Consider the following 40,440-nt stretch of genomic DNA (forward strand, 5'->3'; position numbering starts at 1 on the left):
CTCTGCACTGTTTAGTTTTCAAGGTTCGAGACCCGCTGCCGTCAGGCGACAGCTTGTACAGTTTAGCACATACCGGAGACGGCGTCAACCGTTCAGATCTTGCCATCAGGTACGGCCGCCGCCGTTGCGGCCCCGCCGTGAACCGGCGGATGACCAGTCTATCGGAGACAGGTGGGTTGCGTCAACACCCAATCTCTGGTGCGGCGCCCACCGGCCTTCCTGACTGTCTCCGCTCGGTGGCGGCGTTAGCTATCTTACGACGCGCGCCTCCCTTCGGTCAACACCCTCGCGGCCGCTTTGCGACAGAAAAAATGTTCTGGCGCAGGGTTCCACGCACCTCACCCGGCCGCGCTCCGGCGCCGGAGCGCGGCAAGGGCGAGCGCACATATGTATGTAACCGCCTCGTCGGCAGCCCGATGGCGCCCGCCCTTTTGACCCCCGGCGGCCGCTTGCAAAGGCGGGAGAAACACCCGGGCGCGGCCAGGGCCGTTCCAGCCCGGGCCGCGACCTGTTCCAATCAGTGCAACCACCGGGTCAGCCGGGGCGCGGACTGACGCTGACCCAGACGGTACAGACTTGTGGCACCGCAACCCCTGCCGCCACGGTGCGTTTCCGCGATGCGCCGGCGCTGTTCACAACGCCCCCACCCAGCGCTGCCCCGGGTTCAGGCTCCGGCTGCGCCCCATCAGCGCCAGCACGTCTTCCCGGCCGTAGCGCCTGCGGAAGAAGCTCCAGTAGAGGTACTCCTCTTTGGAAGCGAAGGGCAAGCCCCGCGGGGTCCGCTCCCTCGCGAGCACTGCTCCCGGCACCGCCCGCTGGGCGTACCGCTCCAGCGTGGGGCCGATCCCCGTACCGATGGCAAACTTCTCTTTGGTGCGCCACACGGTCCCGGGCCTGAGGTAGCGCTCCGCAACGAGCCGCACGATCCACTTGCCCTCCCCTTTCCGGCGCTTCAGGCCGGGCCCCATGCGGAACGCCAGCTCGACCAGCGACCTGTCCAGGAAGGGCATGCGCACCTCCAGGCCCTGGATGGCGGCCATGCGATCGACGCGCTGCAGGCCGGTGTTGTGCAAGGCCGCGGTGAGGGCGCGCAGTTCAGCCGACAGCGCACGGTCGGCCCCATCGAACTCGGCGAGATAGTGGTAGCCGCCGAACAGCTCGTCGGCGCCCTCGCCGGAAAGCACGATCGGCACGTGCTCTGCGGCCAGGGCGGAGGCGAAGTAGGTGGCCACGGCGCCGCGGACCAGTGCAGGGTCGCACGACTCCAGGGCGTCGACGATCCGCGGGATGGCTTCCACCACTTCCGCCTCCGTGAGCACCCGCTCGTGGTGGATCGTCCCCAGGTCGGCTGCCACCTGTCGGGCGTGTTCCAGGTCCGCCGACCCTTCCATCCCCACTGCGAAGGTGTGCAGGTCGCCTCCAATGTGCCGCCGTGCGACGGCCGCCACCAGGCTGGAGTCGAGCCCTCCGCTCAGGAAGCAGCCCACGGGCCCGGCGCCGGCCAGCCGCTTCTGAACCGCCTCGTTCAGCGCGCGGTCCAGGGCTTTGACCGCTTCCCCTGCCTCGGTCACGCTGACCGGAGGCGCCGGCAACCGGTCGAAGGCCTCGACCGCTCCCCCGACCCGCCAGCGGTGGCCGGGCGGGAGCGCCTGCACCCGGGGCACCTCGGCCACCAGGGCCTTGATCTCGGAGGCAAAGAGCAGGTTCCCCTCCTCGTCCTCGCCCCAGTAAAGCGGCTTCACGCCCAGGACGTCCCGGGCGAGGAAGAGCCCCGTCTCTTCCCCCCAGATCGCCAGAGCGAACGGACCGTCGAGGCGCTCCACACAGGCGGGGCCGTAGTCCTCGAACAGGTGGAGCACCACCTCCGCGTCCGACTCGGTCCTGAACGTGTGGCGCCCGGCCAACTCTTCCCGGAGCGCCCGATGGTTGTGAATCTCCCCGTCCATCGCCAGCCAGAGCGTCCCGTCTTCGTTGGCCAGCGGCTGCAAGCCGCCGTCGCCGCCGCGCTGGAGGCAGCCGAGGCCCCAACCGGCGGGGGCGGTCCAGATGTGCTGGCCGTACCGCCCCCTGTGCGCCATCGCCTCCAGCATCCGCGCGATGCGGACCCGGTCAGCCTGGCCGGCGATGCCTGCGATCCGACTCAACTACCGGTTTCCCCCCTTCACCAGTTCTCTGGCCGCCGTCATGGCGATGCGCTCCGCCTCGCCGATCACCCTGCCCGTCTGCCGGTCGCACGCCCGGCAGGCGCCGTCGTCGAAGCGGACGGCCACCTCCCCTCTCGCTGCCGGGTTGCCCATCAGGTGCGGAGCGTCCAGCAGCCCCGTGCGCACCGCCGCCGCCAGGGTCGGCGCGTGGGTGAGCGGGTCGTCCACGCCGGGCGGCGCCAGCGCGGCGATGGCGTCCAGCAGCAGCCGGGCCTCCCGCACCAGTTCGGCCTTGCGCTCCTGCACCGCCTCGTCCCGCGCCATGTCCGGCAGCCCCTGCAGGGCCAGCTGGATCGCACCCATGGCCACGTGGCAGGCCTCTATCACGTCCTCGGCCGTGGCGGCGTGGTGGTACTCGGAGTGGCTGACGACGTGCACGATGTGCGGCTTCACCGTCATCTGCAGGAACGTGGAGGCTGCCAGGTGCCCCTTGGCCCGGTCGAAGCCGGCCGGCATCGACGTGAGCCCCGTGCGGCACTCCCGCCACACCCGGAAGTCCGGGCCGGCCAGGGACTCCACCAGTTCCAGCTTGGCCAGCATCTTCGCCAGGTCCATCGCCGGCGAGGTCAGGGGCGGGTTGTTCCACATGAGCTGCTGCACGTAGTCCCGCACACCGGCCTGGCGGGCGTTGTAGGCGGCGATGTAGGCCGCGGCCACAGCCACCACGTCCGGGGCGTCCCTGAGGGACCAGTGGTGGCTCTCGTTGGACTCAACCGGAATTCCCCGCTCCGCGTGCCAGCGGAAGACCGCCTGCACCTCCGGGATGGACTCCGTGAGCGACCGCCGGGAGCGCCCGTCCAACTCGCTGTACCAGAAGAGCGGAACCGCCGCCCAGGCGTTGTGGATGGTCTCGTGCAGCATCTCTGCCCAGGCCAGTTGATCGCGCGTGCCGCTGTAGCAGCGCATGAGCGGGAAGTTCCCGGTGCGGGACGCCGCGTAGAGCGCCCGGAGGTCGTCGGCCGTCCGCACCGGCACCCCTCCGGCGCCGTGCTCCCGGGGGTCCATCTCCTCCGGGCGGAAGAAGTGCTCCTGGGCGTTCTGGTCGGTGCCCAGGCTGATCACGTCCAGCACGCCCGCCGCGCTGATGCGGCGGATGCCCTCCGCCGTCGCCGCGACAGTGGGCTGCCCGAAGTGGTGGCGCAGGAGCGGGAAGGGATGCTTCCACTCGATGCGCTCCACCAGCCGCTGGGGCGGAATCCCGCCAGCGGCGCGGGCGGGCTCGCCCCGCAGGAAGTCCACCACGTCCTGCCAGCTGGCCGACCCGCCAAAGATGGCGGTGAAGAAGCCCAGGTCCCGCGCCTCTGCCGCCACCGGATCGGTGGCGCCCAGGACCCAGCGCCGACCAGCCTGCCCCTGCTCCCGGGCCAGCCGGACAAGATGGGATAGAACCGCCCGGCCGGACTCGGGGGTCAGTCGGTAGCCCACGGCCACCATTTCGGGATCCCACGCCGCCACCTCGGCCAGCAGGCGCTCCACGGAGACGGCGGGGCCGAGGGCGCGCACCTCGTAGCCCACCTGCTCCGCCAGCTGCAGGAAGCGCACCACACCCCCCACGTGGACGTCGTCGCCGATGGCGGCGCCAATTACCCTTCGCTTAGACAAGGCCCATCACATCCCCTTCCAGCGCGTACTGGCTGATTCGCTCCGGCCCCCAGCCCGCCATGCCCAGCCGGGCCAGGGTCCGGCCGGTCTCCCGGAAGTCGACGCCGCACAGGCCGTTGGCAAGCTGGATCAGCCCGTCCGTGACCGGCGTGGCGACGCCGCACGCCTCGCCCAGCGAGGCGATGGGCACGAGACCGGTGGGCACGTCCTCCCAGATGTAGCGGTGGTTAAGGTGAGAGGGAGCGGCCACGTCAGCGTAGGCGGTGGTGGCCTGGATCGCCTCGTACAGCGTGGGGCGCTCCACGCCGTAGGCCTCGGCCAGCCACTCCCGGGCGGTGAGGGCGCCCACGCCCAGGGCCCGGGCTACGGCCACCCGCTCCTCGTCGAGCCGCTCCAGCAGTGCCGCCACCGACGGGGTGATGCCTTCCACGTAATGACGGAAGGCGCCGCCCGTGGACTCGACCCGTCCCGCGTTCAGAAGGGTGACTCCGGGATGGAAGATCGCACCCACGTTGTCCAGCGAGGTCTTCCAGACCCAGCGGGCCGGCATGAACTGGGGCAGGGCGGGCTTGATCGCCGCCAGCAGTTCGCCCGTGCGCGAGGCCGGCAACGCCGCCGCCAGCACCCTCCGCTTGACGCCGTGAATGCGGGCATGGCAGGGCCCCACCTTGCGGCTGGCGTAGGGGAAGGTTTGCGCCTCGCCCAGGGTCACGTCCGCGGTGCAGCCCTCCTCCCGCAGCACATGGGCAAACTCGACAGCCCCGGCGGTGCGGCCGGGGAGCAACAGCACCCGCTGGCCGTCCCGCAGGTGGGGTGCGCAGAGGCGGGCCATCTCCCGGTGCGCCGAGGCGGGCAGCGCCACCAGCAGGACGTCGGCCCACTCCAGCGCCTCGGCCAGGGTTTCCGCCACCCGCACAGGTCCGAACCCCTCCACTTCGCCCTCCAGGAACACGCCGCCCGCGGCGCGTACCGGCTCCAGCGCCGCCGGGCTGCGCGCCCACAGTGCGACGGGGAAGCCCATCACGCCCAGATGTCCCGCCAGTGCGAGCCCGCCGTGCCCTGCACCTATCACGCAGTACCGCAGCATGTTCTCCACCCTCCTCATCGGCGCTATAGCTGGCACCCGGCCAGGCTTGGGGAACGGAAAAGGCGCCGGCCGAAATCGGCCGACGCCCGCCTGAAGGCACAGCAGGGCTCAAGGTCTGGCGACCCCCATTGGGAAATGGAGAACAAATGGAAGGGCCCACCACCTTGACCACGCTTACGAGGTTAGCTGACGGACTCGGAGCGCCAAAGCGTGCCCCTACGCATCCTCCGCTCCAGCCGGAGCCTCGGGTGCGATTCGCCCCAGAGATGTGGGTCCCCCGCTCCCCGCTCGCCACGGGGATTCAGCGATCAGGCGGGTCCTGCACTATTCCGCTTCCGCAAGCGAGACTATTCTAGCAACTGTCCCGGAGCTCGTCAACCTCTTTCTGGCAGTTGCTCAGAAGGCCGGGATGACGGCACCGCCATACTTCTCGTTGATGAACTTGGCCACGGCGTCAGACCGCAGCAGGGTCATCAGCTTCTGGATCTCCGGCCGGTCCTCGTCGCCCTTGCGGACGGCGACGACATTGGCGTACGGGTTGTCCTCAGCCGACTCCCGGGCAAGCACGGTGGCCTTCACGCCCAGGTTCTTCTCCGCGTCCAGGTAGTAGTTGGTGTTGATCACCGCCGCGTCCACGTCCTGCAGGCTGCGGGGCAGGTACTCGGCCTGAAGCATCTGCAGGTTCAGGTTCCGGGGGTTCTCCACCACGTCCTTGGGCGTGGCCTCAACGCCGACCCCCTCCTTCAGGGTGATCAGCCCCTGGTCAGCCAGCAGCTTGAGCGCCCGGCCGGCGTTGGTCGGGTCGTCGGGGATGGAGACCGTCGCACCATCGGGCAGCTCGCTCAGGCTGTTCACCTTGATCGAGTAGAGCCCCAGCGGCTCCAGGTGGACGGCTCCCACCGACACCAGGTCGAGCCCGCGCTCCTTGTTGGAGTTGTTCAGATAGGGCAGGTGCTGGAAGTAGTTGGCATCCAGATCCCCTTCCGCCAGAGCGATGTTGGGCTGCACATAGTCGGTGAACACCACGATCTCCAGGTTAATCCCCTCGGCCGCCGCCTCGTCCTTGATCGACTCCAGGATCTCGGAATGCGGAGTGACCGTGGCCCCCACCTTCAGGGTCACCTGCTCCTGCTGCTGAGAGGGCTGCCCTCCCTGCTCTCCCTGCACGGGAGCCTTGCTGGCACCGCCGCAGCCCGCCAGGAGCCCCAGCGACAGGACCAGAGCCAGCACGAGACGCACATTCCGGTTCATCTCACACTCACCTTCCTCAATTTCTGTTGCGTCTATTTATGCGTAAACCTGTTTGCCAGGTTATCGCCAATCCACTGCATCACCTGGACCAGGACCACCAGGACAACCAGGCTGACGTACATCACGTCCATCTGAAAGCGGTTGTATCCCCACTTGACGGCCACGTCGCCCAGGCCGCCGCCGCCGATGGCGCCGGCCATGGCCGAGTAGCCCACCAGGTTGACCAGCATCAGTGCGGTGCCCCGCACCAGGGAGGGCCTGGCCTCGGCCAGCAGGACCTTGGTGACCACCTGCCAGTTGGTGGAGCCCATGGCGAGGGCGGCCTCGACCAGGCCGGGGCTCACCTCGTGGAGCGCCTGCTCCACGACCCGGGCCATAAACGGAACGGCCGCCACCACCAGCGGCACGATGGCCGCCGTGGTGCCGATGGAGGTATGCACGATCGCCCGGGTGAGCGGGGCCACGGCCACCATCAGGATCACGAAGGGCGTGGAGCGCCCGATGTTGACCAGCACCCCGAGCGTGCGGTTCAGGGCCGGTGCCTGCCAGATCCCGCCCCGGGCGGTGATCACCAGCAGCACGCCCAGCGGCACGCCGAAGAGCAGCGTGAACAGGGCCGCAACCCCCGTCATGTAAAGCGTCTCCAGGGTTGCCTTGAAGATCATCGGCCCCAGGTCAGCCACGCTGGATCACCTCCGGTGAGACGCCGCGCGCCTCCAGGTACTGCAGGGCGGCCTGCACGTCCTCCGGCCGGCCCGTGAGCTCCACCAGCAGCCGGCCCACGGTGGTCCCGGCGATGCGCTCGACGGCACCCTGCACGATGTTGGCATCCACCTGGAAATTCCGAACCACCGAGCTGATGAGCGGCTCCTCGGCCGACTGGCCCACGAAGAACAGCGCCACCAGGACGCCCTGCGGGCTCACGTGAAAACCCGTGTCGCGGAACGGCTCGTAGAGGAGCTGCCGCAGCCGTGAGCCCGGCCGCCCGACCAGTTCCAGCACCCGGCCCTGCTCCACCAGCTGTCCTTCCTCCAGAATGGCCACCGAGTCGCAGACCTGTTTCACGACCTCCATCTGGTGTGTGATCAGCAGGATGGTCAGCCCGAGCCGCCGGTTGATCTCGCGCAGCAGGTCGAGCACGGACCGGGTGGTGTCGGGGTCGAGGGCGGAGGTCGCCTCGTCGGAGAGCAGGAGCTTGGGGCCGAGCGCCAGGGCCCGGGCGATGCCCACCCGCTGCTTCTGCCCGCCGGAGAGCTGCGCCGGGTAGGCGCCGGCCTTGTCGGACAGGCCCACCAGGGCCAGCAGCTCCGCCACGCGCTCGTTGATGCGCTGCCGGGGCCAGCCCGCCACTTCCAGGGGGTAGGCCACGTTGCCGGCGACCGTGCGGGAGTCGAACAGGTTGAACTGTTGGAAGATCATGCCCATCTCCCGGCGCACCGCCCGCAGTTCGGCAGGGGAGAGGCGGGTGATCTCACGCCCGTCCACCCATACCTCACCCGACGTCGGCCGCTCCAGCAGGTTGACGCACCGGATCAGGGTCGACTTGCCGGCGCCGCTCTGCCCCAGGATGCCGAAGATCTCGCCCTTCGGCACCCGCAGGCTCACGTTCCGCAGCGCCACCGTCTCTTGCCCGTTCTGCCTGAACACTTTGGTGAGGTCCTTGAGTTCAATCACCCCGGAATCACCGCCATACTGCACAGCAATAGAAAAGTGCGCCCGAAAAGAGGCGCACAGAAAAAGGTCAAGTTCTTCCGGCTGCCTCTTATCTTCGGGAAGGCAAGTGCCTTCCACCAGGAATTGGCACCGTTGCACGCGGGATACGTGCCGGTTGCCGTGGCGTCATCGGGCCAGTCCCTCAGCCTACTCTGGATAAGAGTCAACGCTATGTAGTTGTGTTGAGCCTTACATTACCACGGTGCGTGGCACCCGTCAACAGGGAAATGTGTAATTGCTGGTCTCATCCGACCGTCATCAGGGTCATCAGTCGCTCGCGGGGGGCCGTGCCCTCCAGGTGGGTCGTGGCCAGGATGTTCGCCCCGCAGGTGAGGGCCCTGGCCTGCAGAACGGGATCGTCGGTGGCCACCCACAGGTCGGCCCGGGGCAGGCAGAGCCGCGCGATCGCCAGCACCCGCAGCACATCGGCCCCCGGCGTGGCGGCGCGCAGGACCACCCCCGTGAAAGCCGCGTTCCGCAGCACTTCCAGGTCGTCCGCCACGTCCTCACTGGTCTGGCCGGGAACGCCCACGCACAGTCCGCCCGTCACGCGGTAGTTGAGGCCCCGGAGCCAGAGGCAGCGGGTGAGGCGTTCGGCCGGCGAATGGCCGGGATGCAACCGGGCGTACAGCTGCGGGTTACTGCACTCGTGGGGCAGGAGATACTCCTCGGCCCCCGCCTGCCGCCACAGCGCGTACACCTCGTAGGGACGCTCGCCCATCCCGAGCGCAACCCACATGCCCATGTGGGTGCGAATCTCCCGGATGAGGACCGCCACCTCCTCCACGGCCTCATATGCCGACGACGCGCACAGCAGGACGGACTCGCATCCCTGCTGCCAGGCGTTCCCGATGATGTCGAGGGCGCGGGCCCGACTCCCGACGGTCTCCACGTCCACCAGGGTTCGCAGCGACGGCTGGTCGCCTTTCGTCTGCCGGCAGATGCGTCCGGCCACCTCCAGCAGGCTCTGGTACTCGCTCTCGTCGGCCCGGAGCATCAGCAGTATCTCTCGCCGGCTCGGCGGCCGCCCAGCCTTGGCACGACGCAGGACTGGTCCGATCACCAGAGATCACCCGCCTATTGTGACAGACTTCACAAATATCGTACCCGAATGGGTGCTAATGGTCTATTCGGGGAAAGGGCCATTTGGAGATGGCCCTTTTGGTTTATAGACCCAGCATTTAAGGTCTCCACCCGATTTCGGATGACGCGATCCAGTCTGCCACCTGCGCCGCGACCTCCTTCCGGCCGCGTTCCAGGGCCAGGAAGTGCCCCCGCCCCGCGAGGACGCGACACACCGCGTGGCGGCTGGACACGTGGCTGACCAGGTACGCCGCGCTTTCCGGTGCGATCCACCTGTCGCGGTCGCCCTGCAGTGCGAGCACGGGAGCGGTGACCCGTCCCAGGTCTCGGCGCACGAGGCGGGCCAGGCGCACCAGGGAGCGTATGGCGCCGGGAGGCGGGTTCAGGTAGCGGGCGAGGTGATCCATGAGCGGGGCGGGGTCTTCCAGAAGGACGGGAACCGCCAGGGTGCAGACCGAGCCGACCTCCCGGCGGGCCGCGACATGAAGGGCGATCAGCCCGCCCATGGAAAAGCCGACCAGGTGGACATGCGCACATTCGGCCTCCAGATGCTCCAGGGCCTGCTCGGCGCCCCGGATCCAGTGCCGGAACCGGGTGCGCGCCAGTTCCGGCGGTGCGCCGCCGTGCCCGGGCAGCACGGGCGCCGCCACCGTGTAGCCCCGCTCCGCCAGGGCGGCGACCACCGGGCCGATCTCGGCCGGCGAACCGCCGAAGCCGTGCAGGGCCAGGCAACCGACCGGACCGCCCCGGACGAACACCGGCTCACCGCTGCGGGCGACGATCGGCATGGCACACCCCCCACAAACGAACAAGGGGCCAGACTTGCGCCCGACCCCCTTTCGCACCTATATCGCTGCGTAACACTAACCCCGCGTCTCCAGGAAGAGCATGACCACTGACGTGAGGATAAAGAGCACAGCGAAGGCCATGCTGAACCGGTTCAGGATCTCGTCCAAGCCCTTCTTCTTCCCGAAGATCTGCTCGCCGGCGCCTGCGATGGAACCGGAGAGGCCCGCGCTCTTGCCGGACTGCATGAGAACCGTCGAGATCAGGCCAAGCGCAAACAGGGTATGAAGCACCAGCACGAATGTCGTCATTGCTTCACCCCCTCCTGCTGCCCATGTTAGCTTGTCAATTGTACCACATCGCGGTGAATCGTACAATCAATCAGGAACCGGGGCCGCCAAACTTCGACAAGTTTCGCAACCCCGGTCTGATATCCTGATGGCGGAGGCTGGCGGCCAGTCCCGGAAAGGAGGGGCCAGCCATGGTGAAGATCACGATCGAGATTGGACCCAAAGCGGTTCAGTCGATCATCGTCATCGCAACCTTGCTGGTCCTCTCCGCTATCAGGTAGCGGCGAGGCCACGCTTCGCCGGCATCTGTACGGTGGGACGGCGACAGCGGCCTCCAGTTGGGCGCCCGGCCAGTCTGGCGCCCAACCTCATTCTACCCACGTGACGCCGGGCTCAATCCTACTTCTTCCGGCCCTTGATGACGGAGAGGCCAGCGAAGATGGCGGCGTCGCCCAGCTCCTCCTCGATGCGCAGCAGCTGGTTGTACTTGGCCACCCGGTCGGTGCGGGACGGGGCGCCGGTCTTGATCTGCCCGCAGTTGAGCGCCACGGCCAGGTCGGCGATGGTGGTGTCCTCCGTCTCGCCGGACCGGTGGGACATCACGGCAGTGTAGCCCGCCCGGTGGGCCATGGCCACGGCCTCCATCGTCTCGGTCAGGGTGCCGATCTGGTTGACCTTCACCAGGATGGAGTTGGCCGCGCCGGCCTCGATGCCCCGGGACAGCCGCTTGGTGTTGGTGACGAAGAAATCGTCGCCCACCAGCTGCACCCGGTCGCCCAGCCGCCGGGTGAGTTCGACCCAGGCGTCCCACTCGTCCTCGGCCACGCCGTCCTCGATGGAGACGATCGGGTACTGCCGGGTCCAGCTGTCCCACAGGTCGATCAGCTGCTCGGTGGTGAGGACCTTGTTGCCCTCGCCGGCCAGCACGTACTTGCCGTCGTGGAAGAGCTCCGAGGAGGCGACGTCCATGCAGAGGAAGACGTCCTGCCCCGGCTTGTACCCGGCCTTCTCGATGGCCTCGAGGATGACGGTGATCGCCTCCTCGTTGGACTTCAGGTCGGGCGCGAAACCGCCCTCATCGCCGACGGCGGTGTTGTAGCCCTTCGCTTTCAGCACGGAGCGCAGGGCGTGGAAGACCTCGGCGCCCATGCGCAGCGACTCGGCGAACGACGGGGCCCCGGCGGGGAAGATCATGAACTCCTGCATGTCGACGTTGTTGTCCGCGTGCTTGCCGCCGTTCAGGATGTTCATCATCGGCACGGGCAGGACGCGGGCGTTCAGGCCGCCCACGTGGCGGTAGAGCGGGATGCCCAGGGCCGCGGCGGTGGCGCGGGCGGCGGCCAGCGAGACGCCCAGAATGGCGTTGGCGCCCAGCTTCGCCTTGTTGGGGGTGCCGTCGAGCCGGATCAGCGTCTGGTCCAGTTCCACCTGATCCGCGGCGTCCAGACCCGTAACCGCCTCGGCGATCACCTCGTTAACGTTCCGGACCGCGTTCAGCACGCCCTTGCCGCCGTAGCGGGACTTGTCGCCATCGCGCAGCTCCACCGCCTCGAACTGACCGGTGGAAGCGCCCGAGGGCACGATCGCCCGGCCGGACGCGCCGGAGGAGAGCATCACCTCGACCTCAACGGTGGGGTTGCCGCGGGAATCCAGGACCTCGCGCGCGTGCACATTCACGATCGTCGTCATGGGAAATCAGGCTCCTTCCGCGTTTTTCACCAGCAGCGAATCGGCATCCATCTGCGGCGGCTTGGGCAGGCCGATGATCTCCAGCAGCGTCGGCGCCACGTTGGCCAGCACGCCGGGCTTCAGCTTGGCCGTCAGCCGCTGGTCGTCGACGAGGATGCAGGGGACGGGGTTCAGCGTGTGGTTGGTGTGCGGCGTGCCGGTCTCGTAGTCGATCATCTGGTCGCAGTTGCCGTGATCGGCGAGGATGATGGCCGCACCGCCCTTGGCCAGCAGGGCGTCCACCACCTGGCCGAGGCACTCGTCCACCGCCTCCACGGCCTTCACGGCCGCCTCCAGCACGCCGGTGTGGCCCACCATGTCGGGATTGGCGAAGTTGAGCACGATGAAGTCGGTCTTATCCTGCTCAACCCACTTCACCGCCTCGCGGGCCACCTCGTAGGCCGACATCTCCGGCTTGAGGTCGTACGTAGCCACCTTCGGCGAGGGGATCAGCACCCGTTCCTCGCCGGGGAAAACCCGCTCCTCGCCGCCGTTGAAGAAGTAGGTGACGTGCGCGTACTTCTCGGTCTCGGCGATGCGCAGCTGGCGCAGGCCGGCCTCGGAGACCACCTGGCCCATCGGCACGTCCACGAACTGGGGACCGAACGCAACGGGGATGTCGGTGAAGGTCTGGTCGTACTGGGTCATGGTGACCAGCGGGACGGGCCGGAAGTCCTCGGGGCGCTTGAAACCGTCGAAAGCGGTCTCGTGCAGGGCGCGCACAAGCTGCCGCGCCCGGTCGGGCCGGAAGTTGAAGAAGATCACCCCGTCATCGGGCCCCAGGCGGCCGTCCACGCCCTCGATCACCGTGGGCAGCACGAACTCGTCGGTCTCGCCCCGGGCGTACGCTTTCTCGATGGCGTCTTGGATGGAAGACGCCCGCTCGCCCTCACCCCGGGTGATGGCCAGGAACGCCTTCTGCGTGCGGTCCCAGCGCCGGTCGCGGTCCATGGCGTAGTACCGGCCGGCGATGGTGGCAATTCGGCCGACGCCGACCTCCTTCAGCTTGGCCTCCACCTGCTCCAGATAGGGAAGGGCGGACTTGGGCGGCACGTCGCGGCCGTCCAGGAAGGCGTGGACATACAGCCGCTCCACCTTCTCCCGTGCGGCCAGCTCGATCAGGGCCATCAAGTGGTCCATGTGGCTGTGCACGCCGCCGTCGGAGACGAGTCCCATCAGATGCAGGGCAGCGCCGGGCTTCCGGGCCCGCTCCAGGGGCAGTTGCCACGCGGGCAGCGTGAAGAACGAGCCGTCGCGAATGGCGCGATGGATGCGAACCAGAGTCTGGTAGACGATGCGCCCCGCCCCGAGGTTCAGGTGGCCCACATTCGAGTCACCCATCTGCCCGGGTAGCAGGCCCACCGCCTCTCCCGATGCCGTGAGGGTCGTGTGGGGGTACCGGGCCATCAGCCGGTCAAAGTTGGGATGCCGGGCGATCGCCACCGCATTGCCCCGGGGATTGGGGTTGATCCCCCACCCGTCCAACACGATCAACGCTACGGGTCTGCGATAGGCGGACAACGTACCGGGTCACCTCCTGCACTCCTCATTAAAGTCTGCGGGCGACTCCCACCGCATACCGCAGCACTTTTGCAAAGCCATTTTACCAAAGTTGGGTCGGCCTGTGGAAGAGCTTTCCCCCAATTCTTTTGCGCTTTTCGATGGTAGTGTGCGCGCCCGAGCCGTATCCCCGTGCAGACTAAAGGCGTCCTAAGCACGAAGAGATACCATACGGGGTATCATTGAGCAGGAGGGAGCGCTCATGGCGCAGTACACGGTTCCGATCACCGATGCCACCTTCGAGGCGGAGGTGCTGCAGTCGGACTTGCCGGTGCTGGTCGATTTCTGGGCCCCCTGGTGCGGTCCCTGCCGCATGATCGGCCCGATCCTGGAAGATTACGCAAGGGACAACGGCCACCGCATCAAGATTGCCAAGCTCAACGTGGACGAGGAGCAGCACTGGGCGGGCCAGTTCGGCGTGATGTCGATCCCGACCATGATCCTCTTCCATAAGGGCAAGCCCATCGGTCAACTGGTGGGCTTCCGGCCGAAGCACGAGATGTATCAGATCCTGGACAACGCCCTGGCGCAGCTGGAGACGGCTTCATAGGAGACCTGTCCGGCGACCCGACTGCGGGGACGCCGGGAGCGCCACGACGAGGAAGACGCGGCAGGCAGCGGGAGGACCCGGACGACGAGGGGTGACGTGCGGCAAACAGGACCGGGCGGCAGCGCCCGGTCCTTCGTCGCGTCAGCCTGGTTTTCAGCCCAACTTGATGAACTGCTCGACCACTTCATCCACCGCGGCGGTGGGGTCCTCTCCCCGCTTCAGGGCCTCAATCACCTGGAGGCCCATGTTGCACGCGGCAGCTTTCATGCCCACGCGGTTGATGGCTGCCTTCATCGCACCCAACTGGATGAGGATCTGCTCGCAGTCCTGACCCTCTTCCAACATCCGCTGCACGCCCCGGGCCTGGCCCTCGATCCGCTTCAGACGGCGCATCAGGTCCTGGTACAACGCCGGGTTGGTCTCCTTGATGTTCACGTGCAACCACCCCCTGACCCCAGATTACTGTACCCCGTACCCTGTGTCAAAGGGACAGCCCGCGATCGGCGCCCTGCCGGTCCGCATCATGGTCAAGGGCCCGCCGCACCTGGTGCGACGGGCCCTGCGCGTCTTCTGCTCTACCGCGCCGCCTCGCAAATGGCGGCGAACGAAGCGGGATCGAGGCTGGCGCCGCCGACCAGGGCGCCGTCGATGTCCGGCTGGGTCATGTAGCTGCCGATATTGGCAGGCTTCACCGAGCCGCCGTACTGGATGCGCACCTTGGCCGCGGCCTCGGCCCCGTAGACCTCCGCCACCACTGCGCGCACGGCGGCGATGGTCCGCTGCGCCTCGGCCGGGTCACAGTTCCTGCCCGTGCCGATGGCCCACACGGGCTCGTAGGCGATGATCATCTCGGCCACCTGCTCGGCCATCAGCCCCTCCAGGCCGGCCAGCAGCTGCCGGCGGTTGACCGCGTCGGTCTGCCCGGCCTCCCGCTCCGCGAGCGTCTCGCCGACGCAGAGGATCGGCGTGAGGCCGTAGCGCACCGCCGCCCGCACCTTGGCGCCCACCCGCTCGTCGGTCTCGCCGAAGATATGGCGCCGCTCCGAGTGGCCGAGAATCACGTACCGGCAGCCGATCTCGGTCAGCATCTCGCCCGCGATCTCGCCGGTGTAGGCGCCCGGATCGTGCTCACACATGTTCTGCGCACCGAGGCCGACGTTCGACCCTTTCAGCCCCTCGGCCACCGCCGCGAGGGCGGTGAACGGCGGGCAGATGATCAGTTCCACGCCGCTGAGGCCGGCGACCCGGGGCAGGAAGTCGGCGACGAACTGCCGGGCGGCCGCCTGCGTCTTGTTCATCTTCCAGTTCGCAGCAATTACCGGTACCCGCATGGCATGGCTCCTCCTTTGCACACATCCGCCCCGGCTACCGGCCCCAGTCGGCGATCAGCCAGGGCTTGCCCGGCCGCTCCCGCACCAGCAGGAAGTAGGACCACTGCGGCCCTTCCGCCAGAGTCGGGTCGCGGCGCTCCTCGGTCGGGACCAGCTCCAGTTCGTACTCGACCCGCAGCATCTGCTGCTCACCGTACCCCGGTATCCGCGGCGCCGGCGCGTCCGGTGCGGGCGACACGCGGGTCACGCGCGCCGCCCGCACCGACAGCCGCCGCTTGTCCAGGGTGGCGGGCCCGTTGTACAGGCGGGCCCGCTCCGGGGTCAGCGTGGCCAGAATCCACTCGAGGTCGTGCGCCACCAGGGCGCGGAAGTGCTCCTGCACCACCTCTTCAGGTTCGGCCCGGTCCCGCCGGAGCATCCACCTGGCCGCTGGCGAATCCGCCCTCCGGCGACCGAGAAGCCGGTCGAGAAGGCCCATTTACTCCTTGGTCTCCAGGCAGGCGACGCCGGGAAGCTCACGGCCCTCCAGGAACTCGAGGGAGGCGCCGCCGCCCGTCGAAACGTGCGTCATCCGATCTGCGAGGCCGGCGGCCTCCACAGCGGCCACGGAATCGCCGCCGCCCACGATCGTCACGCCTTCGGTGTCGGCCATCGCCTGCGCCACGGCGAAGGTGCCGCGGGCGAAGGGCTCCATCTCGAACACGCCCATCGGCCCGTTCCATACGATGGTCCTGGCAGTACGGATCGTCTCGCCGAAAATCCGGGCGCTCTCCGGGCCGATGTCCAGCGCCATCCAGCCCTCCGGCACCGCGTCGGCCGGAACGACCTTGTGCTCGGCATCCGCCTTGAACTCGGCGGCCACGACCAGGTCAACCGGCAGCAGGATCTTGTCGCCGCCCTTGCCCAGCAGCTCCCGGGCGGTCTCCACCCGGTCCTCCTCCACCAACGACTTGCCGGTGGCCAGGCCCTTGGCCCGCAGGAAGGTGTTGGCCATGCCGCCGCCGATGATGAGCCGGTCCACCTTCGTGAGGAGGTTCTCGATGACCATGATCTTGTCCGAAACCTTGGCGCCGCCGATGATGGCCACGAACGGCCGGTCAGGGGCAGACAGGGCCTTGCCCATGGTGTCGACTTCCTTCTGCATCAGGAAGCCGGCCACCCGGACCTGCATGTGGTCGGCCACCCCGCGGGTGGAGGCGTGGGCCCGGTGAGCGGTGCCGAAGGCGTCGTTGACGTAGATCTCGCCCAGGCGCGCCAGCTTGGCCGCGAAGTCCGGATCGTTCTTCTCCTCCTCGGCGTAGAAGCGGAGGTTCTCCAGCAGTACCACGGAGCCGGGCGTCTGCCGGGCCACCAGTTGCTCCACTTCCTCGCCGATGCAGTCGGAGGCAAAGACCACCTCCTTGCCCAGCAGCTGGCTCAGCCGCTCAGCACAGGGGGCCAGCGAGTAGGCCTCGTTCCGCTTGCCCTTGGGGCGCCCCAGGTGTGAGGCGAGCACCACGATGGCCCCTTCGTCCGCCAGGTACCGGATCGTCGGCAGCGCTGCCCGGATGCGGGTGTCATCGGTGATGCGGCCATTCTCCAGGGGCACGTTGAAATCGACCCGCACGAACACACGCTTTCCCTTGACGTCGATGTCGCGCACAGTCTTCAGCGGCATGTGTCTCGTCCACCTTTCTCATCGGGCGCCCCGCCTGCGGACGGCGCCGGGATACTTTGTTAAATGCCTCTACAAAAGGTTTACCACGCGCAAGGAAAAATCCCTGCTCCGCTGCGTAGTATTCGTCCCCATCTGCGACGGGATGTGGCGGCAACAATACCCAATCGGTATCGATACACCCGAATAGATTCTTTTTATGGTATGGTTACAGTAGCTCTATCGCGACGAGTAAGCCGGGGGCATGTGAAGCCATGGACGTACAAGGCCTGGAGGCCTTCTGGTGGATTGCCAAGACGGGTAGTTTCAACCGGGCGGCGGAGCGCCTGTTCCTCACCCAGCCTTCCGTAACCGCCCGCATACAGGCCCTGGAAAAGGAACTGGGACAGAAGCTGTTTGAGCGCCGGCCGAGAGGGGTCCGCCTCACCGACGCTGGGCGCGCCCTGCTGCCCCACGCCGAGCGCGTGCTCCAGGACATCAAGCGGGCCCGGCAGGCCATGCTTGACCTGCAGACCGCCTCCGGCGGCACCCTGTCGGTGGGGTCGGCGCTCACCACCTCGGCCTACCTCCTGCCGGAGATTCTCACGCGGTTCAAGGCCAGGCACCCGAAGGTGGAGGTGCTGGTGCACACCGGCCGCTCCCACCAGGTGCAGCAGCTGGTGCTGGACGACACCGTGCAGGTCGGCCTGGTCCACGCACCCCTCCCCGCCCACGCCGACATCGTCGCCTACCCCCTGTCGGAGGAGCAGATCCTGCTGGTCGTTCCCCCCGACCACCCGGTGGCCAGCCGCGACGAGGTCTCCCTCGAGGAGCTGACGCAGGAGTCGTTCATCACCACCGACCGGGCCTCGGGATACTGGGCCCTGGTCGAGCAGTGGTGGACGAGCCAGGGCTTCGTCCCTCATATTACAATGGAACTGGACTCCATTGAAGCGGCCAAGCGGATGGTGCTCTGCGGCCTCGGGCTCACCCTCTTGCCCCAGTCCACCGTGCAGAACGAGATCGCCCTGAAGCAGGTCGTGGCCGTGCCGCTGAAGAACAGCGCCAACCTGCGGCGCCAGAACATCCTCATCTACCGGCGGGGCAAGATCTGGAGCGGCACCGCCCGGGCCTTCCTGCGGGTGGTGGAGGAGCAGTTCGACATCACCCTGGACCTCGACGACGACCCGGGATGAGGGCGTGATTTCAGAAAAAAGGCTGCGCTTCCACAAGGGAGCGCAGCCTTTGTCGTGCTAGCCGTAGCGCCGCCGCTGCCCGGCATTGGGCAGCCCCATCTCGTCGCGGTACTTGGCCACGGTGCGGCGGGAGATGCGAACGCCCCGGGCGGCGAGGGCGTCGGTGAGCGCCTGATCCGAGAGCGGCGCCGCCGGGTCCTCCTGCCGGATCAGCTCGGCGATGAGCCGCTTCACCGCGTCGGCGGCCAGGCCCTCGCCCCTCTCGGTCGTCACGCCGCTGGAGAAGAAGTACTTCAGCTCGAAGGTGCCCTGCGGCGTCTGGGCCCACTTGCCGCTGGTCGCCCGGCTGACGGTGGACTCGTGCACGCCCACGACCTCGGCCACCTCGCGGAGGGTGAGCGGCCGCAGGTAGCCAGGACCCCGGTCGAAGAAGTCGCGCTGGAACCGTACGATCGCCTCGGTGACCCGGAGCAGCGTCTGCCGCCGCTGCTCGATCGCCTTGATGAACCAGAGCGCCGACTGAATCCGCTCCTCCATGTAGCGGCGCGTCGCACCGTCCGCCTGGTCGAGCAGGTCCCTGTACTGGCTCGACACCCGGAGCCGGGGAAGGGGCGACTCGTTGACGAGCACCACGTACTCGCCGGCCACGCGCTCCACGACCACGTCCGGAACCACGTACCGCGCCTCGTCCGGGCGGCCGAAGCGCCGGCCGGGCTTGGGATCGAGGGTGCGGATGGCGTCGGCTGCCGCCTGCACCTCCGCACACGTCACCCCCAGCCGCTGGGCGATGCGCGGAATGCGCCCGGCCGCCAGGTCGTCGAGGTGGTCTGCGATCAGCCTCGGCACCAGCGGGTTCGGGTCTCCCAGCGAGGCCCACTGGATCAGGAGGCACTCCTGGAGCGAACGGGCCCCTACCCCGGGCGGCTCCAGCGACTGCACAACCGCCAGGGCCGCCTCCACCTGCTGCAGAGGCACCCGCAGCTGCTCCGCCACCTCCTCGAGGCGCACCCGGAGGTAGCCGTACTCGTCGAGGCAGCCCACGAGGAAGCGGGCAATGCGCCGCTCTGCCGGATCCAGCCGCATGAGCCCCAGCTGTTCTTCCAGGTGCTCGGTCAGCGTGGGCAGCCGGGGCGTGAAGGCCTCGAAGGAGGTCTCCTCCGCCGGCTCCGGCGTCGGGTCGTCCCCGTAGCCGCTGCCCTGGCGCAGGAAGTCGAGCAGGCGTCCCAGGTCGCCCTGGGCGTCACCGTCGGCCGCCTCCCGCGGCTCCGCCTCCAGAAAGGGGTTCTCCAGCAGCTGGGCGGCGATCAGTTCTCCCAGCTCTGCGACCGGTTGCTGTAGAACGGCAAAGGCCTGCCGCAGTTCCGGGGTCATGACCAGCCGCTGCGTCTGCTGCAGCTTGAGGCTGAAGCCGAGGCGCATCGCCCACACCCCCTTCAGTGTCCTCTGATGCAGGCTATTCGCCCCGGCTGCCCCGCTTTCCTCGCGGGCTCAGTTGCAAAATCTGTGCCATCGGCTCGGGTGTGTCCCGCCGATCAGTTATCGAAGTACATCTCGAACTCAACCGGCTGCGGGTACGTCTCGAGCCGGCGAATCTCCTCCTCCTTCAGTGCGATGAAGGTCTCGATCAGGTCCTCCGAGAACACGTCGCCTTCCAGCAGGAACTCGTGGTCGGCCCTGAGCGCCGCCACGGCTTCCCGCAGCGAGGTCGGAGCGGTCTTCAGCTGCGCCAGGGCCGCGTCCGGCAGGCGGTGGATGTCGACGTCGATGGGCCCGAAGCCGGCATCGGACGGGTCGATGCGCCGCCGAATGCCGTCGAGGCCCGCCATGAGCTGGGCCGCCAGCGCCAGGTACGGGTTGGCCGTCGGGTCCGGCGTGCGGAACTCGATCCGAGTGGTCCTGGCCGAGGAGAAGTTGGTGGGAATACGGATGGCGGCCGACCGATTGGCCCGGGAGAAGACGAGGTTGACCGGCGCCTCGTACCCGGGAACCAGCCGCTTGTACGAGTTGGTGGTCGGGTTGGTGATGGCCAGGAGCGCAGGAGCGTGGTGGAGCAGGCCCCCGATGTACCAGAGGGCCAGCTGGCTGAGATTGGCGTAACCGCTCGGGTCGTAGAACAGGTTCACGCCGTCCTTGGTCAGCGACTGATTGCAGTGCATCCCGGAGCCCGAGTTGGCGTAGAGCGGCTTCGGCATGAAGGTGGCCGTCTTGCCGTATGCCCGTGCGACGTTCTTCACCGTGTATTTGTAGAGCATCGCCTTGTCGGCCGTGTCGACCAGCGTGGAGCAGCGGAAGTTGATCTCGTTTTGGCCGGCCGAGGCGACCTCGTGGTGGTGCCGCTCCACCACCAGGCCCATCTCCTGCAGGTGGCGCGTGATGGCGGTGCGGATGTTGGTCTGACCGTCGATGGGCAGCGCCCGCAGGTAACCCTGCTGGTGTTTGACCTTGTACCCGCCGCTTGGCCCGTCCGCCCGTCCCGGGTGCCAGTGGGCCTCGTCGGACTCCACGTAGTAGAACGAGGCGTCGGGGCGGGTCTGGAACCGGACGCTGTCAAAAAGGAAGAACTCGATCTCGACGCCCCAGTACGAGTCGTCCGCGATGCCGCTCTGCCGCAGGTACTCCTCGGCCCTGCGGGCGACGGCGCGCGGGTCGCGGCTGTACGGCTTCGGCCCGGGCTCCATCACGTCGCCCATGAGGGAGAGCGTCGGCCCCTCGAGGAAGGGGTCCCGGACGGGGGTGGAAGTGTCGGGCATCAGGACCATGTCGGACTCCGCAATCCCGCGAAACCCCCGAATCGACGAACCGTCGAAAGCGAACCCCTCCACAAGCTGTTCGGCATCGATGACGGCCACCGGAACGGTGAGATGGTGCAGCATGCCCAGCAAGTCAACAAACTTCACGTCAACCATCTGAAAGCCCTGTTCGGCAATGATCCCCAGCACGCGATCGACCTGCGCCATAATCCCATTCTCCCCTTCACAACAGATTGGAGCATCTGGTTACGGCTACTGGACATCAAGGGGATGGCGTCTGGTCGGTCCGCCGCTGGAGTTCGGCGCGGTTCCTGCCGGCTCAGGCGGAGCGAACCGGCGAAACCGCCGGGGTCGGAAGCCGCTCCGCAGACCGGTCTCGCATTTGCGCAGGCCCTTGCGCCGCGACGACGGCCAGACGCCTGCGCGCCGTCAATGGAACCGGATCCGCCTCGGTGCACAGGCGGTGGCGCCCCTTGCTGCGAGCGGGCGCAATCCGCACGTGTTGCTTCCACTGCCGCCATGAACAGGCGGCGAGCCGGACGAGGTACACCCGTGCGCCCGCGTGACCACAAGCGTTTGGCGGAACCCCGCGTTTCACAGCTTCCAACCCCCCTTGCCTGGGTGATGCCCACTTACACCGCACATCACCCGTATTTCTTAACAGATTAGGCGTTCCGCCCTCAACGCGTCAACAGCATGCCGGGCATTTCAGCATGCTGTGTTGGAATGCACGCCATGCCGATCAGTCACCAGCGTGGGCCAGGAACCGCCGTGTCTCCGCGCACCGCGGCCGCGTCAGTACCTCAGCGGCCGGCCCCTCCTCGACCAGCCGGCCGCCGTCAAAGAAGGCGACTCGATCAGCCACCCGCCGCGCCTGGGCCATGGAATGGGTGACGACGACCACCGCCATGCGGCGGCGCAGCTCGCCGATCAGCGCCTCGACGGCTTCAGTGGCCGCCGGGTCCAGCGCGGCGCACGGCTCGTCCATCAGCAGCACCTCCGGCTCCATGGCGAGGGCGCGGGCCAGGCAGAGCCGCTGCTGCTGCCCTCCGGAAAGCCCGCGCGCGTCCTGGTGGAGCCGGTCCTTCACCTCATCCCAGAGGGCCGCCCGCCGCAGGGTCTCCACGACGATCCGGTCGAGTTCCTGCCCCCGCACCCCAAACAGCGCCGGCCCGAAGGCGACATTCTGATAGATCGACATCGGAAACGGGTTCGGCCGCTGGAAGACCATGCCTACCCGGCAGCGCAGTTCCCTCGGGTCCAGCCGCTCGATGGGCCGGCCGTCCAGCAGGATCCGCCCCTCCACCCGCGCGCCGGGCGTCAGGTCATGCATGCGGTTCAGGGATCGCAGGAAGGTGGACTTGCCGCAGCCCGACGGCCCGATGAGCGCCACGACCGACCGGTCGGGCACGGCCAGGCTGACGCCCCGCAGCACCTCCCGCTGGCCGTAGAACACCCGCAGCCCCCGGGTCTCGAGCTTGGGGCCCGCGCGCCCCCGGCCTTCCCGCATCACGCCTTCCGCCCCCTTCGCATCAACCAGTTGGCGAGCCCGTTGAGCAGCAGCACCCCAGCCACCAGGGCCAGGGCCGTGGCGTGGGCGCGGCCGTCCGACAGCCCCTCGCCGGCCAGGAGGTAAAGGTGCACCGCCATCGACCGACCCGAATCCAGCGGCGAGCGGGGGATGGACAGGTCCGTGCCGGCGGTGAGCAGCACCGCCGCCGTCTCCCCCACCGCCCGGCCCAGGGCCAGCATCGCCCCGGTCAGAATCCCCGGTGCGGCTTGCGGCAGCACCACCAGCCGGATGGCGTCCCACCGGGTGGCGCCCAGGGCGGCCGCCCCCTCCCGCAGGGATCGGGGCACGGCGGCCACGGCCTCCTCGCTGGTGCGGATGATGGTGGGCAGAAGCATCAGCGCCAGCGTGGCGCTGCCGGCAAGCAGCGAGGGCCCCCAGCCGAGGCGCACGACGAACAGTGCAAAGCCGAAGAGGCCGAAGAGGATCGAGGGCACCCCGGCCAGCGCCTCGGTCAGGGTGCGCACGGCCCCGACGAACCGCCCGGGCGGCGCGTACTCCACCAGCCAGAGGGCCGTGCCCAGCCCGAGCGGCAGCGCGAGGGCCATCGCACCGGCCGCCAGCCAGAGCGTGGAAAGGAGTGCGGGCAGGATGCCCCCTTCCCGCCCGGCCCGGGAGGGCATCGTGAACAGGAACTCCCACGTGAGGTTCCCGGCGCCCTGCACCACCAGCAGGGCCACCAGGCCGATCATCGTCGCGGACACCGCGAGCGCCAGTGCGCCAAGGAGCGGCCTCATCGCCCGCCGCCTCCTCTTCCGGCCGCGCGCCGGGCCAGCTGGTTCACGGCCAGGTTGAGCAAGAGGAGCAAGGCGCCGCTGGCGAAGAGCGCCTGCCGGTGGCGGCCGGTCGCGTAGGCCATCTCCAGGGCGATGTTGCCCGTGAGGGTGCGCACGGGGTCGAGGGGCGAGCGGGGCAGGGCGGCGGCGTTGCCGGTCACCATCAGGACGGCCATGGTCTCGCCCAGGGCCCGCCCCAGGGCCAGCACCACCGCGGCCGCAAGCCCGCCCCGGGCCGCCGGCAGGAGCAGCCGCCAGGCCACCTGGCCCGGAGAGGCGCCCAGCGCGTAGGCGCCCTCCCGCAGGGAGGGATCCACCGCCCGGAACGCGTCCTCCGCCACAGAGGCCATGGTGGGGAGCACCATCACCGCCAGCACGATGCAGCCGGCCAGGAGGCTGAGGCCGGGCCCGCCGAACCAGGCGCGGATCCACGGCACGACCAGGGTGAGCCCCAGGAAGCCGAAGACCACGCTGGGCACGGCGGCCATTCCCCGGAGCAGCGGCCGGACCAGGTCGGCCACTTGCGGGGGCGCCACCTCGCTCAGGAAGAGGCCCATGCCGATTCCCAGCGGCACGGCGCCCGCCAGGCTGCCCAGCGTGACCAGCACGGAGCCCGCGAGCAGCGGGAGCACGCCGAAGCGGCCCTCCTCCGGGCTCCACACCGCCCCGAACAGGTGCGGCAGGGCGGGCCAGCCTTCGACGGTGACGGCGAGAGCGATCAGGAGAATCCCCGCGGCGCTGACGAGGGCCGTGGCGGTGAGCGCCGCGCGCGCGAGGCGGTCCTGCACATCCGGACCTCCTTTCGGGCACCGCGTTTCTGAACGGATGGATATGCAGGACCGCCGCGGGAGAGACAGGCTATCGCGCGGGGAGCATCCCCTCCTCCGCCGCCAGCCGCTGCCCCGCCGGGCTCAGGGCGAACGCCAGGAAGGCCCGGGCCTCCCCGGCCGGTGGACCCAGGGTCACCAGGCTGAGCGGTCGCATGAGCGGGTAACCCGGCTCGCCGGGCAGGCGGCCGTCGACGCGGAGCAGCTTCACCCCGCCTGTACGGGCCACGCCCAGGCTCAGGTAGCCCACGGCGGCCGGGTCGGTCGCGACGATGCGCCGGATGACCCCGTTGCTGCTCTGCACCGCCGCCAGGGGGTGGATGGGGCCGACCAGTTCCCGGAACGCCTCCCGCGAGCCCGACCCCGCCTCCCGGCTGATCAGGTGCACCCGGCCTGCGGGTCCCCCCAGTTCCCGCCAGTCGCGGATCTCGCCGGCGAACAGGCGGCGCACCTCGGCCAGCGAGAGCCCCTCGACGGGGTTGGACGGGTGAACGGCGATGGCGAGCACGTCGTACGCGATCACGTGGGCCTGGAACCCTTCCGCCACTTCCTGCGGCGTGAGGCGGCGGGAAACAGCGGCCAGGTCCGCCACCCCGCTGCGCACCGCCTGGAGCCCGGCGGTGGAGCCGAGGCCCTGCACGGACACGCGGGCGCCGCCCGCAGCCTGGTAGGCCTCGGCCAGCATCTCGGCGAGGGGTTGGAGCGAGGTGGAGCCGGCCACCCGCAGGCCGGTGCTGCTCCGGGCGCAGCCGCACAGGAGCGCCGCCAGCAGGATGAGGGCGGTCGGCAGGCGAACCAGATGGGCAGACATGAAGCGCCTCCTGTTCAGGCCAGTCTGAACCTAGCCTTTCCAGGAGGCGCCGGCTTTCTGCGCTGACCCTCCCCCGCGGCGGAGAGTACAGAAAACGGCACCGCTCTCGCGGTGCCGCATGTTACGTACATTGTACCAGGAGATTCCTGCCCGAACAAGGCTGTATTCGCGATCCACAACTCGTTATAATGACAAACCTAATGACCTGTGAGTGAGGAGGGAAACCTGTGCTCGAGGGAAAGGAGGCGTTGTTCAACGCCTGCCGCAGGCGCAAGATGCGAGTCTGCGAGACGCCCATCAACCTGCTGGAGAGCGACGTACAGGCCGAGGGCAACCTGGACGGCATGACCGTGAGCCTCATGCTCAACGTCATCAGCGGCATGCCGGGGGAGAGCCAGGGCACCCTCACCTTCCACGGCAACCTGACCAGCCTGCTTGCCGTGCTGGCGCGCGTCTGGCCGGTACCGCCCGAGCAGGACGAGGCCGTCTCGCCGGGCCGCCAGAGCTGGCCGGCTCCGCCCCGGAAGGTCGAGAAGGATACGCCGCCCAACTGAAGAGCCCCACGGGCCGGATGGCCTGGAGGGGCTCTTTCTCATTCCACCAGGAGGCGCCTGGCCTCCACATTCACCTCGAGCACGTTGAGTTCGGTCATGTGTGCGATCTGGTCAGCCACGGCCTTCTGGGCGGCCTTCATCACCTCGAAGATCTGGAAGCCGTAACGGGGCAGCACCTCCATGTCCACCAACACGCCCTCCCGCCGGCTCTCCACCACCACCTTGCCCACCTTGCCGATCCCCGGCGTCATCTCCGCCGCCCGGGTGGCGATGGCGGCGATCACCGTGTCGGCGATGAAGAACCGCCCCAGGCTCGAGAAGGTCGGCCGCACCACCGACTTCTCCAGCGTCACCGGGTCAAGCCCGTGGTCGCGCTTGAAGAAGAAGCGCAGCGGGTCAACCATGTAGCCCGAGAAGGTCTTCTTGACCTCGAACGTGGGGGCCGGGATGACGTGCTTTCCCTCGTGCTGCCGCTTCCGCTGCGCCAGGCGGATCTGCGCCGGCGTGGCGATCTCCTCGATGCGGATCGTGCGGTCGGGGTGGGGCAGATCGAGGGCTTCGCAGATGCGGACGACCATGTCGTCGGACGTGCCCAGCACCAGCACGCGCTTGGGTTTCAGGGACCAGAGTGTGGAGCGGACCTCCTCCCGGTGATCCTCGTTGAGGAAGATGGCCCGGCGCACGGCCGCCATCTTGTTCTCCTCCCGCTTGGCGCTGGTGCCGGCGCGAATCTTGCCCTCCCGGTCGATGAGGAGGCCGTCGTCGACGATGAGGTCGCACTGGTTCTGGTAGGCCACGATCTGGGCGCGGTGGCTCTTGCCGCTGCCCGCCGGACCGACCAGGGCGATCACCTCCACGCAGCCCACCTCCCCAGAACAAGCCAGTATTCCCTCTCTACCTTACCAAATCTCCCCAGGCCCCCGCAACGCGCCCGTGGCCGGGGCCGTGTGGACAAAAATCCGACTGGATAATCGACGCTGGATCGTCTACTATGTGGAATGGCGGTTTGGGCAGGCCCGCCGAAAGGGGTACCGGCGCGTAACCTTTGACCGTCTTGATCGTTAGATTATCTAGTAAGACCACCAAGGGGGGTGTCTGATCGAGATGCGTCGACCTCTGTGGCTACCCGCCGTAGTGATCATACTCGGCACAGCGCTGCTGGTCGGCGGCTGCCTGTCCGCGGAGCAGCCTGCACCGGAACCGCCCCCGACCCAGACCGAACCGCAACCTTCACCAGCCCCCTCGCCCACCGATGAGCCCAACCCGCCGCAGACCCCGGAAAACCCCTCCGGAGAGAACGGCGAGAGTAAGACCCAGGTGCCCGACCTGCCGGGCGACAAGGACGCCCTCCGAACCGCCCTGGAGGCCGAATCGCCCATTACGTATACGATTATCATCGCGGATGCGCCCCGGGAGATGGACAAGACCGCCTATCTGGATCAGATGCTGGCGGAACAGGGCTACCCCGGGAAGAACGAGATCCTCCTGGTGATCTTCCCGGCGGACAACCACAACATCCGCTTTGCGATGGGCGCCCTCGTCTTCGACCGCAAGATCTCGCTCCAGCAGATGCTGGAGATGGTGCAGAACGAATACCTGCCCCGCTCCCGCCGGGGCGATCCCGCCGGCGGCCTGGCCGCCCTGATTAACGCCATCAACGAGAAAGTCCAGTAACCCCCGACATAAGATCAGCCCAGCCCGGCAGCGCGCCGGGCTGGGCTTCTCATGTCACGCCGAGGCGGATCCGCTAGTCGTCGCCCGTCAGGACCGGCCCGGCCGATACGGCCGCGGCGCGCTCCGGCAGGAGCTTGTTGAGGGCGATGCCGACCAGGGCCGAGAGGGCCATGCCGCTCAACTGGAGCCCGCCGGGCAGCGGGAGCGCCGCACCACCGATGCCGAGCACGAGCACCACCGCGGCGATCACCAGGTTGCGGCTGTCGGACAGGTCCACCCGGTTGTCCACCACCTGGCGGATGCCCACCGAGGTAATCATGCCGAACAGGACGATGGAGATGCCGCCCATGACCGGCTGCGGAATCGACTGGAGCAGGGCGCCCAGCTTTCCGATGAACGCCATCACGATGGCGATGCAGGCGGCGATGCGGAGGGTGCTGGGGTCGTAGTTCTTCGTGACCGCCAGCACGCCGGTGTTCTCGGAGTAGGTGGTGTTGGCCGGGCCGCCCAGCAGGCCGGCCAGGGCGCTGGCGAGGCCGTCGCCGATCAGGGTGCGGTGGAGGCCCGGGTCACGGATGAGATCCTTGCCGATCACCGCCCCGTTGGTGGTGATATCACCGATGTGCTCCACCATCGTCACCAGAGCGATGGGGGCAATGGCCAGAATCGCCGAAAGGCTGAACTTCGGCGCCATCACCGGCGGCACGGCGAACCAGTCAGCCGCCTGCACCGCGGTCCAGTCGACGAGCCCGAAGGCCAGGGCTGCCCCAAAGCCCACCACGATGCCCGTCATGATGGGCAGCAGCTTGAAGAAGCCCCGGGCGTAGACCGCCGTCAGCACCACGGCCAGCAGCGTGATCAGGGCGACGCCCCAGTGGGCGGAGGCCATGCCCACCGCCGTGTCGGCCAGCGTGAGTCCAATGACCATGATCATCGGGCCGGCGACGATGGGCGGGAAGAAGCTGCGCACCCGGTCCACGCCGAACAGGTAGACCAGCCCGGCCAGCGCCATGTAGACCAGCCCGGCGGCGATGATGCCGCCCGTCGCGTACTCGAGCCCTTCCCGCTGGCCCACCAGCTGGATGGCCGCGATGAAGGCAAAGCTGGAACCCAGGAAGACCGGCACCTTGCCCTTGGTCACCACGTGGAAGAGCAGGGTGCCGAGACCGGCGGTGAGGAGGGCAACGCTGGGATGAAGGCCTGTCTGCATCGGGACAAGCACCGTGGCGCCGAACATGGCCGCCGCGTGCTGAAGGCCGAGGACGAACCGCTTGCCCTGGGAGAGCGTACCTGTGGAAGCCGCCATCGCACATACCCCCTGATCGTATTGGTCCCTGCGACGCATAAAAAAGGACCCCTTACCGGCGAGGCAAGAAGTCGCGTGGCAGGTACACCGACCAGGGCGCACCTCACCATGTGACCTTGCCAGTCTCACGGGACTGTCTTAAAGGTCGCCGGTATTCAGTTCGCACTCAGTGTATCACGTTCCGGACGTGTGTGCCAGACGGGACATGAAAGAAATCCGCGCTTCTGCCCCGGCAAAGACGGCCGCGGGGACATGTAATTTTTGTGGGCACTGGAAGGTATTTCAAACCCGAAGTTAGGATTCTCTCCTCTGGAGAAGGAGGGGTCTGCAACATGGCGGAAGGCCGGAGCACCGTCGTCATCGCCAACGATAACCACGAGGAACGGCAGCGCCTCCTGGACCAGTTCGAGGGCATGAGCCAGTTCGCCGTGGTGGGCGAAGCGCGACACGGCCTCGAGGCCGTCGAGCTGGTCCGGTCGCTGCGCCCGGACCTGCTGGTCCTCGATGACGTGCTGCCCCACCTGGACGGCCTGGGCGTCCTGGCCCAGATCGAGCCCGGCCAGCGCCCCAACGTGCTGCTGCTGCTCTCCTGCGCGTCCGACCGGCTGGTGCAACATTATTATGAGAGCGGCGCGACGTACTGCCTCCTCCGTCCCTGCTCGCCGGAACTGGTGGCCGAGCGGGCCCTCCTCGTGTGCGGTCACCAGACGGCGGCGCAGGGAACCCAGGCGGGGCGCGCCGCCCCCAGTCCCCGCACCATTGCCGAGCTGCTGCGCCGGAGCGGGGTGCCGGCCCATCTGCAGGGCTACCGCTTCCTGAAAGACGCCGTGCAGTACGTGCTCAGCAGCAACAAGACCTCTTGCGGGATGACCAAGGAGCTGTATCCCTACATCGCCCGCCTGCACAACACGCAACCCAACCGGGTGGAGCGCTCGATCCGCCACGCCATCGAGGTGGCCTGGGGCAGGGCCGACATCAACGACCTGCAGCGCCTCTTCGGCGCCACGGTGCACCACGTGCGAGGCAAGCCCACCAACTCGGAGTTCGTGGCCATGCTGGCCGATCACCTGCGGGGGGCGGTGGGCTCCTCCTGATGAGCCCCCGCCCCCCGGCTGATTCGTCATAGTGTTCCCGCAACGTCGACTCCACGACGGTGCCGTTCGTGAGCTGGTCGAGCCCCGGTACCTCCTCCACCGACAGGTGCAGCTCGATCATCTCGCCCTGCCGGAGCACCGTCAGCGGCACGCGCTCGCCATAGCGGTGAGAGGCGAGGATCTTGCGGATCATTCCGGTGCTGGTGACGGGCTGCCGGCCGTCCACAGCCATCACCATATCCATCTCCTGCACGCCCGCCCGCTGACCGGGCCCACCCGGCTGCACATACTGGACCACCAGCCCGCGGTCGTTGGGCAGGTTCAGCATTTCCACCCAGATGTCGTCGATCACGTCGCCCTCACCCGAGAAGCCGAGCCAGGGATGCACGGCGTAGCCGTAGTCGATGATCTGGCTGGCCACCCGGGCCGCCACCGCCGCCTGCAACACCAGCGACATGCCGCCCTGCCAGGGGATGCCGTTGATGCCGACCACCCGGCCCTCCAGGTCGACCAGGGGGCCGCCGGCGTTGCCCGGATGCACGGCGGCGTTGGTAAGCAGCAGCCCGTCAACGGGCAGGTTGCCCCGCCCCCGCGCCTTGGGCCGGTAGATGGTGCGGTCGGAACTGCAGATGATGCCGCTGGTCGCCGTCAGCTCCTGGCCCAGGGCAAACCCTGCGGCGCACACGAACAGCCCCACGGGAACGGTGCCGTCGGGCGCAAAGGTGGGCGGATCCACGGGGAGCCGCTCCTCAACCCGCAGGACCGCGAGGAAGTACAGCGGATCGAGGCCGATGCACTCGGCCCGCCGGCGCTTGCCATCGCTGGTCTTGACCGTAATCTCGTCCTCGAGGGCCACCACCTGGGCGGTGGTGATGATATGGTAATGGTCCAGGATCACACCGGTACCCAGAGCGATCTGTCCGGTCTTGGGCGTGACGGCGTAGATATGCACCACCGCCGGACGGATCTTGTCCAGCGCTCCGATCAGGGCTGAGGAAAATGCATCCACGCCCATGGTCCCCCCCACTCGCCCGCCTGCTCCACCCCGCCACCCGTCGCGGGGCAGCCGGGTGCAGTTGCAGGCGGGGCATGATCGCGGCCGAAGCCGATCATCGAACACCCTAACATGCCATTTTACGTCTCTTGTCGTTTGTTCTCAACCGGGCGCCCGCGCTTCAGCCCTGCCGCTGGCCGAACGAACGGCCGATCCCGACTGGTCTGTAAGGTAGATTCGTTAAGAGGAAAGCGCGACCTGTGGCACCAATATATCACGAATGGCGGCTGTGGACCCGAAGGTGGGAGGGCGCCTCAGCCGCGGGAGGGGAGCTGCGCCATGATCGAACTACTGAACGTCTCCAAGAGCTATGGCGGCGGCGCGAAGAAGGCGGTGGACAACCTCAGCCTCACGGTCCGCCCCGGCGAAATCTTCGGCTTCCTCGGGCCGAACGGCGCTGGCAAGACGACGACGATCAAGATGATCGTGGGGCTGCTGCGGCCCGATTCCGGCACGGTGCGCGTGGGCGGGTACGACGTGGTGACCCAGCCGCTGGAAGCCAAGCGGCAGATCGCCTACGTTCCCGACACGCCGGAGGTCTACGACCGGCTCACCGGCCTCGAGTACCTGAACTTCATCGCCGACGTGTGCGGCATCTCGGCCCGCGAGCGGCAGGAGCGCATCGAGCGGCTCGCCGACATCTTCGAAATCACCGGTGCGCTGTTCGACCGCATCGACAGCTACTCCCACGGCATGCAGCAGAAGCTGGTGCTCATCGCCGCCCTCATGCGCAACCCGCCCGTGTGGGTGCTGGACGAGCCGATGGTCGGCCTCGACCCCCGCTCCGCCCACCACCTCAAGGAACTGATGGTGGAGCACACCCGTAACAACCGCACGCTCTTCTTCTCCACCCACGTGCTGGAGGTGGCGGAGCGGCTGTGCGACCGGGTGGCGATCATCAACCGGGGTCGCATCATCGCCTGCGGCACGCTGGACGAGCTCCGCCAGGGCCAGACCGGCGAAACGCTGGAATCCATCTTCCTGGAGTTGACCGAGCAATGAGACACGTCTGGCCCCTCCTGCGCGTGACGCTCATCCAGACCTGGCGGGGCAACCTCGAGCGCTTCTCAGGCACCCGGTCCCGCACGGGCCTGCTCCTGCTCCCGCTGCTCGCGCTGGCCTTTATCCCGCTGTTCGTGATGATCACGTTGATGTACGTCGGCCTCTACCGGGGTCTGGAGCTGTTCGGCCAGCCCGAGCTGATGCTCACGCTGGCCCTGACCGCCGGACAGCTCGCCTGCCTGGTCTTCGGCGTGCTGTACGTGCTCTCCGTCTTCTACTTCAGCAAAGACCTGAAGTACCTGATTCCCCTGCCCCTGAGGCCCAGCGAAATCGTGGTCGCGAAGCTGACGGCGGTGATGCTGAATGAGTACATCACCATGGCCCCGCTGGTGCTGCCCGCCCTGGCGGTTTACGGCGTCCTGGCCGACGTGGGTCCGCTCTACATTCCCTTCGCGCTGTTGATTTTCCTCATGCTGCCAGTGGTGCCCCTGGTGCTGGCGGCGCTGTTCAGCCTGGTGCTCATGCGGGTCACCAACCTGCGGCGCAACCGGGATCTGCTGCGAGTGTTCGGCGCCCTGATCGGCGTGGCCCTGGCGCTGCTGATCCAGTTCAGCAGCCGCTTCCAGCAGAATGGAGTCGACCCGGCGGAGATCCAGCGGCTCATCCAGGAACAGCAGCCGTTGGTGGAGGGGATCGCCCGGTGGGTGGTCACCTCGGTCTGGGGCACACAGGCGCTGCAGGCCGGCAGCCCGGCCCTGGGCATACCGGGCTTCCTGCTGTTTACCGCCGCGGTGAGCGCCGCGCTGGCCGCCCTGGTGCTGGGCGCCGAGCGGCTCTTCTTTGGCGGGCTGCTGGGCGGCGACGAGAGCCGCGCGTCGGGGCGGCAGGTGACCCGGAGCGCCCTCGCCCGGCAAACGGCACGGGTGCGATCCCCGCTGGCGGCGCTCCTCCTCCGGGAGGTCCGTCTGCTGAACCGGAACCCCACCTTCCTGCTCTCGGCCGTCGTCGTTCCCCTGCTCCTGCCCATCATCGCCATCATCCCCCTGGCGGGTGCCGATGGGCCCCTGCAGGGGATCGACATCGCCCGCTGGGCGGACCGGCCGTGGACGCCGGTGGCGGTGCTCGGCACCCTGTTCTTCCTCAACGCCGCCTCGGTCGTTCCCTCTTCGGCCATCAGCCGCGAGGGGCGCTGGTTCTGGATCAGCCGCTCGCTGCCCGTTCCGCCCCGGCTGCAGATTCACGCCAAGCAGCTCCACAGCCTGCTCTTCAGCCTGCTGAACCTGGCGGTCGTGGTCGGGGCCATGGCCTGGTTCGGACTGGCCACCCCGCGCAACCTGGCCGTCGCCCTCGTGGGCGGGCCGCTCACCGGGGCGCTCACCGGTTATACGGGGCTGCTCGTGGACGTCATGCGGCCACACCTCACGTGGACCGATCCCCAGCAAGCGATGAAGGGCAACACCAACTCCCTGCTCGCCATGCTGGTCAACCTGGGCGTAACCCTGGCCACCGCCCTGGTGGCGGTGCTCCTCTTCCACCTGGCCCGTCCCGCCTTCCTCCCGGGCCTGCTCGTCGTGCTGGCCCTCGAGACGTGGGGACTGGGCCGGATGGTCGGCGCCCTGGCCGATCTCCGCTATCCGCAGTACGAACAGTGAAGGGAGTCTGCGCACATGCACATCGGACGCACGCTCATGATCATCGGGGCAGTGCTGCTGGTGGTGGGCGGCGCGGTGGCCCTGATCGAACGGTTCCTGCCCGGCCTCGGCCGGCTTCCCGGCGACATTCTGATTCGCCGGGGCAACTTCACCTTCTACTTCCCCCTCGCCACCTGCATCCTGCTGAGCGTGGGCCTCTCGCTCCTCTTCTGGCTTTTCCAGCGGATCGGGAGGTAGAATGGTAGCGGATGCTCGAACCCGATCGAGAAGGGGGAAAGGCCCATGATGTTGTTCGGGAACATCCGGAGCCAACAGTTCTACGAGTTGCTGCGCCAGGCCACGGAGAACGTGGCTGAGGTGGCTTCAATGCTGGGACGCCTGCTGGAGGAACCCACGCTATATTCGGACCTGGGCCCGGCGATCAAGGAGTTGGAATCGAAGGGCGACGAGCTCACCCATCGCCTGTTCGAGCGCATTAACAAGACGTTCGCCACCCCCCTGGACCGCGGGGACCTGGCCGCACTGGGCGTGGCGATCGACTCTGTCGTCGATGCCATGGAGGCGGCGGCCGCCCGCATCGGCATCTACCGGGTAGAGAGCAGCGACAAGCACTTCCGGGCCTTCGCCCAGATTCTCAGGGCGCAGGCCACCGAACTGGTCGCGGCGATCGACCTGCTCGCGGGCGGAAAGCTCCTGGAGATCGGAGAGCGCATCCGCCAGATCAACACGCTGGAGAACCACGGCGACGACGAGCTGCGGCTGGCTCTCTCCGAGCTCTACGACCAGGGGGCGTCCGACCCGATCCGGTTCATCACGATGAAAGAGATCTACGAAACGCTGGAGGAGGCCACGGACCAGGTGGAGGCCGTGGTCAACACCCTGGAAGGGGTGATCATGAAGCGGGCCTGAGCCTCGCCTGCACCCACGCAAGGGGGTCCCGCCCCGGCATCCGCCGGTGGCGGGACCCCGTCTTTCGGTCTCAACGCCCCTGGCCGAGCCTCTCCCCCGCCTGCACGCACTTCCGCAGGTAGGGCGCAGGGCGGTAGCGCTCCTCACCCGTCTGCTGCCGGAGCCCCTCCAGCACCGCCAGCACGACGTCGGGGCCGATCTCGTCGCCCCACTCCAGCGGGCCCCTGGGGTAGTTGACGCCCAGGCGCATGGCGGCGTCAATTCCGGCCGCGGAGGCCACCCCTTCCTGGAGGGCGAACGCCGCCTCGTTGACCAGGCAGGCCAGGATCCGGGCCGCCACCAGCCCCGGGCCGTCGGCCACCACCTCGGTGTCGCGACCCAGCGAGTGGAAGAACCGCACGGCCAGGGCGGTGGCCGCGGGGTCCGTGCGGAGCCCGGGCGCCACCTCTACCAGCTGGCGACGGCTGACCCGGGGAATGCCGCCGAAGCCCACCACGCGGGCCGGGCTGACCGTGCGGGAGGCCAGTTCCGTGGTCGGGCAGGTAGAGGCCTCGACGAGCACCACGACATCCGGATCAGGCTGCCGGCCCTCCAGGAGGTCGGCCCCGCCCAGCACCACGAGGTCGGCGTCGGCACAGCACTCCACCAGGCGGTAGCCGGCGGAGGCGACCAGGTCGGCGAGGGCCGGATCGCCCAGCACCGCCACCCGACTCACCTCGGCCACACGGGGGCCGGGCGTCAGAGCGTACTGCGCCGGGGCCGGGCCGTCCACGATCGCCCCGTCCTCGTAGCGGTACCAGCCCTGACCCGTCTTCCGGCCCAGCCGACCTGCCTTGACCATCCGCTCTTGCAGGGGATGCGGCCGGAACCGCGGCTCACCGAAGAACTGGTTATACACCGACTGATGTACGGCGAAGTTGATGTCGAGCCCCACCAGGTCCATGAGCTCAAACGGCCCCATGCGGAACCCGCAGGCCAGCCTGGCGATGCGGTCCACCTGCGCCGGCGTGGCCACCCCCTCCCCCAGGATGCGCAGGGCCTCGCCGGAGAACGGCCGGGCAACCCGGTTCACGATGAACCCCGGGGTGTCCCGCACGCGCACCGGCTCCTTGCCCATGGCCCGGGCCAGCGCCTCTGCCGCCTGCAGCGCCGCCTCACCGGAGCCGTCGCCCGCGACCACCTCCACCAGCCGCATCGCCGGGACGGGGTTGAAGAAGTGCATGCCCACGACCCGCTCGGGGCGGCCGGCCAGGGCGCCGATCTGCGTCACCGACAACGACGAGGTGTTGGTGGCCAGCACCACCTCGGGGCGGCAGAGCCGATCCAGCCGTTCGAAGAGGGAGCGCTTCAGTTCCAGGTCCTCGGGTGCGGCCTCGATGACGAAGTCCGCCCCGGCGATGTCCCCCAGGGCCGTGGTAGTGGTGATGCGGGCGCGGGCGGCCGCCGCCCGCTCGCCCGTCAGCCGCCCGCGCGCCACCTGCCGCTCCAGGTCTGCCTCCACTCGCCGGAGGGCGCGCGTGAGAGCGGCAGGGTCCACGTCGTAGAGCAGCACGCCGAACTCCGCCTGGGCCGCCACCTGGGCGATGCCGGCGCCCATCGTTCCGGCTCCGACCACGCCAATCCGCAAGGCCGTTACCTCCCTATGAAATCAGGCGCCCGCCGCTGCTGGAAAGCCTGGAGCCCCTCCCGGGCGTCCGCGGTGGCCACGGCCGCCTCCTGGAGGTAGGCCTCGTGCTCCAGCGCCTCATCCAGCGGACGCTCCAGCCCCCGGCTGATCAGCCGCTTGATCCAGCCCATCGACCGGGGTCCCCGGGCCAGGCGGCCGGCCCAGTCGGCCACGGCCGCCTGCAGCTCCCCGTCGGGCACGACCCGGTTGCAGAGGCCCAAGGCATGCGCCTCCGCCGCGCTCAACCGGTCGCCGAACAGGGCCAGCTCCATGGCCTTGTGGTGGCCGATGAGGCGCGGCAGGAAGTAGGAGGCCCCGGAGTCCGGTACCAGCCCCACCCGGACGAAGGCCTGCACCAGCGAGGCGCTCTCGGCCATCACCACCAGGTCGCACGCCAGGGCCAGGCTGACCCCGGCGCCCGCCGCCACGCCATTCACGGCCGCCAGCACGGGCTTCTCCAGGCTGCGGATCTGCCGGATCCACGTGTTGTAGTACCGGCGGACGAGCTGGCCGATCGGCTGGTCGCCCAGGTCTGCCAGGTCCTGCCCGGCGCAGAACCCCCGGCCGGCGCCGGTGATCACTACGCAGCGCACGGCGGGGTCCCGCTCGGCCTGCCGCAGGGCCGCAATCAGCCCCTCGTGCTGGGCCAGGTTGAACGCGTTCAGCCGTTCGGGGCGGTTGAGGGTAATCGTGCAGACGCCCTCCCCCACGGCGTAGAGCACCGCTGCCTCCCCCACGGGTCTACCTCCCCTTCCACTGCGGCTGCCGCTTCTCGGCAAACGCCTGCATCCCTTCCTTCTGGTCCTCCGACGCGAACGCCAGGGCAAAGAGCCGGCGCTCGTAAGCCAGCCCGGCCGAGAGCGGGGTCTCGAAAGACTGGAGCACCGCCTCCTTGGCCAGCCGCAGGGCCAGCGGCGACTTGGAGGCGATCTCCGCGGCGAGCTTCTGCGCCTCGCTGAGGTAGGCCTCCACCGGCACCACCCGGCTGACCAGCCCCGCGGCCAGCGACTCCTGGGCCGTGAGCATCCGGCCGGTCAATACCATCTCCATCGCCAGCGACTTGCCCACGGCCCGGGTCAGCCGCTGGGTGCCCCCGGCGCCGGGCAGCACGCCGATGTTGATCTCCGGCTGGCCGAACTTCGCCGTCTCCGAGGCGACGATGATGTCGCAGAGCATGGCCAGCTCCAGCGCGCCGCCCAGGCAGTAGCCGCTCACGGCCGCGACGATGGGTTTCTTCACCCGGGCGACCTCGTCCCACAGCGAGATATGGTCGCGGGTGTACATGTCGATGGCGCCCATCTCCGCCATCTCCTTGATGTCGGCACCGGCCCCGAACGCCCTGTCGCTCCCGTGCAACAGCAGACAGCCAATCCCGGGATCCTGCTCGAACTCCCGGAAGGCCGCCACCAGCTCCGCCATCAGCGCCGCGTTGAGGGCGTTGAGGGCCTGGGGACGGTTCAGCTGCACCCGGCCCACGGCTCCCTCGCGGAAGACCAGAATGTGCTCGTACGCCATGCCCATCTCCTCCTCTTTCCCCACCGGGGCGACTGGCCCCGGACCAGGATCATGAGCAACCCCCTCGCGAATGCGGAGCGCTTCCCCGCGGGGGTGCGCATGTCTCTCCCTCACCCTGCCGGTTCGAACCGTCCCTCGAGGAACCGGAGCGCCCCCGGCCGGAGCGCGGCGTAGTAGGCCTGGAACAGACGACGGGCGTCGTGGCCGCGCCAGGGGCAGGGCAGGAGCTGGAGAGGCAGGCCCGGATCGACGAACAGGAACTTGCGATATTCGTGGACGAGGCGAATCTCCTCCACGAACCGCTCCTCGTCGCTCCGCAGCCGGGCCTCCACCGTGGCGAAGCGGGGCTCCCAGAGGGCAATGAAGCGGTCGTAGCTGGCCTGAATGGCGTCGAGGTCCCAGCAGCGCCGCACCAGTTCGGCCGCCGGGAGCTCCCCCACGTGCTCCGCCACGAAAAGCGTCGCGTAATCCGCGATGCCGTAGCGGCGGAGCAGCACCCGCACCGACTCCTCCAGCGGATTCGGCGAGATCCAGGTTCCGGGCGAAAGGGAGGCAAAACCCGTCCAGACCAGCTCCCTCCGGAGGTCGTTGCGGCGCCGGCGCAGGGTCTCGGGGATGGAGTAGACCAGCACCCGCCAGCGGCCGTCCCAGTCCGTGTCCCGCCCGTCGTAGACCCGGCGCGAGGCTTCGGCGATGCGTCGCCGGCCCGCCGCGGACAGGGCGTAACGGGTGCGGCTCCCCACCTTCCGCACCTCCAGCCAGCCCTGCCGGGCCATGCGGGAAAGCGCCTGGCGGAGCGCCGCCTCGCTCACGCCGAAGGGAGCCACAAGGGCCGCCAGGGTGGAAGCCCAGACCTCGCCCCCCACATGCTGAATGTAATCGCCCCACAGGTTGAACAGCAGGGAGCGGGCCCTCATCGCGTCACCTGCCCCTCGCCCCGATTTCCGCCCCGAAAGGGCCAGGAAGATTCCTGCTGTACAGACAGATTCGCCACCGGCAGCCGCGCCCCTGCCGCAGGCTCCCTGCGAAAAAAGAGCGCCGGCCTCCACCGAGGCCGGCGCATGCCCGCTTTGTGAGGTTCAGGGGCCGATGCGATAGCGGCAGCACTGGCCGCCCCTGGCGATGCACTCCACGCGCTCGACGTTCTCCGTGCCCAGCACCGCCTTGAAGAAATCCAGTTCATGGGCGCAGGCGTGGGGGTACCGGCGCGAGACCTGGTGCACGGGGCAGTTGTACTCCTTCAGGAACACCACGCCGCCCTCGCCCTGCTCGCACTCGGCCAGGTACCCGTTGGCCTGCTGCACGGCCGTGAGCTGTTCCACCCGTTCGGCCATGCTCTCACCCGTGACCTGGCCGGCGTACCGCTCCACGAGCGCACGACCCCGGTGGGCAAAGAAAGACTCCACCATGGCCGGGTTGACCTCGGCCAGGAAGTCCAGCAACTCCACGGCCAGTGCGCCGTACTTCTTCGGGAACAGGTTGTCGGCCGCCTCGGTCAGCGAGTAGACCCGCGTCGGCCGTCCCATCGGCAACCGCTGCTGCACTGAAGTCACCAGCCCGTCCCGCTCCAGTGAGGTCAGGTGGCGCCGCACCGCGACGTGCGTGATGTGCAGGCGTTCGCCCAACTCCCCCACCGTCATGGGCCCAACCACGCGCAGCAGGTTGATGATCTCGCGGCGCGTGGAAATCTCCTCCTGGCGGGGCATCAGATCAGCAGACAACGGGCTCCCTCCCTCTACACCGAATCTGACTGCCAACATTTTAACACACAGAAGATCTGCTGGATACTTTCTTAAGACTTTTGTCACCCAATGTGGGGCTTTGGTACTAGTCGGCTGCCCAATCGGCGCTACTCCAGGGTCTGGCCGTCTCCTTTCCGGCCAGGGCGAAGGCTGGACAGACAATCACTGCTGCAATAATCTTGATGGTGAAGGAACCTGGAGGTGAGCCCTGGTGTTCATCTGCAAGTACTGCTTGGAGCAGTTCGAGGACGAGAAACTGGCCTACGTGCTCATGCCGGAAAGCCGCCTGCAGCACCCGGCAGCCGACGCGTTTGCAATGAAGTTCTGCTCCCGCGCCCATCTGGAGGCGTTCCTGCGGAACGTCTCGCACCAGCGCCAGGCCTACGTGCTGACCAGGGTCTCCGGCTCAACCCGGCAAACCCTCCCCGCCGCGCCCCCGCTGGCCCTGCTCAACCAACTGGGCAAGGTTTCATAGCCACCCAAAACAGCCAACGGCCGCCCCACGGGGGCGGCCGATTTGCTATGCCTTCCCTCTAGGCCCCGGCGGTCTGGCCGGCCTTCGCCCGGGCGGCGCGGATCAGGTCACGCACGCGTTCCCGGCCGACCAGTTCCACGAACCCGCCGATGCGCGGGCCGCTGTCGGAGCCCAGCAATACGCCGTAGAGGATCTTGAAGAAGTCCTTCGGCGGCATCCCGTGCGCCCTGGCGATGGCAAACACGCCGGTCTGGATCGCCTCGGCGTCCGGGGCCTGCATCATCATCTGCTCGAACTCCTCGACCATGTTCCACTCGGCCTCGGTGAGCTCCGGCGTGCGCCGGGTGGGCAGGACAAAGTCCTCGTAGTAATGGATGGCCTTCTCCAGCAACTCCCGGACGAAGGGCTCGTTCCTCCGGATGCGCTCGTGGCCGAAGGAGCGGCCCAGGTACTCCAGCAGAATCTCGGGGTCGGTCTCCGAGATCGCGTTGACCAGGTTGATGATGTCGGAGTAGCGCAGCCCGCCCAGGTCCGGCCGGTCGCCGTGGTAGTAGATGAACGGGTACTGCGGGTCTTCAGGCGCCATGGTGAGCGTCTCGTCAGTGTACTGAATGACCGACTCCGGGCTCAGCCGCTTCTGCTGCCGCGGGTTCTTGAACATCAGCAGGTTGAGCGAATCCTGGGTGCCCCAGCGGCCCCAGTTCTCCATCGAGATGCCGGCGCCCGTCGACTTCGAGATCTTCCGCCCCTCCTCAGTGAGGAAGAGTTCGTAGAACATCGTCACCGGCGGCTCGCCCCCCAGCAGCCGCACGATGGCGCTGGAGAGCTTGGCCGAGTCGATGAGGTCCTTGCCGTGCATCTCGAAGTTCACGCCGAACACGTACCAGCGCAGGGCCCAGTCGGCCTTCCAGAAGAACTTGCCCCGGCCCCCCAGGGCGCTCTGGGTGCCCCGGTGGCCGCAGCCGTGCACGTCGCGGAACGAGCCGGTGCAGGAGTACGTCACCGTGGCGTTCTCGGGGTCGTAGTCCTCCACCCGGGTGGTGTAGATC

The 40,440-nt window shown here is 68.3% G+C and carries 40 protein-coding genes and 2 riboswitches; of the genes, 10 read left to right on the forward strand and 30 right to left on the reverse strand.

Annotation, left to right across the window (positions count from 1 at the left end; translation table 11 throughout):
• Positions 1-632 precede the first annotated feature (632 nt).
• The 11 genes from asnB to gpmI all read right to left on the reverse strand — a co-directional run bounded on the left by asnB (position 633) and on the right by gpmI (position 13,265).
• Positions 633-2,144 carry an asparagine synthase (glutamine-hydrolyzing) gene (gene asnB / locus AB2385_RS12000; RefSeq protein ID WP_367655242.1) on the reverse strand — a complete coding sequence of 504 codons (1,512 nt, stop codon included), beginning with the start codon at positions 2,142-2,144 and terminating at the stop codon, positions 633-635.
• Positions 2,145-3,806, reverse strand: a complete 1,662-nt coding sequence (locus AB2385_RS12005) for a methionine synthase (RefSeq protein WP_367655243.1) — start codon at positions 3,804-3,806, stop codon at positions 2,145-2,147.
• Positions 3,799-4,893: an NAD/NADP octopine/nopaline dehydrogenase family protein gene (locus tag AB2385_RS12010; RefSeq protein ID WP_367655244.1), complete on the reverse strand. Its 1,095-nt coding sequence runs from the start codon at positions 4,891-4,893 to the stop codon at positions 3,799-3,801. Before AB2385_RS12010 ends, AB2385_RS12005 begins: the two co-directional genes overlap by 8 nt.
• A 156-nt stretch (positions 4,894-5,049) precedes the next feature.
• Positions 5,050-5,210: riboswitch (cyclic di-AMP (ydaO/yuaA leader) on the reverse strand.
• A gap of 79 nt (positions 5,211-5,289) precedes the next feature.
• Positions 5,290-6,144: a MetQ/NlpA family ABC transporter substrate-binding protein gene (locus tag AB2385_RS12015; RefSeq protein WP_367655245.1), complete on the reverse strand. Its 855-nt coding sequence runs from the start codon at positions 6,142-6,144 to the stop codon at positions 5,290-5,292.
• Between the two features lie 32 nt (positions 6,145-6,176).
• Positions 6,177-6,827 (reverse strand): methionine ABC transporter permease, encoded by a 651-nt coding sequence (locus AB2385_RS12020; RefSeq protein WP_367655246.1) that lies wholly within the window; start codon positions 6,825-6,827, stop codon positions 6,177-6,179.
• Positions 6,820-7,818, reverse strand: a complete 999-nt coding sequence (locus AB2385_RS12025) for a methionine ABC transporter ATP-binding protein (RefSeq protein ID WP_367655247.1) — start codon at positions 7,816-7,818, stop codon at positions 6,820-6,822. Before AB2385_RS12025 ends, AB2385_RS12020 begins: the two co-directional genes overlap by 8 nt.
• 85 nt (positions 7,819-7,903) lie before the next feature.
• A riboswitch (SAM riboswitch) is annotated at positions 7,904-8,020 on the reverse strand.
• An 81-nt stretch (positions 8,021-8,101) separates the two neighbouring features.
• The gene (locus AB2385_RS12030; protein ID WP_367655248.1) at positions 8,102-8,854 is read right to left on the reverse strand and encodes a hypothetical protein; all 753 of its coding nucleotides are present in this window, start codon (positions 8,852-8,854) and stop codon (positions 8,102-8,104) included.
• 184 nt (positions 8,855-9,038) lie between these two features.
• Positions 9,039-9,728 (reverse strand): alpha/beta hydrolase, encoded by a 690-nt coding sequence (locus AB2385_RS12035; protein ID WP_367655250.1) that lies wholly within the window; start codon positions 9,726-9,728, stop codon positions 9,039-9,041.
• Positions 9,729-9,803: 75 nt separating this feature from the next.
• Positions 9,804-10,037, reverse strand: coding sequence for a preprotein translocase subunit SecG (gene secG / locus AB2385_RS12040; RefSeq protein WP_367655251.1), 234 nt, complete (start codon positions 10,035-10,037; stop codon positions 9,804-9,806).
• A 378-nt stretch (positions 10,038-10,415) separates the two neighbouring features.
• Complete coding sequence (gene eno / locus AB2385_RS12045; RefSeq protein ID WP_367655252.1) at positions 10,416-11,705, reverse strand: phosphopyruvate hydratase; 1,290 nt, start codon at positions 11,703-11,705, stop codon at positions 10,416-10,418.
• 6 nt (positions 11,706-11,711) lie between these two features.
• Entirely contained in the window at positions 11,712-13,265 is a 1,554-nt protein-coding gene (gpmI, locus tag AB2385_RS12050; protein WP_367655253.1) for a 2,3-bisphosphoglycerate-independent phosphoglycerate mutase, read from the reverse strand.
• Positions 13,266-13,506: 241 nt separating this feature from the next.
• Here gpmI and trxA point away from each other — a divergent pair, with 241 nt between their 5' ends.
• Positions 13,507-13,854 (forward strand): thioredoxin, encoded by a 348-nt coding sequence (trxA, locus tag AB2385_RS12055; protein WP_367655254.1) that lies wholly within the window; start codon positions 13,507-13,509, stop codon positions 13,852-13,854.
• A gap of 153 nt (positions 13,855-14,007) precedes the next feature.
• Here the strand turns inward: trxA and AB2385_RS12060 are convergent, their stop codons facing one another.
• From AB2385_RS12060 to pgk, 4 genes are all read right to left on the reverse strand, one after another.
• A complete protein-coding gene (locus tag AB2385_RS12060) occupies positions 14,008-14,289 on the reverse strand; it encodes a metal-sensitive transcriptional regulator (protein WP_367655255.1) in 282 nt (93 codons plus the stop codon).
• 140 nt (positions 14,290-14,429) lie between these two features.
• Positions 14,430-15,185, reverse strand: coding sequence for a triose-phosphate isomerase (gene tpiA, locus AB2385_RS12065; protein ID WP_367655256.1), 756 nt, complete (start codon positions 15,183-15,185; stop codon positions 14,430-14,432).
• 34 nt (positions 15,186-15,219) lie between these two features.
• Entirely contained in the window at positions 15,220-15,603 is a 384-nt protein-coding gene (locus AB2385_RS12070; RefSeq protein WP_367655257.1) for a hypothetical protein, read from the reverse strand.
• Positions 15,604-15,663: 60 nt separating this feature from the next.
• Positions 15,664-16,842 carry a phosphoglycerate kinase gene (gene pgk, locus AB2385_RS12075; RefSeq protein WP_367655258.1) on the reverse strand — a complete coding sequence of 393 codons (1,179 nt, stop codon included), beginning with the start codon at positions 16,840-16,842 and terminating at the stop codon, positions 15,664-15,666.
• 251 nt (positions 16,843-17,093) lie between these two features.
• Between pgk and AB2385_RS12080 the strand changes: the two genes are divergently transcribed.
• On the forward strand, positions 17,094-18,014 hold the full coding sequence (locus AB2385_RS12080) for a LysR family transcriptional regulator (protein WP_367655259.1): 921 nt from the start codon (positions 17,094-17,096) through the stop codon (positions 18,012-18,014).
• 57 nt (positions 18,015-18,071) lie between these two features.
• Here the strand turns inward: AB2385_RS12080 and rpoN are convergent, their stop codons facing one another.
• The 6 genes from rpoN to AB2385_RS12110 all read right to left on the reverse strand — a co-directional run bounded on the left by rpoN (position 18,072) and on the right by AB2385_RS12110 (position 24,748).
• The gene (rpoN, locus tag AB2385_RS12085) at positions 18,072-19,433 is read right to left on the reverse strand and encodes an RNA polymerase factor sigma-54 (RefSeq protein WP_367655260.1); all 1,362 of its coding nucleotides are present in this window, start codon (positions 19,431-19,433) and stop codon (positions 18,072-18,074) included.
• 113 nt (positions 19,434-19,546) lie between these two features.
• Positions 19,547-20,971 carry a type I glutamate--ammonia ligase gene (glnA, locus tag AB2385_RS12090; protein WP_367655261.1) on the reverse strand — a complete coding sequence of 475 codons (1,425 nt, stop codon included), beginning with the start codon at positions 20,969-20,971 and terminating at the stop codon, positions 19,547-19,549.
• Positions 20,972-21,506: 535 nt separating this feature from the next.
• A complete protein-coding gene (locus AB2385_RS12095; RefSeq protein ID WP_367655282.1) occupies positions 21,507-22,274 on the reverse strand; it encodes a phosphate ABC transporter ATP-binding protein in 768 nt (255 codons plus the stop codon).
• Positions 22,274-23,071, reverse strand: coding sequence for a phosphate ABC transporter permease PstA (pstA, locus tag AB2385_RS12100; protein ID WP_367655262.1), 798 nt, complete (start codon positions 23,069-23,071; stop codon positions 22,274-22,276). Before pstA ends, AB2385_RS12095 begins: the two co-directional genes overlap by 1 nt.
• Positions 23,068-23,898 carry a phosphate ABC transporter permease subunit PstC gene (gene pstC, locus AB2385_RS12105; protein ID WP_367655263.1) on the reverse strand — a complete coding sequence of 277 codons (831 nt, stop codon included), beginning with the start codon at positions 23,896-23,898 and terminating at the stop codon, positions 23,068-23,070. The genes pstA and pstC overlap by 4 nt, the downstream gene beginning before the upstream one ends.
• 70 nt (positions 23,899-23,968) lie before the next feature.
• Positions 23,969-24,748 carry a phosphate ABC transporter substrate-binding protein gene (locus tag AB2385_RS12110; protein WP_367655264.1) on the reverse strand — a complete coding sequence of 260 codons (780 nt, stop codon included), beginning with the start codon at positions 24,746-24,748 and terminating at the stop codon, positions 23,969-23,971.
• A gap of 227 nt (positions 24,749-24,975) precedes the next feature.
• Here AB2385_RS12110 and AB2385_RS12115 point away from each other — a divergent pair, with 227 nt between their 5' ends.
• Positions 24,976-25,302, forward strand: a complete 327-nt coding sequence (locus AB2385_RS12115; protein ID WP_367655265.1) for a hypothetical protein — start codon at positions 24,976-24,978, stop codon at positions 25,300-25,302.
• Between the two features lie 38 nt (positions 25,303-25,340).
• Here the strand turns inward: AB2385_RS12115 and AB2385_RS12120 are convergent, their stop codons facing one another.
• Positions 25,341-26,159 carry an Asp23/Gls24 family envelope stress response protein gene (locus tag AB2385_RS12120; RefSeq protein ID WP_367655266.1) on the reverse strand — a complete coding sequence of 273 codons (819 nt, stop codon included), beginning with the start codon at positions 26,157-26,159 and terminating at the stop codon, positions 25,341-25,343.
• Positions 26,160-26,406: 247 nt separating this feature from the next.
• Between AB2385_RS12120 and AB2385_RS12125 the strand changes: the two genes are divergently transcribed.
• Positions 26,407-26,976 carry a hypothetical protein gene (locus AB2385_RS12125; RefSeq protein ID WP_367655267.1) on the forward strand — a complete coding sequence of 190 codons (570 nt, stop codon included), beginning with the start codon at positions 26,407-26,409 and terminating at the stop codon, positions 26,974-26,976.
• 73 nt (positions 26,977-27,049) lie between these two features.
• Here AB2385_RS12125 and AB2385_RS12130 read toward each other — a convergent pair whose 3' ends face one another.
• Positions 27,050-28,282, reverse strand: coding sequence for a uracil-xanthine permease family protein (locus AB2385_RS12130; protein ID WP_367655268.1), 1,233 nt, complete (start codon positions 28,280-28,282; stop codon positions 27,050-27,052).
• 332 nt (positions 28,283-28,614) lie between these two features.
• On the opposite strand from AB2385_RS12130, the gene spo0A reads away from it, so the two are divergent.
• Positions 28,615-29,376 (forward strand): sporulation transcription factor Spo0A, encoded by a 762-nt coding sequence (spo0A, locus tag AB2385_RS12135; protein ID WP_367655269.1) that lies wholly within the window; start codon positions 28,615-28,617, stop codon positions 29,374-29,376.
• On the opposite strand, the gene AB2385_RS12140 is transcribed toward spo0A, so the two are convergent.
• Positions 29,258-30,385, reverse strand: a complete 1,128-nt coding sequence (locus AB2385_RS12140; protein ID WP_367655270.1) for a S1C family serine protease — start codon at positions 30,383-30,385, stop codon at positions 29,258-29,260. The two genes, spo0A and AB2385_RS12140, sit on opposite strands and share 119 nt — an antisense overlap.
• Positions 30,386-30,709: 324 nt before the next feature.
• Here AB2385_RS12140 and AB2385_RS12145 point away from each other — a divergent pair, with 324 nt between their 5' ends.
• Genes AB2385_RS12145 through AB2385_RS12160 form a run of 4 tightly spaced genes read left to right on the forward strand, consistent with a single transcriptional unit; the run spans position 30,710 to position 33,993 of the window.
• Positions 30,710-31,432, forward strand: coding sequence for an ABC transporter ATP-binding protein (locus tag AB2385_RS12145; RefSeq protein ID WP_367655271.1), 723 nt, complete (start codon positions 30,710-30,712; stop codon positions 31,430-31,432).
• Positions 31,429-33,084 carry a hypothetical protein gene (locus AB2385_RS12150; RefSeq protein ID WP_367655272.1) on the forward strand — a complete coding sequence of 552 codons (1,656 nt, stop codon included), beginning with the start codon at positions 31,429-31,431 and terminating at the stop codon, positions 33,082-33,084. Before AB2385_RS12145 ends, AB2385_RS12150 begins: the two co-directional genes overlap by 4 nt.
• Positions 33,085-33,099: 15 nt before the next feature.
• Complete coding sequence (locus AB2385_RS12155; protein ID WP_367655273.1) at positions 33,100-33,321, forward strand: DUF2905 domain-containing protein; 222 nt, start codon at positions 33,100-33,102, stop codon at positions 33,319-33,321.
• A 45-nt stretch (positions 33,322-33,366) separates the two neighbouring features.
• Positions 33,367-33,993 (forward strand): DUF47 domain-containing protein, encoded by a 627-nt coding sequence (locus AB2385_RS12160; protein WP_367655274.1) that lies wholly within the window; start codon positions 33,367-33,369, stop codon positions 33,991-33,993.
• A gap of 70 nt (positions 33,994-34,063) precedes the next feature.
• Here the strand turns inward: AB2385_RS12160 and AB2385_RS12165 are convergent, their stop codons facing one another.
• The 5 genes from AB2385_RS12165 to AB2385_RS12185 all read right to left on the reverse strand — a co-directional run bounded on the left by AB2385_RS12165 (position 34,064) and on the right by AB2385_RS12185 (position 38,895).
• Positions 34,064-35,620 (reverse strand): 3-hydroxyacyl-CoA dehydrogenase, encoded by a 1,557-nt coding sequence (locus tag AB2385_RS12165; RefSeq protein ID WP_367655275.1) that lies wholly within the window; start codon positions 35,618-35,620, stop codon positions 34,064-34,066.
• A 5-nt stretch (positions 35,621-35,625) separates the two neighbouring features.
• Complete coding sequence (locus tag AB2385_RS12170; RefSeq protein ID WP_367655276.1) at positions 35,626-36,396, reverse strand: enoyl-CoA hydratase-related protein; 771 nt, start codon at positions 36,394-36,396, stop codon at positions 35,626-35,628.
• Positions 36,397-36,400: 4 nt separating this feature from the next.
• Complete coding sequence (locus AB2385_RS12175) at positions 36,401-37,174, reverse strand: enoyl-CoA hydratase-related protein (protein ID WP_367655277.1); 774 nt, start codon at positions 37,172-37,174, stop codon at positions 36,401-36,403.
• Positions 37,175-37,284: 110 nt separating this feature from the next.
• Entirely contained in the window at positions 37,285-38,091 is an 807-nt protein-coding gene (locus AB2385_RS12180; RefSeq protein WP_367655278.1) for a PaaX family transcriptional regulator C-terminal domain-containing protein, read from the reverse strand.
• Positions 38,092-38,253: 162 nt separating this feature from the next.
• Positions 38,254-38,895 (reverse strand): helix-turn-helix transcriptional regulator, encoded by a 642-nt coding sequence (locus tag AB2385_RS12185; protein ID WP_367655279.1) that lies wholly within the window; start codon positions 38,893-38,895, stop codon positions 38,254-38,256.
• Between the two features lie 232 nt (positions 38,896-39,127).
• Here AB2385_RS12185 and AB2385_RS12190 point away from each other — a divergent pair, with 232 nt between their 5' ends.
• On the forward strand, positions 39,128-39,391 hold the full coding sequence (locus tag AB2385_RS12190) for a hypothetical protein (RefSeq protein WP_367655280.1): 264 nt from the start codon (positions 39,128-39,130) through the stop codon (positions 39,389-39,391).
• 58 nt (positions 39,392-39,449) lie between these two features.
• On the opposite strand, the gene AB2385_RS12195 is transcribed toward AB2385_RS12190, so the two are convergent.
• On the reverse strand, positions 39,450-40,440 hold a 991-nt coding region (locus AB2385_RS12195; RefSeq protein WP_367655281.1), incomplete at its 5' end, for a hypothetical protein.

The organism is Symbiobacterium sp. (genome assembly GCF_040797425.1).
Taxonomy (GTDB): domain Bacteria; phylum Bacillota; class Sulfobacillia; order Symbiobacteriales; family Symbiobacteriaceae; genus Symbiobacterium.

Bases quoted from the DNA above. Each gene is read 5' to 3' on its own strand.
- AB2385_RS12015 (WP_367655245.1), bottom strand. From the start codon at position 6,144: ATGAACCGGAATGTGCGTCTCGTGCTGGCTCTGGTCCTGTCGCTGGGG.
- AB2385_RS12180 (WP_367655278.1), bottom strand. From the start codon at position 38,091: ATGAGGGCCCGCTCCCTGCTGTTCAACCTGTGGGGCGATTACATTCAG.
- AB2385_RS12030 (WP_367655248.1), bottom strand. From the start codon at position 8,854: ATGCTCCGGGCCGACGAGAGCGAGTACCAGAGCCTGCTGGAGGTGGCC.
- AB2385_RS12145 (WP_367655271.1), top strand. From the start codon at position 30,710: ATGATCGAACTACTGAACGTCTCCAAGAGCTATGGCGGCGGCGCGAAG.
- AB2385_RS12155 (WP_367655273.1), top strand. From the start codon at position 33,100: ATGCACATCGGACGCACGCTCATGATCATCGGGGCAGTGCTGCTGGTG.
- AB2385_RS12125 (WP_367655267.1), top strand. From the start codon at position 26,407: ATGCGTCGACCTCTGTGGCTACCCGCCGTAGTGATCATACTCGGCACA.
- AB2385_RS12035 (WP_367655250.1), bottom strand. From the start codon at position 9,728: ATGCCGATCGTCGCCCGCAGCGGTGAGCCGGTGTTCGTCCGGGGCGGT.
- spo0A (WP_367655269.1), top strand. From the start codon at position 28,615: ATGGCGGAAGGCCGGAGCACCGTCGTCATCGCCAACGATAACCACGAG.
- trxA (WP_367655254.1), top strand. From the start codon at position 13,507: ATGGCGCAGTACACGGTTCCGATCACCGATGCCACCTTCGAGGCGGAG.
- eno (WP_367655252.1), bottom strand. From the start codon at position 11,705: ATGACGACGATCGTGAATGTGCACGCGCGCGAGGTCCTGGATTCCCGC.
- pgk (WP_367655258.1), bottom strand. From the start codon at position 16,842: ATGCCGCTGAAGACTGTGCGCGACATCGACGTCAAGGGAAAGCGTGTG.
- AB2385_RS12010 (WP_367655244.1), bottom strand. From the start codon at position 4,893: ATGCTGCGGTACTGCGTGATAGGTGCAGGGCACGGCGGGCTCGCACTG.
- AB2385_RS12110 (WP_367655264.1), bottom strand. From the start codon at position 24,748: ATGTCTGCCCATCTGGTTCGCCTGCCGACCGCCCTCATCCTGCTGGCG.
- secG (WP_367655251.1), bottom strand. From the start codon at position 10,037: ATGACGACATTCGTGCTGGTGCTTCATACCCTGTTTGCGCTTGGCCTG.
- AB2385_RS12175 (WP_367655277.1), bottom strand. From the start codon at position 37,174: ATGGCGTACGAGCACATTCTGGTCTTCCGCGAGGGAGCCGTGGGCCGG.
- AB2385_RS12095 (WP_367655282.1), bottom strand. From the start codon at position 22,274: ATGCGGGAAGGCCGGGGGCGCGCGGGCCCCAAGCTCGAGACCCGGGGG.
- rpoN (WP_367655260.1), bottom strand. From the start codon at position 19,433: ATGCGCCTCGGCTTCAGCCTCAAGCTGCAGCAGACGCAGCGGCTGGTC.
- AB2385_RS12130 (WP_367655268.1), bottom strand. From the start codon at position 28,282: ATGGCGGCTTCCACAGGTACGCTCTCCCAGGGCAAGCGGTTCGTCCTC.
- AB2385_RS12150 (WP_367655272.1), top strand. From the start codon at position 31,429: ATGAGACACGTCTGGCCCCTCCTGCGCGTGACGCTCATCCAGACCTGG.
- glnA (WP_367655261.1), bottom strand. From the start codon at position 20,971: ATGGCGCAGGTCGATCGCGTGCTGGGGATCATTGCCGAACAGGGCTTT.
- AB2385_RS12080 (WP_367655259.1), top strand. From the start codon at position 17,094: ATGGACGTACAAGGCCTGGAGGCCTTCTGGTGGATTGCCAAGACGGGT.
- tpiA (WP_367655256.1), bottom strand. From the start codon at position 15,185: ATGCGGGTACCGGTAATTGCTGCGAACTGGAAGATGAACAAGACGCAG.
- AB2385_RS12070 (WP_367655257.1), bottom strand. From the start codon at position 15,603: ATGCTCCGGCGGGACCGGGCCGAACCTGAAGAGGTGGTGCAGGAGCAC.
- pstA (WP_367655262.1), bottom strand. From the start codon at position 23,071: ATGAGGCCGCTCCTTGGCGCACTGGCGCTCGCGGTGTCCGCGACGATG.
- AB2385_RS12160 (WP_367655274.1), top strand. From the start codon at position 33,367: ATGATGTTGTTCGGGAACATCCGGAGCCAACAGTTCTACGAGTTGCTG.